The sequence below is a fragment of the Leisingera sp. XS_AS12 genome, from assembly GCF_041224635.1.
Taxonomy (GTDB): domain Bacteria; phylum Pseudomonadota; class Alphaproteobacteria; order Rhodobacterales; family Rhodobacteraceae; genus Leisingera.
Map to the genome: position 1 here is coordinate 1 of NZ_JBGFGM010000065.1, position 56,549 is coordinate 56,549.

49 protein-coding genes, 1 rRNA gene and 1 riboswitch (1 of these 51 running past the window's edge) are annotated in these 56,549 nt (G+C 65.1%); of the genes, 25 read left to right on the forward strand and 25 right to left on the reverse strand.

What is annotated here, in order from left to right; genetic code table 11:
• Together AB9K35_RS03265 and AB9K35_RS03270 are read right to left on the reverse strand one after the other, a co-directional pair.
• Positions 1–91: ribosomal RNA gene (locus tag AB9K35_RS03265) — 16S ribosomal RNA — on the reverse strand; the annotation flags it as partial.
• 629 nt (positions 92–720) lie between these two features.
• Complete coding sequence (locus AB9K35_RS03270; protein WP_369924468.1) at positions 721–1,545, reverse strand: IclR family transcriptional regulator; 825 nt, start codon at positions 1,543–1,545, stop codon at positions 721–723.
• Positions 1,546–1,665: 120 nt separating this feature from the next.
• On the opposite strand from AB9K35_RS03270, the gene AB9K35_RS03275 reads away from it, so the two are divergent.
• The 7 genes from AB9K35_RS03275 (at position 1,666) to AB9K35_RS03305 (ending at position 10,075) form a co-directional block, all read left to right on the forward strand.
• Positions 1,666–3,174 (forward strand): ABC transporter substrate-binding protein, encoded by a 1,509-nt coding sequence (locus AB9K35_RS03275; protein WP_369924470.1) that lies wholly within the window; start codon positions 1,666–1,668, stop codon positions 3,172–3,174.
• Between the two features lie 90 nt (positions 3,175–3,264).
• A complete protein-coding gene (locus AB9K35_RS03280; RefSeq protein WP_222455913.1) occupies positions 3,265–4,182 on the forward strand; it encodes an ABC transporter permease in 918 nt (305 codons plus the stop codon).
• Position 4,183: 1 nt separating this feature from the next.
• Positions 4,184–5,080 carry an ABC transporter permease gene (locus tag AB9K35_RS03285; protein ID WP_222455914.1) on the forward strand — a complete coding sequence of 299 codons (897 nt, stop codon included), beginning with the start codon at positions 4,184–4,186 and terminating at the stop codon, positions 5,078–5,080.
• Positions 5,081–5,091: 11 nt separating this feature from the next.
• Positions 5,092–6,099 carry an ABC transporter ATP-binding protein gene (locus AB9K35_RS03290; protein ID WP_369924471.1) on the forward strand — a complete coding sequence of 336 codons (1,008 nt, stop codon included), beginning with the start codon at positions 5,092–5,094 and terminating at the stop codon, positions 6,097–6,099.
• Positions 6,096–7,070, forward strand: coding sequence for an ABC transporter ATP-binding protein (locus AB9K35_RS03295; RefSeq protein ID WP_369924472.1), 975 nt, complete (start codon positions 6,096–6,098; stop codon positions 7,068–7,070). Before AB9K35_RS03290 ends, AB9K35_RS03295 begins: the two co-directional genes overlap by 4 nt.
• Positions 7,071–7,082: 12 nt before the next feature.
• Positions 7,083–8,666, forward strand: coding sequence for a gamma-glutamyltransferase (locus AB9K35_RS03300; protein ID WP_369924473.1), 1,584 nt, complete (start codon positions 7,083–7,085; stop codon positions 8,664–8,666).
• Complete coding sequence (locus tag AB9K35_RS03305; RefSeq protein WP_369924474.1) at positions 8,663–10,075, forward strand: M20 family metallopeptidase; 1,413 nt, start codon at positions 8,663–8,665, stop codon at positions 10,073–10,075. Before AB9K35_RS03300 ends, AB9K35_RS03305 begins: the two co-directional genes overlap by 4 nt.
• Before the next feature lie 68 nt (positions 10,076–10,143).
• On the opposite strand, the gene nrdF is transcribed toward AB9K35_RS03305, so the two are convergent.
• The 5 genes from nrdF to AB9K35_RS03330 form a co-directional block, all read right to left on the reverse strand.
• On the reverse strand, positions 10,144–11,121 hold the full coding sequence (gene nrdF, locus AB9K35_RS03310) for a class 1b ribonucleoside-diphosphate reductase subunit beta (protein ID WP_369924475.1): 978 nt from the start codon (positions 11,119–11,121) through the stop codon (positions 10,144–10,146).
• A 29-nt stretch (positions 11,122–11,150) separates the two neighbouring features.
• On the reverse strand, positions 11,151–13,283 hold the full coding sequence (nrdE, locus tag AB9K35_RS03315; RefSeq protein ID WP_369924477.1) for a class 1b ribonucleoside-diphosphate reductase subunit alpha: 2,133 nt from the start codon (positions 13,281–13,283) through the stop codon (positions 11,151–11,153).
• Positions 13,265–13,681, reverse strand: coding sequence for a class Ib ribonucleoside-diphosphate reductase assembly flavoprotein NrdI (nrdI, locus tag AB9K35_RS03320; RefSeq protein WP_222455921.1), 417 nt, complete (start codon positions 13,679–13,681; stop codon positions 13,265–13,267). The genes nrdE and nrdI overlap by 19 nt, the downstream gene beginning before the upstream one ends.
• Before the next feature lie 4 nt (positions 13,682–13,685).
• Positions 13,686–13,907 carry a glutaredoxin-like protein NrdH gene (gene nrdH / locus AB9K35_RS03325; protein ID WP_369924478.1) on the reverse strand — a complete coding sequence of 74 codons (222 nt, stop codon included), beginning with the start codon at positions 13,905–13,907 and terminating at the stop codon, positions 13,686–13,688.
• 100 nt (positions 13,908–14,007) lie between these two features.
• A riboswitch (cobalamin riboswitch) is annotated at positions 14,008–14,200 on the reverse strand.
• A gap of 63 nt (positions 14,201–14,263) precedes the next feature.
• A complete protein-coding gene (locus tag AB9K35_RS03330; RefSeq protein WP_369924479.1) occupies positions 14,264–14,548 on the reverse strand; it encodes a DUF2218 domain-containing protein in 285 nt (94 codons plus the stop codon).
• 130 nt (positions 14,549–14,678) lie between these two features.
• On the opposite strand from AB9K35_RS03330, the gene AB9K35_RS03335 reads away from it, so the two are divergent.
• Entirely contained in the window at positions 14,679–15,158 is a 480-nt protein-coding gene (locus AB9K35_RS03335; RefSeq protein WP_369924480.1) for a MarR family winged helix-turn-helix transcriptional regulator, read from the forward strand.
• A gap of 32 nt (positions 15,159–15,190) precedes the next feature.
• Here AB9K35_RS03335 and AB9K35_RS03340 read toward each other — a convergent pair whose 3' ends face one another.
• The 5 genes from AB9K35_RS03340 to AB9K35_RS03360 form a co-directional block, all read right to left on the reverse strand.
• Positions 15,191–17,137, reverse strand: coding sequence for a TonB-dependent receptor plug domain-containing protein (locus tag AB9K35_RS03340; protein WP_369924481.1), 1,947 nt, complete (start codon positions 17,135–17,137; stop codon positions 15,191–15,193).
• A gap of 214 nt (positions 17,138–17,351) precedes the next feature.
• Positions 17,352–18,104: an ABC transporter ATP-binding protein gene (locus AB9K35_RS03345; RefSeq protein ID WP_369924482.1), complete on the reverse strand. Its 753-nt coding sequence runs from the start codon at positions 18,102–18,104 to the stop codon at positions 17,352–17,354.
• Positions 18,101–19,045 carry an iron chelate uptake ABC transporter family permease subunit gene (locus AB9K35_RS03350; protein WP_369924483.1) on the reverse strand — a complete coding sequence of 315 codons (945 nt, stop codon included), beginning with the start codon at positions 19,043–19,045 and terminating at the stop codon, positions 18,101–18,103. Before AB9K35_RS03350 ends, AB9K35_RS03345 begins: the two co-directional genes overlap by 4 nt.
• Complete coding sequence (locus AB9K35_RS03355) at positions 19,035–19,991, reverse strand: iron chelate uptake ABC transporter family permease subunit (protein ID WP_369924484.1); 957 nt, start codon at positions 19,989–19,991, stop codon at positions 19,035–19,037. The genes AB9K35_RS03350 and AB9K35_RS03355 overlap by 11 nt, the downstream gene beginning before the upstream one ends.
• Before the next feature lie 4 nt (positions 19,992–19,995).
• Positions 19,996–20,892 carry a siderophore ABC transporter substrate-binding protein gene (locus AB9K35_RS03360; RefSeq protein ID WP_369924485.1) on the reverse strand — a complete coding sequence of 299 codons (897 nt, stop codon included), beginning with the start codon at positions 20,890–20,892 and terminating at the stop codon, positions 19,996–19,998.
• A gap of 240 nt (positions 20,893–21,132) precedes the next feature.
• Here AB9K35_RS03360 and AB9K35_RS03365 point away from each other — a divergent pair, with 240 nt between their 5' ends.
• Positions 21,133–22,149, forward strand: a complete 1,017-nt coding sequence (locus AB9K35_RS03365; RefSeq protein WP_369924486.1) for a GSU2403 family nucleotidyltransferase fold protein — start codon at positions 21,133–21,135, stop codon at positions 22,147–22,149.
• Between the two features lie 155 nt (positions 22,150–22,304).
• Positions 22,305–23,243 carry a sugar kinase gene (locus AB9K35_RS03370; RefSeq protein WP_369924488.1) on the forward strand — a complete coding sequence of 313 codons (939 nt, stop codon included), beginning with the start codon at positions 22,305–22,307 and terminating at the stop codon, positions 23,241–23,243.
• A 13-nt stretch (positions 23,244–23,256) separates the two neighbouring features.
• Here the strand turns inward: AB9K35_RS03370 and AB9K35_RS03375 are convergent, their stop codons facing one another.
• The 7 genes from AB9K35_RS03375 to AB9K35_RS03405 form a co-directional block, all read right to left on the reverse strand.
• Positions 23,257–24,279: a LacI family DNA-binding transcriptional regulator gene (locus AB9K35_RS03375; RefSeq protein WP_369924490.1), complete on the reverse strand. Its 1,023-nt coding sequence runs from the start codon at positions 24,277–24,279 to the stop codon at positions 23,257–23,259.
• A 154-nt stretch (positions 24,280–24,433) separates the two neighbouring features.
• Positions 24,434–25,546, reverse strand: coding sequence for an ABC transporter ATP-binding protein (locus tag AB9K35_RS03380; protein WP_369924491.1), 1,113 nt, complete (start codon positions 25,544–25,546; stop codon positions 24,434–24,436).
• Between the two features lie 4 nt (positions 25,547–25,550).
• Positions 25,551–26,429, reverse strand: coding sequence for a carbohydrate ABC transporter permease (locus AB9K35_RS03385; protein WP_369924493.1), 879 nt, complete (start codon positions 26,427–26,429; stop codon positions 25,551–25,553).
• Positions 26,429–27,325 carry a carbohydrate ABC transporter permease gene (locus tag AB9K35_RS03390; RefSeq protein WP_222455935.1) on the reverse strand — a complete coding sequence of 299 codons (897 nt, stop codon included), beginning with the start codon at positions 27,323–27,325 and terminating at the stop codon, positions 26,429–26,431. Before AB9K35_RS03390 ends, AB9K35_RS03385 begins: the two co-directional genes overlap by 1 nt.
• A 123-nt stretch (positions 27,326–27,448) precedes the next feature.
• Positions 27,449–28,702, reverse strand: a complete 1,254-nt coding sequence (locus AB9K35_RS03395) for an ABC transporter substrate-binding protein (protein WP_222455936.1) — start codon at positions 28,700–28,702, stop codon at positions 27,449–27,451.
• A gap of 240 nt (positions 28,703–28,942) precedes the next feature.
• Entirely contained in the window at positions 28,943–29,947 is a 1,005-nt protein-coding gene (locus AB9K35_RS03400) for a Gfo/Idh/MocA family protein (protein WP_369924496.1), read from the reverse strand.
• A gap of 67 nt (positions 29,948–30,014) precedes the next feature.
• Positions 30,015–31,244: an ROK family protein gene (locus AB9K35_RS03405; RefSeq protein ID WP_369924497.1), complete on the reverse strand. Its 1,230-nt coding sequence runs from the start codon at positions 31,242–31,244 to the stop codon at positions 30,015–30,017.
• 166 nt (positions 31,245–31,410) lie between these two features.
• Here AB9K35_RS03405 and AB9K35_RS03410 point away from each other — a divergent pair, with 166 nt between their 5' ends.
• Positions 31,411–32,367, forward strand: a complete 957-nt coding sequence (locus tag AB9K35_RS03410) for a carbohydrate kinase (RefSeq protein ID WP_369924498.1) — start codon at positions 31,411–31,413, stop codon at positions 32,365–32,367.
• A gap of 138 nt (positions 32,368–32,505) precedes the next feature.
• Positions 32,506–33,768: an AGE family epimerase/isomerase gene (locus AB9K35_RS03415; protein WP_369924499.1), complete on the forward strand. Its 1,263-nt coding sequence runs from the start codon at positions 32,506–32,508 to the stop codon at positions 33,766–33,768.
• 56 nt (positions 33,769–33,824) lie between these two features.
• Here AB9K35_RS03415 and repC read toward each other — a convergent pair whose 3' ends face one another.
• From repC to repA, 3 genes are all read right to left on the reverse strand, one after another.
• Positions 33,825–35,078: a plasmid replication protein RepC gene (gene repC, locus AB9K35_RS03420; protein ID WP_369924500.1), complete on the reverse strand. Its 1,254-nt coding sequence runs from the start codon at positions 35,076–35,078 to the stop codon at positions 33,825–33,827.
• Positions 35,079–35,238: 160 nt separating this feature from the next.
• Positions 35,239–36,276 (reverse strand): plasmid partitioning protein RepB, encoded by a 1,038-nt coding sequence (gene repB, locus AB9K35_RS03425; RefSeq protein WP_369924502.1) that lies wholly within the window; start codon positions 36,274–36,276, stop codon positions 35,239–35,241.
• The gene (gene repA, locus AB9K35_RS03430) at positions 36,273–37,481 is read right to left on the reverse strand and encodes a plasmid partitioning protein RepA (protein ID WP_222455943.1); all 1,209 of its coding nucleotides are present in this window, start codon (positions 37,479–37,481) and stop codon (positions 36,273–36,275) included. Before repA ends, repB begins: the two co-directional genes overlap by 4 nt.
• Before the next feature lie 443 nt (positions 37,482–37,924).
• On the opposite strand from repA, the gene AB9K35_RS03435 reads away from it, so the two are divergent.
• From AB9K35_RS03435 to AB9K35_RS03480, 10 genes are all read left to right on the forward strand, one after another.
• The gene (locus tag AB9K35_RS03435; RefSeq protein ID WP_369924504.1) at positions 37,925–38,524 is read left to right on the forward strand and encodes a helix-turn-helix domain-containing protein; all 600 of its coding nucleotides are present in this window, start codon (positions 37,925–37,927) and stop codon (positions 38,522–38,524) included.
• A gap of 128 nt (positions 38,525–38,652) precedes the next feature.
• Positions 38,653–40,239 (forward strand): ABC transporter substrate-binding protein, encoded by a 1,587-nt coding sequence (locus tag AB9K35_RS03440; protein WP_369924506.1) that lies wholly within the window; start codon positions 38,653–38,655, stop codon positions 40,237–40,239.
• A gap of 66 nt (positions 40,240–40,305) precedes the next feature.
• Entirely contained in the window at positions 40,306–41,247 is a 942-nt protein-coding gene (locus AB9K35_RS03445) for an ABC transporter permease (RefSeq protein ID WP_369924507.1), read from the forward strand.
• A complete protein-coding gene (locus tag AB9K35_RS03450) occupies positions 41,244–42,110 on the forward strand; it encodes an ABC transporter permease (RefSeq protein WP_369924509.1) in 867 nt (288 codons plus the stop codon). The genes AB9K35_RS03445 and AB9K35_RS03450 overlap by 4 nt, the downstream gene beginning before the upstream one ends.
• The gene (locus tag AB9K35_RS03455) at positions 42,070–43,113 is read left to right on the forward strand and encodes an ABC transporter ATP-binding protein (protein ID WP_369924510.1); all 1,044 of its coding nucleotides are present in this window, start codon (positions 42,070–42,072) and stop codon (positions 43,111–43,113) included. The genes AB9K35_RS03450 and AB9K35_RS03455 overlap by 41 nt, the downstream gene beginning before the upstream one ends.
• Entirely contained in the window at positions 43,110–44,108 is a 999-nt protein-coding gene (locus AB9K35_RS03460) for an ABC transporter ATP-binding protein (protein WP_369924512.1), read from the forward strand. The genes AB9K35_RS03455 and AB9K35_RS03460 overlap by 4 nt, the downstream gene beginning before the upstream one ends.
• On the forward strand, positions 44,101–45,900 hold the full coding sequence (locus AB9K35_RS03465; protein WP_369924514.1) for an aminopeptidase P family protein: 1,800 nt from the start codon (positions 44,101–44,103) through the stop codon (positions 45,898–45,900). Before AB9K35_RS03460 ends, AB9K35_RS03465 begins: the two co-directional genes overlap by 8 nt.
• A gap of 246 nt (positions 45,901–46,146) precedes the next feature.
• Positions 46,147–47,220 carry a TRAP transporter substrate-binding protein DctP gene (dctP, locus tag AB9K35_RS03470; RefSeq protein WP_369924516.1) on the forward strand — a complete coding sequence of 358 codons (1,074 nt, stop codon included), beginning with the start codon at positions 46,147–46,149 and terminating at the stop codon, positions 47,218–47,220.
• Positions 47,221–47,237: 17 nt separating this feature from the next.
• Positions 47,238–47,759, forward strand: a complete 522-nt coding sequence (locus AB9K35_RS03475) for a TRAP transporter small permease subunit (protein ID WP_369924518.1) — start codon at positions 47,238–47,240, stop codon at positions 47,757–47,759.
• 1 nt (position 47,760) lies between these two features.
• Positions 47,761–49,071, forward strand: coding sequence for a TRAP transporter large permease subunit (locus AB9K35_RS03480; protein WP_369924519.1), 1,311 nt, complete (start codon positions 47,761–47,763; stop codon positions 49,069–49,071).
• Between the two features lie 79 nt (positions 49,072–49,150).
• Here AB9K35_RS03480 and AB9K35_RS03485 read toward each other — a convergent pair whose 3' ends face one another.
• Together AB9K35_RS03485 and AB9K35_RS03490 are read right to left on the reverse strand one after the other, a co-directional pair.
• The gene (locus AB9K35_RS03485) at positions 49,151–49,858 is read right to left on the reverse strand and encodes a GntR family transcriptional regulator (RefSeq protein WP_369924520.1); all 708 of its coding nucleotides are present in this window, start codon (positions 49,856–49,858) and stop codon (positions 49,151–49,153) included.
• Positions 49,859–49,921: 63 nt separating this feature from the next.
• Complete coding sequence (locus tag AB9K35_RS03490; protein ID WP_222455951.1) at positions 49,922–50,380, reverse strand: Lrp/AsnC family transcriptional regulator; 459 nt, start codon at positions 50,378–50,380, stop codon at positions 49,922–49,924.
• A gap of 123 nt (positions 50,381–50,503) precedes the next feature.
• Here AB9K35_RS03490 and AB9K35_RS03495 point away from each other — a divergent pair, with 123 nt between their 5' ends.
• Together AB9K35_RS03495 and AB9K35_RS03500 are read left to right on the forward strand one after the other, a co-directional pair.
• Complete coding sequence (locus AB9K35_RS03495; protein ID WP_222455952.1) at positions 50,504–51,703, forward strand: methionine gamma-lyase; 1,200 nt, start codon at positions 50,504–50,506, stop codon at positions 51,701–51,703.
• A 75-nt stretch (positions 51,704–51,778) separates the two neighbouring features.
• Positions 51,779–54,175, forward strand: a complete 2,397-nt coding sequence (locus AB9K35_RS03500) for a 1-deoxy-D-xylulose-5-phosphate synthase N-terminal domain-containing protein (RefSeq protein WP_369924522.1) — start codon at positions 51,779–51,781, stop codon at positions 54,173–54,175.
• Here the strand turns inward: AB9K35_RS03500 and AB9K35_RS03505 are convergent.
• Positions 54,172–55,236 (reverse strand): NAD(P)H-dependent flavin oxidoreductase, encoded by a 1,065-nt coding sequence (locus AB9K35_RS03505; protein ID WP_369924523.1) that lies wholly within the window; start codon positions 55,234–55,236, stop codon positions 54,172–54,174. The two genes, AB9K35_RS03500 and AB9K35_RS03505, sit on opposite strands and share 4 nt — an antisense overlap.
• 388 nt (positions 55,237–55,624) lie before the next feature.
• On the opposite strand from AB9K35_RS03505, the gene tviB reads away from it, so the two are divergent.
• A protein-coding gene (gene tviB, locus AB9K35_RS03510) for a Vi polysaccharide biosynthesis UDP-N-acetylglucosamine C-6 dehydrogenase TviB (RefSeq protein WP_369924525.1) crosses the window boundary here: on the forward strand, positions 55,625–56,549 show its 5' portion. 350 nt of this gene lie beyond the right edge of the window; 925 of the gene's 1,275 nt are visible here — the first part of the coding sequence; its start codon is at positions 55,625–55,627; its stop codon lies beyond the right edge, outside the window.

Here is a 56,549-nt window from a genome sequence, read left to right on the forward strand (position 1 = left end):
TCCGCCGCTCACTCCGAAGAGTGCGCTCGACTTGCATGTGTTAGGCCTGCCGCCAGCGTTCGTTCTGAGCCAGGATCAAACTCTCAAGTTGAAATGCTGTTGCCAGCATATCCTTGACGTTCGAACCTCTGCACATCTTCATCAGGAGGCTAATCCTGATGAAAGTCTCTGTTTGTGTGCTTGGTTTCCAAAGAAACCGAAGCCGTACAAACAGTGAAGCTGACACCTTATCATCGGCGTGACCGCTTGCGCTACTTGAGCGCAAGATCATCGGCTTTGCCTAAAGGCGCGATATACAGACGTTGATCCATCGAAATGAACCAAACCGCCCACATATCTCTTCAGTTATCCATCAATGTCAAAGAGCACACACCCGGAGGCAAAAACAGGACCGTTGCGCCATTCTCACAGCGCGCCCGCCTCGTTCCATCCAACAGATGCCGCTGTCTCTCCAGCGCGTCCCGCCGTCTCTCCGGCGTGTCAGCAGCGCCTCAGCGCCGCCGGTGAAGGGGCTTTTACGGACACCCCGAATGAGTCGCAAGACCTAATTCAACAAAATACGACAGCTTTTTGAATTTGCCGGATCTTGAGGCGGCGGACCGCTCCCGAACACCTCCAAAGCACTGCTCAAACACCGCCCCCTCCAAGAACCGGCCTCCGCAGCCAGATGCACGTGATACATATGCACGCGCCCGGGAGCGATGCGGCGCGGGTGCAGGGCTAGCCTCGCCCAGCCGGGGCAATCGAATTGGCGGTATCCAGCAGATAAGGCACCAGCTCGCGCTCGACCCGCTCCGGCGTCCAGTGGAAGGCCGATACCGAACATTGCACCGCCCCATGGGCCAGACCATCGGCACCGCGTATCGGGGCGGAGATGCCAATCTCGTTCAGGATCATCTGGTCCTGCGTGATGCTGAAGCCGCGCTCTGCCGTGCGCGCCATCTGACGCGCCAGCTCGGCCCGGTCCATGGTCGTGCGCGCCGTCATCTGCCGCAGGGGCCAGGTCTCGACCGCCGCGCGCCAGTCGGCCTCGGCCCAGGTCGACAGGATCGCCTGCCCCGGCGAGGCCGACAGCGCCGGCAGGTGGCGCCCGATCAGCGTCGCCTCGTAATTGGTACGCTGGCAGGGCAGCCGGGCGACATAGACGATGCTGGTGTCCGACAGCTCGGCCATGTTCACCGTTTCGCCCAGGCGCTGCGCCAGCTCGATCAGCTTGGGCATTGCCAGCGCCACCAGGGAATCGGACCAGTAATAGGCATAGGCCAGTCCCAGCCAGGCATGGGTGGGGCGAAAACGCTTGGTATCCGGATCGCGGTGCAGAAAGCCCTCAACCATGAGTGTATTGGCCAGCCGCTGCACTGCGCTTTTGTCCATACCGCTGAGTTTGACCATCTCGGTCAGCGACAGATGCGTGTTCGTGCGATTGAAAACTTTAAGCAGTTTCAAACCCTTGGCAAGTGATGACACATAGAGCGTGTCCTGCTTGCGTGGCGCCTCAACGGGGGTGTCCCCCGGCTGGCCGGTGATTTTCCGTCTTGACGCCATGGCAGCGCATACCCTTTTATGGTCCCTATAACGATACCCAGTATCATATAATAATACAATTTGCAATCCCATCTCTGCGCCACACAACCTGTGGAGATTTGAAGCCAACATGGAGAGAACATGAAACGCATCCTGATCCCGGCCGCCGCCCTTGCGATGACCGCCGCCGCCAGCGTGCAGGCCGGCAAGTCCGACGACGTGCTGAATGTCGCCTTCACCAAGGAGCTGGAAAACGTCGACAGCTACTTCAACTCTTCGCGCGAAGGCGTGGTGCTGCAACGCGCGGTCTGGGACGGGCTGATCTACCGCGACCCGGAAACCAACGAATACAAGGGCAACCTCGCCACCTCCTGGGAGTGGATCGACGATGTCACGCTGGAGCTGAAGCTGCGCGAGGGCGTGACCTTCCACAACGGCGAACCCTTCGATGCCGATGACGTGGTCTATACCGTCAACTTCGTTGCGGATGAGTCCAACGGCGTGAAGACCCAGCGCAACGTGAACTGGATGAAATCGGCCGAGAAGATCGACCAGTACACCGTCCGCATCCACCTAAAGGCGCCCTTCCCGGCTGCGATCGAGTTCCTTTCCGGCCCGGTGTCGATGTACCCCAATGAATATTACGCCGAAGCCGGCCCCTCCGGCATGGGGCTGAAGCCCGTCGGCACCGGCCCCTACAAGGTGACCTCGGTTGAGCCGGGGCGGCATTTCGTGCTGGAGAAATACGAAGGCTACCACGACAGCCCCAAGGGCCAGCCGTCCATCGGCACCGTCGACATCCGCACCATCCCGGACGTGAACACCCAGATGGCCGAGCTGTTCAGCGGCTCGCTTGACCTGATCTGGCAGGTGCCCGCGGATCTGGCCGAAAAACTGGACCAGATGGGCAAGTTCACCGTCGCCAATGAAAGCACCATGCGGATCGGCTACCTGACGCTGGACGCCGCAGGCCGCACCGGCGAGGACAGCCCCTTCACCGACGTGCGCGTGCGCCAGGCAGTAGCCCATGCCATCGACCGCAAGGCGCTGGTCAGCGCGCTGCTGAAAGGCAAGAGCCAGGTGATCTCCACCGCCTGTTTCCCCAGCCAGTTCGGCTGTGATCAGGATGTGACCAGCTATGACTACGATGTCGACAAAGCCAAGGCGTTGCTGGCCGAAGCCGGCTACCCGGACGGCTTCAAGACCGAGTTCTACGCCTACCGCGACCGCGAGTATGCCGAGGCGATTGCCAGCTTCCTCAACGCGGTTGGCATCGAGACCGACTTCAAGATGCTGCAATATTCCGCCCTGCGCGAATTGCGCATGAAAAGCGGCTCGCCGGTGTCGTTCCAGACCTGGGGCTCGTACTCGATCAACGACACCTCGGCGATCACCAGCCAGTTCTTCAAGCTCGGCTCGCTGGACGATGCCCGCGACGCGGAAGTGGCGGGCTGGCTGGATGCCGCCGACAGCGCGACCGACCCCGCGGTGCGCCAGGAAAACTACTCCAAGGCGCTGAAGAAGATCGCGGACGAGGCCTATTGGGTGCCGATGTTCTCCTACAACACCAACTACGTGTTCACCCCCGAGGTCACCTATACTCCCACTCCGGATGAAGTCCTGCGCTTCACCGACATGGACTGGAAGTAAGCAGACCAGCGCGGCGGCGGGGCAGGTCCCCGCTGCCGCATGCGCCGCCGCGGCGGCCGTCCCTGCAATACCCAGCAAAAGAGGTTCACCTTGCTGCGTTTCATCCTGAAGCGGGCCGGGCTGGCGATCCTTGTCGCCTTCACCGTCTCGCTGATCTCCTTCAGCCTGCTGTTCCTGTCCGGCGATCCCGCTGCGGCCATCGCCGGGGAACACGCCAGCGACCAGGACATCGAGGCCATCCGCCGGATCTACGGCTTTGACCGCCCGATGCTGCTGCAATACTGGGAATGGCTGTCCAGCGCTCTGATGGGCGATTTTGGCGAAAGCTACTATTTCAAGCTGCCGGTGGCCGGGCTGATCGCCGAACGCCTGTCGATCACCATGACCCTGGGTGTCTGCGGCATCTCCTTTGCGCTGCTGACCGCGGTGCCGCTGGGGGTTGCTGCCGCGATCCGCCCCAATTCGCTGCTCGACCGGTTTGCGCTGTTCCTGTCGGTGGCCGGTCAGGCGATGCCGAGCTTCTGGTTTGGTCTGATCCTGATCGTGGTGTTCTCGATCCAGCTGGGCTGGCTGCCACCATCGGGCACCGCAACGCCGCTGCATTTCGTGATGCCGACCATCGTGCTTGGCTACTACGCGATGCCCGCGATCATGCGGCTGACCCGTGCGGGCATGCTGGAGGTGCTGTCCTCGGATTACATCCGCACCGCCCGCGCCAAGGGCGCTCCGGAGGGGCTGGTGATGTTCAAACACGCGCTGCGCAACGCGATCATCCCGGTGGTGTCGCTGGCGGCGGTGCAGATGGGCTTCATGCTGGGCGGCTCGATCGTGGTTGAATCGATCTTTGCGCTGCACGGCGCCGGCTATCTGGCCTGGGAATCCATCAGCCGCAACGACCTGCCCACCGTGCAGGCGCTGATCCTTGTTTTCTCGATGTTCTACATCGTCTTCACCTTCCTTGCCGACGTGCTGAACGCCTGGCTGGACCCGCGCATGAGGGCCGGATGACATGACCCAGACTGCAGATCCTCTTCTTCAGGAAATCACCGGCCCGACCCCGGGCCAGCTGCTGCGCAAGCGCATCTTCGGCCACCAGGGCCTGCTGATCGGCAGCATCGTGCTGGGCCTTCTGGTGATTGTCGCGCTCTTTGCGCCGCTGATCGCCCCGCATGACCCCTATGCCCAAAGCCTGCTGGCCCGGATGGAGCCGCCGGTGTTCCTCGGCGGCAGCTGGGAGCATCCCCTGGGCACCGACCACTTAGGCCGCGATTACCTGTCGCGCCTGATCTACGGCGCCCGCGTGTCGCTGCTGATCGGCTTGGTGGCGGCGCTGATCTCCGGCCTGATCGGCACCGCCATGGGGGTTGCCGCGGGCTATTTCGGCGGCCGTGTCGATGCGGTGGTGACCTTCCTCATCAACGTGCGCCTGGCGATGCCGGTGGTGCTGGTGGCGCTGGCGGTGGTGGCCATCTTCGGCGGCTCGCTGACCGTGGTGATCACCGTGCTGGGCCTGCTGCTGTGGGACCGTTTCGCCGTGGTGATGCGCGCCTCGACCCTGCAGGTGCAGGGCCGCGAATATGTCGCCGCCGCCCGCGCCATCGGCTGTTCCAACACCCGCATCGTGATGTCGGAAATCATGCCGAACATCGTCAACAACCTGATCGTGGTGATCACGCTGGAAATGGCCCATGCGGTGCTGCTGGAAGCGGCGCTGTCATTCCTCGGCCTTGGCGTGCAGCCGCCGACGCCCTCCTGGGGGCTGATGGTCTCCGAGGGCAAGCAGATGATGCTGTTCGAGCCCTGGCTGGTGCTGATCCCCGGCTTCGTGCTGTTTGCGCTGGTCCTGTCGATCAACCTTCTGGGCGACGGTCTTCGCGACGTCACCGCGCCTGAAAACCGTAACTGAGGGAGGCAGGCATGACAGACACACCGATACTCTCCGTCCGCAACCTGACCATCGACATCCCCGTCGGCGGCGGCACCCTGCACGCGGTGCGCGGCATCGATTTCGACCTCAACCGCGGCGAGACCCTGTGCATCGTCGGCGAAAGCGGCTCGGGCAAGTCGCTCACCTCGCTGGCCCTGATGGGACTGCTGGGCAAGAAGATCTCGCGCCGGGCCGACCGGATGGAGTTCGACGGCATCAACCTGATGAAGACCAGCCAGCGCGGCATGCGCAAGCTGCGCGGCCTGCGCATGTCGATGATCTTCCAGGAGCCGATGACCTCGCTCAACCCCGCCTATACCATCGGCGATCAGCTGGCCGAGGCGCTGCTGTTGCACAAGAAGGTCAGCCGCGAACAGGCCCGCGCCCGCGCGGTGGAGCTGCTGGAGAAGGTTGGCATCACCGCCGCCAAAAGCCGCCTGTCGCAATATCCGCACCAGCTGTCCGGCGGCCTGCGCCAGCGGGTGATGATCGCCATGGCGCTGATGTGCGAGCCGGAGCTGATCATCGCGGATGAGCCGACAACCGCGCTCGACGTGACCATCCAGGCGCAGATCCTGCGGCTGCTGGTGGATCTGCAAAAGGAACTGGGCATGGCGATGATCCTGATCACCCATGACCTGGGCGTGGTGGCCCGCGTCGCCGACAAGGTGGCCGTGATGTATGCGGGCGAGCTGGTGGAAACCGGCCCCGCCGCGGATGTCTTTGGCGCACCCGCGCATCCCTACACCCGCGGCCTGCTGCGCTGCATCCCGGTGCCGGGCAAGACCGAACGCGGCGCCGAGCTGGGCACCATTCCCGGAATCGTGCCCTCGCTGGTGGGCGAGGTCTCGGGCTGCCCCTTCCGCACCCGCTGCGACCATGCCGTGGACGCCTGCCGCCAACCCATCCCCCTGCGCGAGCAGCAGGCCGGACGCCACAGCTTCCGCTGTGTGCATCCCGATGGCCGCGCCGCCAGCCCCCAAGAGGTGCCCGCATGAGCGATACCCCCGTTCTGGAACTGCGCAACGTGACCAAGACCTATCAGGTCAAACAGGGCATGTTCGCCACCCCCAAGCCGCTGAAGGCGGTCAATGATGTCTCGCTCAGGATCGGCCGCGGCGAGGTGCTGGGCCTGGTCGGTGAATCCGGCTGCGGCAAATCCACCCTCGCCAAGATCCTCCTGGGGCTGGAACAACCCACCGAGGGCCAGGTGCTGGTCGACGGCAAGGAGATCGGCGCGCAGAACCGCTCAGAACTGGCGCGCCGCATCCAGCCGATCTTTCAGGATCCCTATTCCTCGCTCAACCCGCGCAAAAGCATCTATGACATCATCTCGCTGCCCCTGCGGGTGCATAATGTCGGCGACAGCGCCAGCCAGGAAAAGGCGGTGCGCGAGATCCTCGACATTGTCGGCCTGCCCGCGCGGGTAATGAACACCTACCCCAGCCAGATGTCCGGCGGCCAGCGCCAGCGGGTGGCAATTGCCCGCGCGCTGATCATGAAGCCCGAGATCGTCATCTGCGACGAGCCGACCTCGGCGCTGGACGTCTCGGTGCAGTCACAGATCCTCAACCTGCTGGGCGAGCTGCGCCGCGAATTTGGCCTCACCTATCTGTTCATCAGCCACAACCTCGCGGTGGTGGAACACCTGGCGAACCGGGTGGCGGTGATGTACCTCGGCCGCATCGTCGAGGAGGCCAGCGTCGAAGGGTTGTTCGACCGCCGCCGCCATCCCTACTCGGACGCGCTGCTGCAATCGGTGCTGACGCCAGATCCCGGCATGGGCGTGCCAGACACCCATCTCGGTGCCGCCTATCCCAACCCCATTGACCCGCCCAAGGGCTGCCACTTCCACCCGCGCTGCGCCAAGGCAATGCCCCAGTGCAGCCAGGCCACGCCGCAGACGGTGCCGACCGAGGACGGCAGGGTCGAATGCCACCTCTACGGCGCCCAGGCGCCGGCGGCATAGGAAGGAACAGCGATGATACCAAGCTTTTCCGAAACACAGGTCACGCGCAAAACCGTGATCGAAACCGAATACGGCGTGGTTGCGGCCCAGCACAGCCGCGCCGCACGCATCGGCGCCGAGGTGCTGGCGGCGGGCGGCGATGCCGTGGATGCCGCGGTGGCGGTCTCCTTTGCCATCGGCGTGGTCGAACCGTGGATGAGCGGCCCGGCAGGCGGCGGTGCCGCCATGCTGTGGCGCGCGGACGAGGGCCGCGCCTATGCGCTGAACTACGGCATGCGCGCGCCGCAGGGGCTGGACGTGGCCCATTACCCGCTGTCAGGCGAGGGCAAGGCCGGTGATCTTTTTCCCTGGGAAAAGGTGGTGGACGACCGCAACGTGCAGGGCGCAACCGCCATCGCCGTGCCCGGCACCGTCGACGGCAATGCCAAGGCCCATGCCCGCTTTGGCCGGATGCCCTGGCACGACCTGCTGCAGCCCGCCGTCGCGCTGGCGCAGGAAGGCCTGCACGTGGATTGGTACGCGGCACTGATCATCGCCTCCGCCACCCGCGCGCTGGCACAGGACCGCGACGCCGCGGCGCTGTTCCTGGAGGACGGCCAATGGCCCACCATTGCGGGCTGGACCAGCCTGTCCGACAAGCGCATCGACATGTCCCGCATGGGGGCAACTCTCGCCCATCTGGCCGAGGCAGGCCCGCGTGATTTCTACGAGGGCGACATCGCCGCCGCCATGGCCGCCGACGTGCAATCCAAGGGCGGTTTCCTGTCGCTCGAAGACCTCAAATCCTACCACGCCGAGCTGCTGGATCCGCTGTCCTTCGACTACCGCGCGGCCCGCTTTGACGTGATGCCGGGGCTGACCGCGGGGCCGACCTTCCGCGATGCGCTGGCGCATCTGGAAACGGCCTTCACCTCCGGTGACCAGCCCGGCGCCGAGGCCTTTGCCGCCTATGCCGCGGCGCTGAAATCGGCCTATGCCAAGCGGCTGGCGGGCATGGGTGACGATGGCGAGGATGCCAATGCGCCGGGCTGCACAACGCATTTCTCGGTGGTCGACCGGCACGGTAACATGGTGTCGCAGACCCAGACGCTCCTGTCGATCTTCGGCTCCCGCGTGGTGTCGCCGCAGACCGGTCTGCTGATGAACAACGGCATCATGTGGTTCGACCCGGAACCGGGCAAGCCGAACTCCCTGGCGCCGGGCAAGCGCTGCCTGATGAACGTCTGCCCGGTGCTGGGCGAGGCGGGTGGCAAACGCTTTGCCTTTGGTGCCTCGGGCGGGCGCAAGATCGTCTCGGCGATGACGCAGCTGTCGTCCTTCGTCGCCGATTTCGGCATGGATGCGGAGGCCGCCTTCCACCATCCGCGCATCGATGTTTCGGGAGGCGACATGGTCGTGGCCGACGACAGCCTGCCCGCCGATGTGCTGGCCGCCTTGCGTGCCAGCCACCCGGTCACCACGACCCGCCGCACCGTGTTTCCCTATGCCTTCGCCTGCCCCGCGGGCGTGCTGCGCCAGAACGGGCGCAACAGCGGCTGCACCGAAATCATGTCGCCCTGGGGCGACGCCATCCCTGAGAAGACGGAGACCACATGAGCCAAGATCCCGGACGCGGCGGCGCCATCGCGCGCGCCAGCCGCTATTTCGACGACGGCACGTTCCAGTCCGACCTCGCCGCCTGGGTCGCGCACCCGACCGAAAGCCAGAACCCCGAGGCCGCCCCCGCCCTGCTGCGCTACTTGCAGGAGGTGATCCAACCGCGACTGGAAACCTCGTGCTTTGCCTGCGAGATCTTTGACAACCCCGACCCGTCGGGCGGGCCATTGCTGGTGGGCGAGCGGATCGAGGATCCGGCGCTGACCACCATCCTGACCTATGGCCACGGCGACGTGATCCGCGCCCAGACCGAGCAGTGGCGCGAAGGTCTCGCACCCTTTGAGCTGGTCGAGGAAGGCGACCGGCTCTATGGCCGTGGCACCGCCGACAACAAGGGCCAGCACCTGATCAACATCGCCGCGCTGGAAGCGGTCCTGGCCGAGCGAGGACGCCTTGGCTTCAACGTGAAAATCGTGGTGGAGATGTCCGAGGAGACCGGATCGGCCGGGCTGTCTGAATTCTTTGAAGCACAGAAAAGCCGTCTCAAGGCCGATGTGCTGATCGCCTCGGACGGGCCGCGGTTGCAGCCGGACACGCCGACCATGTTCATGGGCTCGCGCGGCGGTGTCAGTTTTGATCTGGAACTGGACCTGCGCGAGGGCGCGCATCATTCCGGCAATTGGGGCGGCCTGCTGGCCGATCCCGCGATCATCCTGTCGCATGCGCTGGCCTCCATCTGCGACCGCCGCGGCCAGATCCAGATCCCGGAATGGCGCCCCGACAGCCTGACCGACAGCGTGCGCGCGGCCCTTGACGGGCTGCCGCTGGAGGGCGGCGACGGCCCCAGCATTGACACCGACTGGGGCGAAGAAAGCCTGACCCCGGCAGAGCGGGTGTTCGGCTGGAATGCCTTTGCGGTGCTGGCGATGACCAGCGGCGTGCCGGAGGCGCCGGTCAATGCCATCGCACCCTACGCCCGCGCCACCTGCCAGCTGCGCTACGTGGTGGGCACCGACCCCGAGGACATCCTGCCCTCGCTGCGCCGCCATCTGGACGCCCACGGGTTCGAGACGGTGAAACTCGTGCCCCATGATCGCGGCTTCTTCCGCGCCACGCGGCTGGATCCGACCGATCCCTGGGTGACCTTCACCGCCGCATCGCTGGCTGAGACCGCGGGCAAACCGCCCCATATCCTGCCGAACCTCGCAGGATCGCTGCCCAACGACAGCTTTGCCGACATCCTTGGGCTGCCGACGGTCTGGATTCCGCACTCTTATCGCGGCTGCTCCCAGCACGCGCCGAACGAACATGTGCTGAAACCGGTCTGCCGCGACGCGCTGCGCTGCATGGCCGGGCTGTTCTGGGATCTGGCCGCTGCCACCGCCACGGGCTCCCGCCGCGCGCACTAGGCAGGCAGCCCCGCCCGGCCCCGCTGGACACACGCCGCGCCCCCTTGGCGGGGGCGCGGCGACAGAGATCAGAAATCCCAGTCTTCATCCTCTGTCGCGACCGCCTTGCCGATCACATAGGATGAGCCGGAACCCGAAAAGAAGTCATGGTTTTCATCGGCGTTGGGCGACAGCGCCGACATGATCGCCGGGTTCACCGCGCAGACCTCGTCCGGGAACAGCCCCTCATAGCCGAGGTTCTGCAGCGCCTTGTTGGCGTTGTAATGCAGGAAGTGCTTCACATCCTCGGTCAGCCCCAACCCGTCATAAAGGCTCTCGGTATAGCGCCCCTCGATGTCGTAGAGGTCAAACAGCAGCGAAAAGGCAAAATCCTTCAGCTCCTGCTGCTGCGCGTCATCCAGCCGTTCCAGCGCGCGCTGGTATTTGTAGCCGATGTAATAGCCATGCACCGCCTCGTCGCGGATGATCAGGCGGATCAGGTCGGCGGTGTTGGTCAGCCGGGCGCGGCTCGACCAGTGCATCGGCAGGTAGAAACCGGAATAGAACAGGAAGCTCTCCAGGAACACGCTGGCGATCTTCTTCTTCAGCGGGTGGCTGGCGGCGTCATATTCATCCAGGATCAGCCGCGACTTGGCCTGCAGGTGCTCGTTTTCCTCCGACCAGCGAAACGCCTCGTCCACCTCGGCGGTCTGGCAGAGGGTTGAAAACACCGAGGAATAGCTGCGCGCATGCACCGCTTCCATGAAGGCGATGTTGGTCAGCACGGCCTCTTCATGCGGGGTCTGCGCATCCGGCATCAAGGCAGGCGCGCCGACGGTGTTCTGGATCGTGTCCAGCAGGGTCAGCCCGGTGAACACCCGGATCGTCAGCTGCTGTTCCTCCGGTTTCAGCTGCGACCAGCTCTGGATGTCGTTGGACAGCGGCACCTTTTCCGGCAGCCAGAAATTCACCGTCAGCCGGTTCCAGATCTCCAGATCCTTGTCGTCCTGCAACCGGTTCCAATTGATCGCGCGCGGCACGGCACGGGCGGTGGGAAGGTCTCTCATCTCGTCAAATCCTCAGTCAGTCCGAACCGTCACAGCGAGCAGGACACGCAGCCCTGCACCTCGGTGCCCTCCAGCGCCATCTGCCGCAGCCGGATGTAGTAGATGGTCTTGATGCCCTTCTTCCAGGCGTAGATCTGGGCGCGGTTGATGTCGCGGGTGGTCGCCGTGTCCTTGAAGAACAGCGTCAGCGACAGGCCCTGGTCCACATGGCGGGTGGCGGCGGCATAGGTGTCGATGATCTTCTCCGGCCCGATTTCATAGGCGTCCTGGTAGAACTCCAGGTTGTCGTTGGTCATGTAGGGCGCGGGGTAGTAGACGCGGCCGATCTTGCCCTCCTTGCGAATCTCGATCTTCGATGTGATCGGATGGATCGAGGAGGTCGAGTTGTTGATATAGCTGATCGAGCCCGTCGGCGGCACCGCCTGCAAGTTGCGGTTATACAGCCCGTCGCGCATCACATCGGCCTTCAGCGCCTGCCAGTCCGCGCGGCTGGGAATGGCAATGCCCGCCTCGGCAAACAGCTGTTTCACCCGATCGGTTTCCGGCAGCCAGTCGGCGCTGACGTAGTCGTCAAAGAAGCGGCCATCGGCATATGTCGACCGCTCGAAACCCTTGAACACCTCGCCCTTCTCCTGCGCGATTTTGTTCGAGGCCCGCAGCGCGTGATACAACACGGCGCAAAAATAGATGTTGGTGAAATCAATGCCCTCGGCGCTGCCATAGTGGATGTGCTCGCGCGCCAGGAACCCGTGCAGGTTCATCTGCCCCAGGCCGATCGCGTGGCTTTCGTCATTGCCCCGCCGCACGGAGGGCACCGAGTCGATCGCGCTCATCTCCGACACCGCGCTCAGCGCGCGCACGGCGGTCTCCACCGTGGCCGCCAGATCGCCGCCATCCATCGCCTTGGCGATATTCATCGAGCCCAGATTGCAGGAGATATCCGTGCCCAGGTGCTTGTAGCTGAGGTCGTCATTGAACTCCGACGCCTCGTTCACCTGCAGGATTTCCGAGCAAAGGTTCGACATGGTGATGCGCCCGGCCACCGGATTGGCAGCGTTCACCGTATCCTCGAACATGATATAGGGATAACCGCTCTCGAACTGGATCTCCGCCAGAGTCTGAAAAAACTGCCGGGCATTGATCTTCTGCTTGCGGATGCGCGGATCATCGACCAGCTCGTGATAGCGCTCGCTGACCGAAACCTCCGAGAAAGGCACCCCGTGCACCTTCTCCACGTCATGCGGCGAGAACAGGTACATGTCCTCGTTTTTCTTCGCCAATTCAAAGGTGATGTCGGGGATTACCACGCCCAGTGACAGGGTCTTGATACGGATCTTCTCATCCGCATTTTCGCGTTTGGTGTCGAGGAAGCGCAGAATGTCCGGGTGGTGCGCGTTGAGGTAAACCGCCCCCGCCCCCTGCCGCGCGCCCAGCTGGTTCGCGTAGGAAAAGCTGTCTTCGAGCAGTTTCATCACCGGGATCACGCCAGAGGACTGGTTCTCGATGCCTTTGATCGGCGCACCATGTTCGCGGATGTTGGTCAGCATCAGCGCCACGCCGCCGCCGCGCTTGCTCAGCTGCAACGCCGAGTTGATGCCGCGGCCGATACTTTCCATGTTGTCCTCCAGCCGCAGAAGAAAGCAGGAGATCAGCTCGCCCCGGCTCTTCTTGCCGGCATTCAGGAAGGTGGGCGTGGCGGGCTGGAAGCGGCCGGTGATGATCTCCTCCATCAGCCGCAGCGCCAGCGCCTCGTCGCCGCGCGCCAGCGTCAGCGCCACCATCACCACGCGGTCCTCGTAGCGTTCCAGGTACCGGCCGCCATCGCGGGTCTTCAGCGTATAGGAGGTGTAATACTTGAAAGCCCCCAGGAAGGTCGGAAAGCGGAATTTATGCGCATAGGCCGCGTCCCAGATCCGGTGCAGGAAGGCGCGGTCATATGGCTCCAGCACCTCAGCTTCGTAGTAGCCTTCCTCAACCAGATACCCCAGCTTTTCATCCAGCGAATGAAAGAACACGGTGTTCTGGTTCACATGGGTCAGGAAATACTGCCGCGCCGCCTCCCGGTCGGCCTCGAACTGGATGTTTCCCTCCGCATCATAAAGGTTCAGCATGGCGTTCAGCGCGTGGTAGTCGCGCTCGCCGGCTACGCTGGAATCGAGCATTCCGTCCCCCAGAATTTCTGCAGCCCGGCGCGAACGCGGGCGATGTCGGTTTCGGTGCCGGCCAATTCAAAGCGGTACAGCACCGGCACATTGCATTTGCGGGCGATCACGTCGCCCGCCAGCGCGAAGGTTTCGCCAAAGTTTCGGTTGCCCGCGCCGATCACACCGCGCAGCAGCGCCCGCAGGGGCGGCTGGTTCAGCAGCCGGATCACCTGCTTGGGCACGGCGCCGCGCCCCTGCCCGTCCGCATAGGTCGGACAGATCAACACGAAGGGCGCGAGGATCTGCGGCAGCGGCTCGCCGTGGCGCAGCGGCAGGCGCGTGGCCGCAAGGCCAAGCCGCGTGGCAAAGCGATGGGTATTGCCGGAGCCGCTGGAGAAATAGACCAGCCCCGCCACGGCGTCAGGCCAGGCGAGCGATCATGTCGGGGCGAAAGCCCGCCCAATGGCTCTCCCCGGCGACGACCACCGGCGCCTGGCGATAGCCCATGTCCTGCACCTTCTGCAGCGCCGTACTGTCCTCGCTGAGGTCGATCACCTCATAGGCCAGCCCGCGCGCATCCAGCGCGCGGGTGGTGGCGGTGCATTGCACGCAGGCCGGTTTGGAATACACGGTGATGGTCATTGGTCTGGTCCCTATCTGCTGTTGCGGACAAGGGGACAGGGTCACGGGCGGCGCTGCAGGGGGCAGGCCGGTCCACGCACCCAGGCCCGCCGCCTGTGGTTCACGTCTCATCAGCCCTGGCAGGTCTCCTGGCTTGCGGCTCCGACGTCTGGCCCGCCTTCCCGGCGCCGGTGCGCCAGTGGCATATGGGGTTTGACTCGCCGCTTACAGTTGCGGGGGCAGCACCGGAATTACACCGGTTTCCCTCTTAGCCTCTGATGTGAATCACAGGCACCAAAGCCACTCCATATAGGGTTATACCCTAGCCACCCGTCAATATGTTGTTTTCGATATCCACAGGAAAAGCCGCACGGGTCTCAGCCCCGGTGCCACACCAGCGGGGCCGGGTCCTCGCGAAAGGCAAAGCGCAGCAGATGGCTTTCCACCACCTCGCAGGTCTGCGCCAGCTCGGTCGCGGTCGCGGACGTGACGTGTATGCTCAGCCGATCCGCGTCATGGCGCAGCTGCGCCAGACCGCAGACGAATTGCAGCTCCGCCCCCTCCGGGCTCTCGACGACCGGGATCTTGTGACCGAAATGGCGGACGAGGCGCGTATAAAGGCCTGCGGCCTGCGCCGAGTGGAAAACCGCGCGTGTTTGCATTGCTGCTCCTTAGAATTGATATTAGCCAAGATACTGGCAGATATTGATTTTAAACCGTTTCAACACGCCGCGCCCGGCATTGGTCTGCGTTCTGGGCGTTTGCATTGGTGCCACCTGAAAGGACGCGACCATGACCACCCGCCCCGGCCCCTCGCCGAACGCCGCCTTCTTCGGAGACGACGACGAAGCGATTGCCTACAACCGCGCCTGGTTCAACATCATGCGCGCCCACCGCAAGTTCCACCCGCGGATCGCGCGGGCGCTGAGGAGCCATGGCATCAATGACCCGATCTGGTACGAGATCCTGCTCGAACTGGAGCGCGCCGGTGCCGACGGCCAGCCGATGGCGGCGCTGGAGGACAAGCTGTTCGTGCCGCAATACGCGCTCTCCCGACATGTGGCCCGGATGGAAAAGGACGGGCTGCTGCGGCGCGAATTCATTGCCGACGGGCGGCGCAAGCAGATCCTCTTTCTCACCGACCGCGGCGCCGGGCTGCATGCGAAGATCTGGCCAACCTACTGGGAGGCGATGCAGACCGAGATCGGCCAGCATCTGACCACCGAGGAGGCCTATGCCCTGTCGCGCCTGCTGATCAAGCTGCTGCCGTGAAGCCGCGCCGCAGGCGGCTTCACGGCTGATCCTCAGAACCGCGCGACCGCCTCGATCATGAAGGTGCGCCCCGGCTCCTTCAGCGGCACGATCGAAGCATATTCGCCGCCATAGGTGGCCCGGTCGGCGTAGTCCGCGTCAAACAGGTTCTGCACCGAGGCCCGCAGGGTCACGCCGTTCAGCGACGGCGGGGTATATTCGGCGAAGACGTTCACGACCTCATAGCCGTCCAGCTCCTGGGTGCCCGCTCCGCCGGTGTCGTAGTCGCGGGCCAGATCCAGGCTGCCGCCCACGAGCAGGCTGTACTGCGGCAGTTCCTGCTGGACCTGCAATGCCAGCACCTGCCCCAGCGGTGCCCCCAGATCGCGCGCCTCGTAGCTGCCGGTAGAACCGCCGTTAAGCTCGATGTCGCTGTCGGTGAAGCTCAGCCGCACGAAACCACCAAGCCAGCCATAGGTCGCGCCCAGGCTGTAGCCTTCACTTTGGAAATCAATGTTGCCCGAGTTTTCACGCGCATTCTCGACCTCGGTGCGAAAGACCTCGGCCCCCAGCGTGAGATTGCCCGCGCTCCAGTCGACGCCGAGGTTGAAATTCTCGGCCCGCGAACTTTCCAGCCCGGCATAGGTCCAGCCCGGATCGAAGACATAGTTGTCTTCCAGCTGGATGCCGCCGAACACGCTCGAATACCCTGCCCGCAGCGACAGCGCGTCCGTCACCTTGTAGCGCGCCGACAGGTTGCCGCTGGCACCGGACACGCTCAGCTCCTGGCCGCCAGAGCCGGTGAAGTCCTGCCAGTCATACCGCAGGCCCGCCGACAGCTTCCAGCGGTCCGAAGGCTCCAGCCGGGCCTGGGCGAACAGGCCGATGTTGTCGGCAGCTTCACGCAGCCCGCTGGTGGACGGGTCAGAGTATTCGGACTCCCGGTCGTAATAGTCCAGACCGGCAACGATGGTGCTGCTCTGCGACAGGTGGAAGGTGTTCTGCACCTTGGCCGACAGGGTGCTGGAAACGCCCTTGCTGCCATAGGGCTCCGGCACCCGCACGTCAGCCTCGGAGTAGCCCAGCACCGCTTCGGGATCCCACATGCCTGTGTCGATCGTGCTCTCGTAGCGCAGGCTGTAGGTGGTGCGTTCAGTGTCGTAACGCCGGGTCAGCGGAACTGGACGCCCGCCGATCACCTCGCCGATGTTGGAGCGGTAGGGGCGGATCGCATCATCGCTGATCTGCTGGCCGGTCAGCTCCAGCCGGTGGCCGGTGTCGGATTCATAGGCCAGCTTCAGCAGGCGGCTTTGCAGATCCGCGGCGGTGCCCTGCACCACGTTGCCCGAGCCGTCCTCGTAATCGTCGCCGGTGGCCGATTTCAGATAGCCAAGCGCCTCGAAACCGCCCGAACGGGTTGCCAGCGTCAGCGACCGGCTGAACGTCGCACCATTGTCGCCGTAGCTCAGCCGCGCAGTGCCACCGAAGGTTTCGCCATCGGCCAGAACATCCACGGCATCCACGGTCTCCATGATGACCGCGCCGGCCACGGCATTCGGGCCGGTGTCGGCGGCAGCCACGCCGGGGTCGACGCGAACGAATTTCAGGATGCCGGGGTCAAAGGCATTGGCGCTGACGTGGTGGAACACGCGGTTGTTCTGCAAGGCCCCGTCCAGCGCCACCGTCAGGTTCAGCATGTCGATGCCGTTGACAAAGATCTTCTGCGCAATCGGGATCGCCCCCCCAACCGAGACAGAGGCGATCCCGCTGAACACGTCCTTCAGGTCGCCGGAGCGCGCCCGGTCCAGCTCGGCGTCGGCCACGTAGACCGAATTGTCGCGGTCAGCGGCATCGCCGACCGGGTCCTGCTGGCGCACCACGATCGGGTCCAGCGACAGGACGTTGGATGTCGTTTGCTCCGCCGCGGCGGGCAAAGCGGTCAAGAATGTAAGAGCGGTGCCGCACAAAAGGCGGGCCCGCGGCGCGGTGAAGGCGGCCATGGTAGTTCCCCAAGTTTCAGGTTGCGTGCTGGGCTTGCCCTGAAACGGGGCTGGCGAGGCGGTTCACCCGGCTTTTAGGCAGTTTCCCCTTGACATGCAAGTGCATGTTAAGGGGCGCACCGCCTTTCAGCCCCCTGCCCCGGCGCCTGCCTGCCGTTGTCTTTCCGCTCAGGATTGGTCTGCTCTGGTCTCGTGAACGCGACGCGCGCTGCGATCAGACCAGCACCACCGGGCGACCGCCGACGCTGTGTACCGGGGCCGCGGTGCCAAAGACCTGCTCCAGCATCGCCGCCGTCACGGTCTCCGCCGGGGCACCGTCCGCAACCACACGTCCTCCCTTCAGCACCACGATGCGATCGGCATAGGCGGTGGCATAGTTGATGTCATGCAGCACGATCACGACGGTGCGCCCCTGGTCGTCGGCCAACTGGCGCAGCTGCGCCATCAGGCTGCGGGCGGCAGCAAGGTCGAGGTTGTTCAACGGCTCATCCAGCAGCAGGAAATCCGTATCCTGCACATAGGACATGGCGACGAAGGCGCGCTGGCGCTGGCCGCCCGACAGCGTCTCCAGCTGGCGGTCCGCCAGCGGCCCAAGGTCGAATTGCGCCAGCGCCGCCTCGACGCGGGCGCGGTCCGCGGCCGTGGGGCGGCCACGATGATGCGGATAGCGGCCAAAGCCGACCAGGTCGCGCACCGTCAGGCGGCTCGAGGCGTTCACCTGCTGCGGCAGGATCGCCAGCTTGCGCGCCAGCGCGCGGTCGTCGCATTGGCCCAGCTGCATGTCATCCACCCGGATCTGCCCCTGCTGCAGCGGCTGCAGCCGGGCGATCAGCGACAACAGCGTCGACTTGCCCGCCCCGTTGGGCCCGGCCAGGGCAATCACCCCGCCGCGCTCCAGCCGCAGTGACACGTCGGTCAGGATCTGCGCCGACCCGATCCGGTGGCTGACGGATTGAATCTCGATCATTGTTTCAGCCCTTTCAGCAACAACGCCAGGAACACCAGCCCGCCCAGGAATTCGACCACCACGCTCAACGGCGTGCTGAGATGCATCACCCGCTCCATCACCCATTGGCCGCCGGTCAGGACCACCCCGGCCATCATCGCGCTGGCGGGCAGCAGCACCGCATGGCGGTGGGTCGGCAGCACGAGATAGGTGAGCGCCGTCACCAGCAGCCCGAAGAACGCCACCGGCCCCACCAGCGCGGTCGAGACCGACACCAGCAGCGAGATCACCAGCAGCGCCTGCCACTGGCCGCGCTGCGGATCCTCGCCCAGCGACACCGCCGCCACCGGCCCCAGCGCCAGCACGTCGAGCCGGAACCGCATCCGCCAGGCCGCCAGCAGCGCCACAAGGCACAGCAGCGCGGCAATCGCCACGAGGTCGGTCTCGGCCCGCGAAAACCGCGCATAAGACGCCGCCTGCACCACCGCGTATTCATTCGGATCGATCACCCGCTGCAGGAAACTGGTGATCGATCGCAGCATCACCGCCAGAACCACCCCGGTCAGAACCATCCGCATCAGGTCGCCGCGCCCGGCCCGCAGCACCGCGCCGAACAGCGCCAGCGCGGCGCCGCACATCAACACCGCGCTCCCCGCCATCACCCATTGGCGGTCCAGCAGCAGAAACTGCTGCGCGCCCATGGCAAAGACCATGCCGCTGAGCAGCAGGATATAGAGCGCGTCGAACCCCATGATCGAGGGCGTCAGCAGGCGGTTGCCGGTGATGGTCTGAAACAGCACCGCCGCCACCGCCTGCGCGGTGCCCGCCAGCAGCAGCGCCGCCAGCTTCTGGCCGCGGAACATCAACGCGAACTCCCAGCTGCCCTTCACCCCCGTGAACAGGTAGGCAAGACAGCAGGCCAGCAAGGCCAGCGCCAAAAGCAGCATCCGGTTACGCAGCATGCGCCCCCCGGCCATAGAGCATCCACAAGAAGACAGCGGCGCCCAGAATGCCGATCACCGTCGCCGCGGGGATCTCGAACGGGTGGATCAGCAGCCGCCCGGCCAGGTCCGCCGCCAGCACCAGCGCCGCCCCCGCCAGCGCCGTCACCGGCAGGCTGCGGCGCAAATTGTCGCCGGCCACCCGGCTGACCAGATTGGGCACCACCAGCCCGACAAAGGGGATCATCCCGACCGTCACCACCGTCAGCCCGGAGACCAGCGCGATCACCACCAGCCCCGCCAGCACCACCTGCCGGTAATTGAGGCCCAGGTTCAGGCTGACCGCCTCGCCCAGACCCAGGATCGACAGCTGGTCGGCCACCAGGTAGCTCGCCAGCGCCGCCAGCCCGGCCAGCCACAGCAGCTCATAGCGGCCGCGCATGGTGCCGGAGAATTCCCCACCGAGCCAGATTTCCAGGTATTGCAGCATGTCGGCCTGAAAGGCGGCATAGGCCGTGGCCGCCCCGATCACGCCGCCATAGACCAGCCCCACCAGCGGCACCAGCAGCGGCTGGGTCGGCGGCAGCCGCCGGGTGACGGCAAAAAAGCCGAGGCTGCCCGCCAGCGCGGTCAGCGCCGCCAGCGCCATCTTCACCGGCAGCGCCGCCCCCGGCAGCAGCACCGAGGTCAGAAGGATGCCCAGCACCGCGCTCTGGCCGGTGCCGGCCGTCATCGGCTCGACAAAGCGGTTCTGCGCGATCAGCTGCATGATCTGCCCCGCCACCGCCAGCGCCGCACCGGTCAGCAAGGCCGCCAGCGTGCGCGGCAGGCGGCTGTCGCGGATCAGCTCCCAGCCCTCGCCGGAGCTCAGCAGCGCTCGCGCGTCCAGCCCCGCCACGCCCGCAAGCAGCGAGGCGCAGACCAGCGCGAGCAGCGCCAGAAGGGCAATCAGCGTTGCGCGGGCCACCGGCTCAGCGGCCTTCGAACGCCGCGGTCAGCTGGTCCAGGGTGCGGTTCATCGACTGGATGCCGCCACCCGCGATATAGATGTCGGCGGCGTTCAGATAGACCACCTGCCCCGCCTGCCAGGCCTTGGTTTCCCGCACCAGCACGTTGTCCAGCGTTGCCGCCGCGCTCTCGCCCGGACGGCCGATGGCGGCCAGCCGGTCCACCACGATCAGCCAGTCGGGGTTGGTCTCCTGAATGAACTCGAACGAGATGCTTTCGCCATGCACCGACTCGCCGATCTGCGGCGCGGCCTCGGGCAGGCCGACGCTGTCATGCAGCCAGCCAAAGCGCCCGCCGCGCCCATAGGCCGAGATCTTGGGGCCGTTGGTCATCACCACCAATGCCGTCCCCTTGCCCGCCGCGGCGGCCTTTGCCTGCGCCAGCCGGGCTTCGAACTCGGCCCGCAGCGCCGCGGCCTGCTCCTGGCGGCCGAAGATCTCGCCATAAGCCGCAAGCCGGGCCAGCGCGTCCGAAATGGTGTCATAGCTGACGGTCATGTCGATTGCCGGGGCGATGTTCGACAGCGGCTCCACTTGGTCCGAGCTGCGGCTGCCCACCACGATCAGATCCGGCGCCATGGCGTGCAACGACTCGACGTCGGGCTCCCAGAAGGTCCCCAGATCGGCCGCCGTCTCCGCCACCTCATCCAGGTAGTCCACGTAAAGCGCGTTCAGCGTTCCGGCAATCGGCACCCCCAACGCCGTCAGCGTGTCCGCCGCAGCCACATCAAAGACGGCGACGGTTTCGGGTTTCAACGGCGCCTCGGCAGGGCCGCGGAAGGTGTCGACGGTGACGGTCTCGGCCAGCAGCGGCGTGGCCACCATCAACGAAACGGCACAGGCAAGCGTACGGAAAACCATGGATGGCCCCCTTGGAAATACAGAATTTGTCAGGATTTCAGGCTTGCGCCATGCCGCGGCATGTCACTGGCTGGCGCTTCCTTGCCACAGACCGCCGCGAAACACCATATCCCATTCACCTTTGCCGCTTCCGGCGAACACGGGCCTCCCCTGCGGAAACCCTACCCCACAAAAAATTTTTCGTTGGGTAAGATCGCCAACTGTATTACCCTACAAAAAATACTTTGTAGGGTAAGCGCCATGATCCACCCCCACAGCGCCATCGGTGTCGCCGCCTGGACCGATCTCCTGCGCCTGTTGCGCGACAGCAGCCTCGGCACGCTCAGGGGCAGCCCCCAGCGCAAGGCCATCGGCAACAAGCACTACTGGTACGACCGTTACCGGCTCGGCAATGACGTGGTCGACCGTTACATCGGCGAAGACACGCCAGAGCTGCGCGTGCGGCTCGAACGGCAGGCTGAAATCACCCGCCAGGCCAAGGCCAGCGAGCGCGAGCGGGCCCGGCTGATGCGAGTGCTGCGGGCCGAGGGCTACCTGATGCCGGATGCCCAGACCGGACAGGTGCTGATGGCAATGGCGCGGGCCGGGGTGTTCCGGCTCGGCGGCACCCTGGTCGGCACCCATGCCTTTCGCCTCTACGAGGGCGAGCTGGGCGTGCGTATCGGCTTTGACCAATCCGCAATGACCGACGACATCGACATCGCCAGCTTCGAACGCCTGTCCGTGGCGCTTCAGGACCAGGTGGACGAACCCCTGGCAGACGTCTTCTCACAACTGAAATTCGACCCCCTGCCCGCGCTGGAGCCGGGCCGGACCTGGCGTTGGCGCCAGACGGACCGCTCCACGCTGGTGGAATTTCTCACCCCCTCCTTCAGCGCCGAGGAAGGCCTGCGGGAGCTGCCCGCACTGGGGGTCTGCGCCCAAAGCCTGCATTACCTCAACTACCTCATCGCCGAGCCGGTGCAGGTGCCGCTCCTTTACCGCAGCGGTGTCCTGGTACAGGTGCCCCGCCCAGAACGGTTCGCCATCCACAAGCTGATCGTCGCCAGTCGCCGCCGCGGCCGCGCCGAAGACCTGAAGGCGCGCAAGGACCGCGCCCAGGCCGCCTTCCTGATCGAGGTGCTGGCCGAAACCCGCCCCCAGGACCTGGCCGAAGCCTATGAAGAGGCCCGCGAAAACGGCCCCGCCTGGCGCCGCCGACTGGACGAGACATTGGCGCAGATGCCGGACAGCCTGGAGCGGCTGACCGCGCTGTAACCCTTTGCCGCGGTCCGGTCACACCGTCGCAGCGACCGGTCCCCCGCGGCAGTTGACAAGACCGCGGCCGCATACTACGCCACCATGGAACGTTCCATAATAAGCTTGGCACGGTGCCCGGCACGGTCGCCGACCTGAACCAACAGAGGTACCCGATGACAGGTTTTCCCTTTGCCCGCGTGGTCGCCATCGGCGAAGCCATGGTCGAAATGGCGCCGATCGGCGGCGACCAGTACCGGCGCGGCTTTGCCGGCGATACGTTCAACACGGCCTGGCACCTGTCACAGACGCTGGCCGATCGCGCGACCACCGCCTTTGCATCGCGGATCGGTACGGACCCGCTGTCGTCGGATTTTGCCGCCAGCCTCGCCGCCGACGGGCTCGACACCAGCGCGCTCGCCCGCGATCCGCAGCGCACCATGGGCCTCTACCTGATCGAGCTTGACGGCGTCGAGCGCAGTTTTCACTACTGGCGTGGCCAGTCGGCCGCCCGCCACCTCGCCGATGACCCGCAGTGGCTGGCGCAGACCTTTGCGGACACCGGCTTGATCCACCTCTCTGGCATCACCGTTGCCATCCTGTCGGCCAACGCGCGCCAGAACCTGCTGGACGCGCTGGCAACGGCCCGCAGACACGGCACCAAAGTCTCCTTTGATCCCAACATCCGCCCCGCGCTGTGGTCCTCGGTGGCCGAGGTGCGCGAGACCATTCCCGCCTTCCTCGAAGTGACCGACATCGCCCTGCCCAGCTTTGACGACGAACAGGCCAACTGGCAGGACCCGGATCCGCAGGCGGTGCTCGACCGGATGTCGACCCTCGGCGTTCGCGAAGTGGTGGTCAAGAACGGGGCCGGGCCGGTTGTGCTGCGAAGCGACGACGGCGATGACAGCATCGACACCCCCCCGGTCGAGGGCATCCGGGACACCACCGGGGCCGGCGATGCCTTCAACGCGGGCTACCTCGCCGCGCGCTTCCTCGGCCATGCCCCCGGCGCGGCCGTGCGCCATGGCCAGGCCATGTCCGCAGAGGTGATTCGCCATCTCGGGGCGCGCCTGCCCGCGGGCAGCGTGCCGCGCCTTCCCGCCGCCGACTGATCCGGCAGCGCGCTCAGCCCGCCTCGGTCGCCGCGCTACCGCTGGACTGGCGCCGCGACAGCCCGACCGGGGTTCGCGTGCTCGGGGCCGGCTGTTCTCCGGTTTCCAGCCACCGCACCACGGTCTGCGCGGCAAGGCCGCCGATGCTGGCAATGTCGCAATGAACCGATGACAAGGCGGGATGGCTCTGCGCCGCCTCCTCGATATCGTCAAAGCCGCAGACCAGGATGTCCTCGCCGACACGGCGTCCCTGCTGGCTGAACCCGGCCAGCATCCCCAGCGCCACCAGGTCGTTGAAGCACAGCACCGCATCCACATCGGGCTGCGTTCGCTGCAACTGCGCGGCACTGGCACGGCCAAAGGCGCGGGTGGAGTCGCCAGTCACCACGATCGGCGCCAGCCCGGCCCGCTGCATCTCGTCGCGATACCCGGCCTCGCGCTCCTGCGTCACCGCGCGCCCTTCCAGCCCCCCGACAAACGCCACCTTGCGGGCGCCCTGCTCGACCAGGTGGCGCGCCGCCATGCGGGCACCGGCGTGGTAGTCCGGCGCCATGAAGGGGAACTGCTCCAACCTGTCGTCCACCTGCCGCAGCATCTGCATGGCCGGCACGCCTGCCCGCGCGATCGCATCGAAGGTGGCCGTGGTTTCGCCATAGGCCGGGCACAGGATGAAGGCCGACACCCCGTGTTCGATCAGCGAGCCGACCACCTGGTGCTGCACCCCGGCATCCTCGCCCGCATTGGCGATCACCGCCGCATATCCCTTTTCGGCCAGAGCCATCTGCAGGGCGGTGGCGAATTCGGCAAAGAACGGGTTGCGCAGCTCGTTGATGACGAGGCCGATCAACCCGGCGTTCGCCATCCGCATGGTGGCCGCCGCGCGGTTGTAGACATAGCCCAGATCCGCCATCGCCTGCCGCACCTGCGACCGGGTCTCCTCGCGCACCGAAGGGCTGTTGCGCAGAACCAGGCTGACGGTCGACTTCGACACGCCGGCCTGTTTCGCAACATCGATGATCGTCGGTCTGCGTGCCATGATGACTGCTACCCTGCTCTGTGGCCGCAAAGCGGCATCCGGTCCCCGGCGCGGCTGTTACCCCGGCACCGCTGCATCTTCAATCGCAAGGTCGCGCGCAAGGCGGCGCTCTGCCTCACCCCATCTCCGCCCTGCCCTGCGGCCCCCGCTGCCGTCACGGCGCAATCCGCCTCTCGGTCTCGGGATCAAAGGCCACCGCCTTCTCCATGTTGACGGCAAAGGAGAACTCCTGCCCCGCCGCGACATTGGCGTCCGCCCGCATGCGCGCGATCACATCCCTGCCGCCCAGCTCCATCGTCACGAATGTATCGGCCCCCGCCGGTTCGGTCACCCCGATCCGGTTGCTCAGCCCGACGATGTTGGCGGAGTTCCGGTCCGCGCCCTCCGGGTCGGTGATCACCTCGGGGCGCAGCCCCAGCAGGATCTCGCGCCCCTCCCAGGCGGCCATGTTCGGCTGGCTGAAGCGCAGCGCCTGTGCCCGCCCATCCTGGGTCGTGACCACCGCATGCGGCACCCCGTTGTGCTGGCCCACCCGCGCGGGCACCACGTTCATCGCCGGGCTGCCCATGAAGGTCGCCACATAGACATTGGCGGGCGTGTCGTAGATCTCCTTGGGGGTGCCGAGCTGCTGCACATAGCCCTGATACATCACCGCGATCCGGGTCGACAGCGTCATCGCCTCGATCTGGTCGTGGGTCACGTAGACGATGGTGGTCTTCAGCTTTTCATGCAGCTTCTTGATCTCGGTGCGCATGTCGACGCGCAGCTTGGCGTCCAGATTGGACAAGGGCTCGTCAAACAGGAACACATCCGGGTTGCGCACCAGCGCCCGCCCCATCGCCACCCGCTGCCGCTGACCACCGGACAGCTGGCCGGGCTTGCGGTCCAGCAGATTCTCGATCTGCAGCAGCCGCGCGACATCCGCCAGCGCCGCCTCGCGTTCGGCCTTGGGCACGCCGTGCATCTCCAGGCCAAAGGTCATGTTCTGCCCCACCGTCATGTTGGGGTAGAGCGCGTAGGACTGAAACACCATCGCGATGTTGCGCTTGGACGGATGCACCCCGTTCACCACCCGGCCATTGATCGCGATATCGCCCGAGGTGATGCTCTCCAGACCCGCAATCATGTTCAGCAGCGTGGACTTGCCGCAGCCAGAGGGGCCGACCAGCACGAGAAACTCGCCCTCCTCCACCTCGATATCGACCTGGTGCAGCACCTCCACCAGGCCGTAGGATTTGGTGACATTGCGAATATCAAGAAACCCCATGGGCTTATCCTTTCACGGAGCCTGCCATCAGCCCGCGCACAAAATAGCGCCCGGCGACGATGTAGACGAGAAGAGTGGGAAGGGCGGCGAGGATCGCGCCGGCAAAGTGGACGTTGTATTCCTTCACGCCCGTCGAGGACTGGACCAGGTTGTTCAGCGCCACCGTCATCGGCTGGCTCTGGCCGCCAAAGGACGCACCGAACAGGAAGTCATTCCAGATGTTGGTGAACTGCCAGATCACGCAGACCACGGCAATCGGCCCCGACACCGGCAGCATGATGCGCCAGAAGATGCGGAAGAACCCGGCGCCGTCGATCATCGCCGCGCGCACCAGCTCGGTCGGGAAGACGGCATAGTAGTTGCGGAAATACAGGGTCGAGAAGCCGATGCCATAGACCACATGCACCAGCACCAGCCCCGGAATGGACCCCGCCAGCCCCATCTTGCCCAGCAGGTTCGCCATCGGGATCAGCACGATCTGGAACGGGATGAAGCAGGAAAACAGCAACAGGCCAAAGATGATCTTGTCGCCGCGAAAGCTCCACTTCGTCAGCACATAGCCATTCAGCGCGCCGAGGATGGTCGAGATCGCAACCGCGGGCACCACCATCAGGATCGAGTTGATGAAATAGGGCCGCAGGCCGGTGGGTTCGACCCCGATCTGGGCCGTGGACCAGGCTTTCAGCCAGGGTTCGATCGTCCAGGTCTCGGGCAGCGCCATCATGTTGCCACCGGTGATTTCCGGCAGCGGCTTCAGGGAGTTCGCCACCATCACGAACAGCGGCATCATGTAGAACAGCGCGAACAGCAGCAGGATGCCATAGATGAAGATCCGGGTGCCGCGCCCGGTGCGAACGGCAGTGTCTTGTTCAGCAACGGCCATCACGTCTTCTCCTTCAGCTCGGCATAGAGATAGGGGGTCATGATCGCCGCGATGGTCATCAGCATGATCACCGCCGAGGCCGCACCGATCCCCATCGAATTGCGGGTGAAGGTGTAGGAATACATGAAGGTCGCGGGCAGCTCGGTGGCCCGCCCCGGCCCGCCGCCGGTCAGCGCGATGATCAGGTCGTAGGATTTCACCGCCAGATGCGCGAGGATCACGAAGGCCGACAGGAACGCGGGCCGCAGCAGCGGGATCACGATGCGCCGGTACAGGCTCCAGTTCGAGGCCCCGTCGATCTGCGCCGCCTTCAGGATCTCGTTGTCGATGCCGCGCAGCCCCGCCAGGAACATCGACATCACGAAACCGCTGGTCTGCCACACCGCGGCGATCACCACCGTGTAGATCGCCATGTTGCGGTCCTTGATCCAGTTGAACTCGAAACTCTCCCAGCCCCACAGATGCATGGTGTTCTCCAGCCCGATGCCGGGGTCCATGATCCATTTCCAGGCGGTGCCGGTGACGATGAAGCTCAGCGCCATCGGATACAGGTAGATCGGCCGCAGCGTCCCCTCGCCGCGGATCTTCTGGTCCAGCAGGATCGCCAGCGTCAGCCCGATCAGCGTGCAGATGAGGATGTAGAGGCTGGCAAAGATGCCGAGGTTGATGACCGCGGTCCACCAGGCCCGCAAGCCCCACAGTTTGACGTAATTCTCAATCCCGACCCAGTCGTAGCTCGGCAGCATCCGGGAGTCGGTGAAGCTCAGATAGACGGTGTAGATGATGAACCCGTAGACAAAGACCAGCATCGCGGCCAGCGATGGCGACAGCACCAGCTTGGGCAGCCAGTCCTGCAGACGCGTGCGAAGATCCGCCTTGGTAGCGGGATGCGCCATGGCTCCTCCTTGTCCGCAGCCAGGCTGCGGCCATGTTCTGAAAAATCAACACGCAGGCGGCCCCCGCCACCCGCAGGCCGGTCGCAAGGAGACGGCGGCACGCGCCGCCGCCCCCGCCTGCGATCACATCGCCGCCTCGACGGCGTTGACCAGCTCCTCAACCGCGGCTTCACTGTCGAACTCGCCGTTGAAATGCGCCGTCACCACGTCATACATCGCGTTCTTGACGGCGGCCGGATTGGCGTGGCCATGGCCCATCGAGCCGACCAGCGTGTCCGACTCCGCGGCCTCCGCGAGATCCGCCATGCCCTTCTTGCCGCAATCGTCAAAGGCCTCGTCCGACACGTCGGTGCGGGCCGGAACCGACCCTTTGACCACGTTGAAGGCCGACTGGAACTCCGGCGACATCACCGCGCTCGCCATCGCGGCCTGGGCTTTCTTGGCTTCCTCGTCCTGCACCTCGAACAATGCGAACTGGTCCGAGTTAAAGCTGACCATGCCCGCCGATCCCGGCACCCGGAAGCACAGGAAATCCTCGCCCGGCACCTTGCCCGCGTTCAGGAATTCGCCCTTGGCCCAGTCCCCCATGATCTGGAACGCCGCATCGCCGTTGATCACCATCGCCGAGGCCAGGTTCCAGTCGCGCCCCGAGAAGTTGTCATCCACGAAACCGCGCAGCGTCGCCATGCGGTCGAAGACCTCCTTCATGGTGTCCGAGCCCAAGGCCTCCGGGTCCAGGTCGACCATCGCCTTGCGATAGAAATCGACACCGCCCGTCGACAGCACCACCCCGTCAAAGATGGTCGCCTCCTGCCAGGCCTGGCCGCCATGCGCCAGCGCGGTGCGGCCACTGTCCTTGACCTTCTGCATCGCCGCGATGAACTCGTCCCAGCTGCTTGGCTCGGCGATGCCCAGCTCGTCCATCACCGCCTTGTTGGCCCAGACCCAGTTGGTCGAATGCACGTTCACCGGCGCCGCGATCCAATGGCCATCATATTTAGAAAACCGTTGCAGCGCCGCCGGCACCACCGCGTCCCAGCCCTCGGCGCTGGCCACGTCATCGAGGTTGGCCAGCGCGCCCTCGGCGGCCCAGTCCTGGATGTCAAAGCCCAGCATCTGCACCGCGGTCGGCGCATCGCCCGCCGTCACCCGGGCGCGCAGCGTGGTCATCGCCGCCTCGCCACCGCCGCCGGCCACCGGCATGTCGACCCAACCGATGCCCTGGTCCGCCAGGTCATCCTTCAACACGTTCAGCGCCGCGGCCTCCCCGCCCGAGGTCCACCAATGCAGCACCTCCACATCCGCCGCCTGCGCGAGGCTGGTGGTTGCCAGCAATGTCGCCGCCAATGCAGTTGATCTTCCAATAAACCTACGCATATCAATCTCCTCCATGTTGATGCGTTGTTTTTATTGTACTTTTTGTCTTATGCTCGTGCGGTTTCGGCCCTGCGGCACCGATCCCGTCTCTGGCCGCCGCGCGCCCCGAAAGAGGGGGCGAGGCTGATCCGGCCCCGCGTGCGGCAAGATGCGCCTCCCCAGCGCCGCCGCCTCTGAAACGCTACTTCAGGAAATCCTTTCTTCCAAGCCTCACACCCTGTTTGCCCGCCGCCATCCGGGTCATGTCAGATCGCCATATTCCGGCGCCTGCCGTTTGCCGGTCATCGCCGCCCGGCGCACCGCCTCCGCCACCATCAGCGATCTCAGCCCGTCCACGCCGCTGGCCGCAGGCGCGCGCCCCTCGGCCGCCGCCTGCATGAAATCAGCCACCACCGCATCATAGGCGCCGCGCCAGTCATACGAGACCGGCTGGCTGCCCTGCGCCGTCACCAGCTCGATCGCGCCGTCCGGCCCCTCCTGCATGACGCCGCGCGCATAAAGCGACCCCTCGCTGCCGTGGATCTCCAGCCCGCTTCTGGCAAAGGGATGGGTAAAGCTCTCGTGGCTGTAGACCATCACCCCCGAGGGCATCGTCCAGACCGACATCGCGGAGTCCTCCACCCCCTGCCCCAGCCCGGTCATCGCCTTTTCGGCCACCACGAACTGCGGGTCCTCCTGCAACAGGAAGCGGGCCGTGTCGGCGTTGTGCACGGTGATATCGGCGATCACCCCGCCACCGGCCGCGGGCTGGTCCAGCCGCCAGCCGTACAGATGCCGCGGCAAGGCAACGGCGTGGAAAATCCGCATCGACCGCAGCTGCCCCAGCGCCCCGTCGTCCAGCAGCCGCCGGATCGCCCTGATGGCCGCCGAGCTGCGCAGGTGATGGTTCACCGCCAGCACCACCCCGGCATCGCGCGCCGCGACGATCATCTCCTCGGCCTCGCTGCGGCTCAGCGCCATCGGTTTTTCGCACAGCACATGCTTGCCCGCGGCAATCGCCGCCAGCGCCTGCCCATGGTGCTTTTCATTGGTCGAGGAAATATAGACCACCTGCACCTGCGGATCCGCCAGCGCCTCGGCCAGGTCCACCGTCCAGCGCGGGATGTCATGCGCCTCGGCATAGCTGGCGGCATGCTCGGCAGAACCGCTGACGACCCAGCCGATCTGCGCACCGGACTGGGCGCGGATGGCCCCGATCATGTTTTCGCTGGCAATCGTGCTTGCCCCGATCAGTGCCCAATTCATCGTCTCAACCTCCCTGTTGCGGCGCAGCCCGGCCATCGGCGCGGGCGCAGACCGTTCTATTTTGACCTCACCCGCGCCCCTCCGCAGCCGCCACGGCGGCGCCTGCGTGGCTGTTCAGCAGGTATTGTTCCAGCAATGGCCAGCAGGCCGCCCCGACGGCCCGCGCATTCGCCCCGACCTCGCCCGCCTCGATCCGTGGCAGGATCAGCCCGCGCGCATCCAGCGCCCCGATCCGGCGGCGCACTCGCGCAACCAGATCCGCACGCACCGCCGGCGGCAAGGCGCCGTCGATCAGGACCACCTCGAAATCAATCACCGCGCAGACCGACAGGCAGGCCGCCGCCAGCTCCGACGCGGTTTGCTCCAGCCAGGGCTCCAGCGCCGACTCCAGGCCGCGCCAGTCCGGCGGCCGCTGCCACAACCGGCTGGCGTCCAGCCCCGCGTCCTCCAGCTGCGCGGCCAGCAGGTGCAGCGAGGCCGTGTCCACCAGCTGGCGCCGACCGCCCTGCCCCCCGGCAGCCCCCAAAGACCCCAGCGCCCCGGCATTGCCGGTCGCCCCCTTCAGCACGGTTCCGTTCAACGCGACGCCGCCACCGATGAAGGCCCCGATGAAGAAATAGGCATAGTCCCGCAACATGCGGCCCCGACCGAACAGATGCTCCGCCTGGCAGGCCGCGGTGGTGTCCTTCACCACCGTGACCGGCAGATCGCTGAACGCCGCCACCTCGCGCGCGAAATCGACATCCTTCCAGGACCGGAACCGCTCCGCCGCCGGGCCGGTGAGGTTGTGCCACTTCCACAGCTCAAAGGGCGTGCCAATGCCGATGCCGCAGATCCGCGCGCGCGCGTCGTCGCTCAGCGCCGCGCCCAGCCGGGCGATACCGTTTTCGAGGAACCCAAAGACCACCTCCGGGAGCGGGTAGTCATAGGCCAGGTGCAACTGGTCCCGCACCCCGCCGGTGAAATCCAGCAACAAAAGCTCGGCACTGCGCCGGCCGATCTTCAGCCCGTAGGAGAAGACGCCCTCCGGCACCAGTTCCATCGGGACGGAGGGCTTGCCCACCCTGCCCCGCTGCGGCTCGCCCCGGCGCAGCAGTCCCGCCTCCTCCAGCTCCCGCAGGATGGTCGAGACGGTCGGCCGCGATAGCCCGGTTCGGCGCGCCAGTTCCGCCCCCGCCACCGCGCGTTCGCGATGCAGAATCGACAGGATCAGACGTGCGTTGTGGTCGCGGATGCCGCGCTGGTTCACCCCCGCATCCACGCCTGCCCCGCTGCCGCCGACCATCGGTCCCGCCATGACTCTTCCTCCACTCAACCATAGGTTAATACGTCAATGATTAGTTTGTAAAGTTCATAAACTAATTGACAAGTCCACCGCCTTGCGGCTTGGTTTCGCGGAATCACATGCCTGCAGGACAGCAGTGTGTGCGACCGTGACCCGTGTGACTTCGAAAGGTGCCCTCATGATCCTCTGCTGTGGCGAAGCTCTGATCGACATGATCCCCGCCCCGACCCAAGACGGGGTCGAGGCCTATGTGCCGAATTGCGGCGGTGCGGTGTTCAACACTGCAATTGCTCTTGGACGTCTGGGAATAGACACCGGCATGATCACCGGCCTGTCGACCGATCTCTTCGGCCAGAAACTGCGCCAGGCTCTACACGACAGCCAGGTGGACACCGCGCTCTGCGTGAGCAGTGATCGTCCCAGCACCCTCGCCTTTGTGCAACTGCGCGATGGCCACGCCAGCTACAGTTTCTTTGATGAGAATTCCGCCGGGCGCATGCTGACCCCCGCCGACATGCCGACGCTGCCAGACCGCGTGACCGCGCTGTACTTCGGCGGCATCAGCCTGGCCTGCGAACCGGGTGCCGAAGCCTATGCTGCGCTTCTCGAGCGCGAGGGCGAAAACCGCGCGGTGATGCTGGATCCCAACATCCGTCCCGCCTTCATCCGTGATCCCGCCAGCTATCGCGCACGGCTCGACCGGATGCTGCGCCAGGCCGATATCGTCAAAGTCTCGGACGAGGATCTAGACTGGTTGATCCCCGAAGGCACCCACGAAGCCGACAAGGCAGCGCAGCTGCAGGCGCGTGGACCGGCGCTGGTGATCGTCACCCGCGGCAGCGCCGGTGCCGTCGGCTACCTGTCCGGTCACGACCCGGTGCAGGTTGCCGCCCCGCGGGTTACGGTGGTGGACACGGTTGGCGCCGGGGATACCTTCAACGCTGGCGTTCTCGCTAGTCTCTGGCAGCAGGGACATCTGACGGAAAGTGGCCTGAAGACCCTGCGTGCACAGGGTCTGGAGCGCGCCCTGACCCTTGGCGCACGGGTCGCGGCGATCAATGTCTCACGGTCCGGTGCCAACCCGCCCTGGGCGGCTGATCTGGAAGCAGATAGTACAGGCAGTAGCTCCGCCTAAGCGCCCGCGGGTCACCCGAGGAAAGGCAAAACGGGCCGCGCAAATGGAAGTTCACAGTTGTGAACTCGCTGAGAACCGAGCCCATACCGCACAGCTCACAACCCGATGACATGCAACGATGCAAATCTGGAGCTCCCGATGTCCGATATTATTGCCAACAGCCCGACCGACATCAGCCAACTGTGGATCAAGGACACCGGCCACCGGGCCGCATTGCTGAGCGAGGCCAGACGGCAATTTGACTTCTTCGCGACGAGCGTCGATCCGGCGGGCGGGTTTCATACGCTGGATTTCTCAGGTGCGCCGATACCGGGCCAACTTCGCGAGCTGCACAGCGTCACCCGTATGGTGCACTCTTTTGCACTGGCGCAGATGCTCGGCCAGGACGGCGCGACAGACATCGTCGACCATGGGCTTCGCTATCTGCGCAGCCACCACAACGATGCTGTCCATGGCGGGTACTTCTGGGGTGTCGCGGGTCGCGCGCCAGCAGATGACCGAAAACTGGCCTATGGGCATACCTTCGTGTTGCTCGCCGCTGCCAGCGCCTTGCAGGCGGGACATCCGAACGCCGAAGCGCTCCTCGAAGAGACCTGGATCCTGATGGAGGAGAAGTTCTGGGAGGACGAACACGGGCTGTTCGCCGATGAATGGAACCGGGATTGGACGCCGTTTTCGAACTACCGCGGCATGAATGCGAATATGCATTCCGTGGAATCGCTGCTGACCGCCTATGAGGCGACCGGACGTGGGGCTTTTCTGGACCGGGCTGGGCGCATTCTGGATTTCTTCGTCGCTCGAATTGCGCCGCAGGAAGGCTGGCGGATGCCGGAGCATTATGATTCCAACTGGCAGATCGACCGAAGCTACAGCGGCAATCCGATGTTTCGCCCCGCGGGCACAACACCGGGGCATTCGTTCGAATTGGGTCGGCTGCTGCTGCAACATTGGGATCTGAGCGGGCGCCCTGAAAGCGCTGCGCCAGAACATGCGCGCCGCCTTATCGAACAGGCCCTAAGGGACGCATGGAATTGTGACCTGGGCGGCTTTGCCTACACGCTCGGCGACGGTGGCAAAGTGGCGATTGCAGACCGCTATTGGTGGCCGGTGACCGAGGCCATTGGTGCAATGGCAGCGCTTCTGAAACTGGAAGGTCGTGCAGAAGACGAAGAATGGTATCGCCGTCTTTGGACCTTTGCCGATGCGCATCTGATCGACCATGGGCGCGGGGGGTGGTACCCGGAGCTCGACGACCAAAACCATCCGATATCACGCCAATTTCCCGGCAAACCCGACATCTACCACTCCGTGCAAGCGGCGCTGTTTCCGCTGACACCTGGGTTGTCCCGCCATGCTGCGGATCTGAAACGCCTGGATCCAGTGACAGGCGAGCTGAACTGATCCGCAGGACGCGGTCGGCAACGACCTGACTGGTGTTGGAGCCGGGTCTACGCATGTCAGGCAGCCTCGTTGCGTGCCAGCGCCATCACCATCGGGGCGCTGGTGAATTGACCTTCCACAGCCTTGGCGCTGAGGTGTCGCAGGTAGCCGTTGGGTGAGCGGATTTCACTGAAACGTTGCAGCATGGCAGCGAGAACCACAGCGGCTTCTGTTGCGCCCATACTGCGTTTTGCCTGTTCCCAGACGGGAGGCGAAATGCCCATCATTGGTCGGATAGTTTCCGCTGTGCGCATCAGATCAGGCCAGCTGGTGAGTGGCGTCTCGGCATAGGTTGCTAGTTCGGTACAGGTGGTCGCAACCAACCGCAGAGGCAGCTTGGGTCCATGATTTTTCTGAGCATTGGACGGACGATCAATTGAAGCCATCAATGCTTTTGGCCTGTCCGTTGTCTCGGCAATTTTCGTTTGTTGGTTTGCTTCGATGTCTTCCAAGGGCTGCGGTTCAGATTCAAAAGAGTCTTTCTTGGAATTCTGATAGTGCTGCTCATTTTCAGCGTCATTGGTGTTCAAATCTGCTGCGTCCACACTGGTTTCGGTCGTGGATCGGGGCGGGCAGAGCAATGATTTCAGTTGCTCCAGCGCTTCGCCAAGCTGAATTTCAAGCTGGCGCAATTGCTCCAGAGTCAGCTTGCGCCGCAGCGTGCGGGCGGTGAGCTGGGCCAGATCATCATATTGGTTCCAGACCGGCAGGTCCGGCTGCTCGGCCATGCCACAGAGCGTGAGGCTGGCGAGGTCGCGGCGCATCAGGCTGACCGTTTCGCGCAGGCGTTTGAGCTCCAGCTGGGCCTCGCGTTCGGCTTCTGCGGCGGCGCAGAATTCGCCGTAGCGGCTGGCCAAGGGGGTGAGATCGAACCCAAAGGCGACCCGTTCGCCCTGGTAACGGCGCACGTAGCGTTTGCCGTTGGGGCTGTCGCGACGGATCAGTACGCCTGCCTGCACCAGCCGGGCCACATGGCGGCGCATGGTGGAGCAGGGCATGCCGTTCAGCCGCTCGCAGATGGCGCGGTTGGACGGGTGGATCACGGGCGGGTTGGTGCGGGTGTCCAGCGTCTTGGCCGGAAGAAAGCTGAGCAGCGCCTGCAGAACTGTGATATCACGGTCGCTGAGATGATACGCCTTGCGCGCGGCGGCCAGGGCCCGCAGCGCGTCCCATTTGTCGACCGCAGGGGAGGGTTCAGTGGCGGCGGCCTGCTGTTGCAGCAGGACAGCGTCCACTGTTCGCCCGAAAGGCGTGATTGGCATGTACCCCATGTTTTTTCACGAAAGACAAAAAAAGAGCGGCCCGCGAATCGCTTTGGACTTGCGGTTGGAGGCTCCGGCCACTAACTTGAGAGTGCTAGAAACAAGTTGGTCTCGTGGAGCGTCTGCTTTGCGGGGCCTTCTTTTTTGGTCTGCTCTGTGCCTCCTGTGATTATTGTGCGTTATGGTCTTCGGCCTGCTGTTGCCAGCGGGCGTGAAGGTCGTCGATCAGCGTTTGCGCCTCGGCTTCCAGCCAATCGGCAAAATCGCCGCTGGCGAGCTCGAGGCTGACGCCTTTTGCGGTGCGGCGCAGGGTGGCGCCGCGTTTGCGCCCCCCGACGGTCAGCGCCTGCGCCCTGGAGCTGCTGCGCTTGGCCGGTTTTGCCGCCTTGGGTTCCGGGGCCGGGGCCACGGCCTTGAAGACCGCCTCGAAGGCCAGCACCGATGGATCCGCGGGATCGGCGTTGCTGCCCTCGGTCACGGCCTCGATGGTGAAGGTCTTGTAGACGTCCTCGGCAATGGCGATCAGCCGGTCGCGGCTGGGGTTGGTCTCGGCGATGGCCTTGGCCAAAGCGTCCCAGCGCGGGCGACCGATGCCCTGAGCGGGTCCGATTGCGCGGATCAGCTCCGGGGTGATCGTCTCGGCAATTGCAATCGCCATGGAAACCGCCGACTTGGTGACTGTCAGCACCTCGGCAACCTGCGACTGGTTGCCAAAGCCGTTCTCCACAAGCTCTTGAGCAAACAGGGCTTTTTCGATGAAGGACAGATCGCGGCGCGCCATGTTCTCGGAGATCTGCGCGCGCACGGCGGCGTCGTCATCGAGGTTGGCCACGAGGGCGCGGACCTTGGTCACCTTGTCCGAATTGCGGATCGCCTCCAGGCGCCGCCGGCCATAGACCAGCAGGTAGCGGTCCGGCTCCGTCGGGTGGCGGCGCACCAGGATCGGCACCGTCTGGCCGTTGGCCTCGATCGCCTCGCGCAGGTCGAGGATGTCATTGGGGTCGAGCCGGTCGTTGACGCGGGTGTCCTCGATCTGATGCGGTTCCAGATCCCAGACCCGGTGCGAATCCACCGCGTCGCGGGCCGAGCGCAGGGCACGGTTGCTGGACATCATCGAGCTTGCCTGCGCGGTCATCGCCGGGGCAGAGGCTCCGGCGGCGGCGAGGCTGTCGAGCATCGACATGCGGGATTTTTTGCGGCTGGTCATTCGCGTCCCCATGTTTGCTGGATGAGTTGGCTGATTTCGTCATTGACGGCGTTCAGGCTTTCGACCGCGCGGTCATAGGTGGCGCGGGTGAAGGCGCTGCGCTCGACCTCGTAGAGGGTCTGCTTGGTGAGGCCGGCATCGGAAATCGCGGTGGATTTCAGCATCGGCGCGTTCAGCACCTTGTCGCCGTACATGGTGCGCAGGAAGGCGACGATGCGGTTCTGCGGTGCGTCCGACGGCTCGTAGCGAGTGAGCAGGTAGCGCATCCAGTCGTGGCTCATGTCGGCGCCGCTTTCAGCGATCACGTCCATCAGGTCGGCGGTCATGCGCAGGAATTGCGACATCGACATCACGTCGAGCATTTCCGGGTGGATGGTGACCAGCACGCCGGTGGCGGCCGAAAGCGCCGACATGGTCAGGAAGCCCAGCTGCGGCGGGCAGTCGATCACCACCACGTCATAGTCATCATCGACCTGTGCCAGCGCGTCCTTGACCCGGAAGAAGAACAGCCCGGCGTTGCCCTGCGACAGGGCGCGGGGGGTGTCGTGTTCGAACTCCATCAGTTCGAGGTTGCCGGGGATGAGGTCGAGATTGGGGAAGTAGGTCTTGCGGATGACCGAGCGGATCGGTGCCGGGTCCTCGTAGCGGATGGCATCGAACAGGGTGCCGCCTTCCAGCAGGTCGACCTCGGGCTGGACGCCGTGCAGCGCCGTCAGCGAGGCCTGCGGGTCGAGGTCGATGGCCAGAACCCGGTAGCCCTTGAGCGCGAGGCGCTGTGCGAGGTGGGCGGAGGTGGTGGTCTTGCCGGAGCCGCCCTTGAAGTTCATCACGCCGATGACCTGCAGGTGATCCTTGTAGCCGGTGCCGTCCTCGTTGCGGCGGCGGCCGGGCAGGTAGTCGCCGGGCTTGCGGGCGGTCTTTTCCAGCAGCACGCGCAGCTCCTGGATGTCCTCGGCGGAATATTGGCGGCGGTTGCCGGCGGTCAGCTCGGGCGAGGGGCCCTTGCCGTCCAGATGCAGCTTGCGCAGGTAGGAATCATTGACCCCGAGCAGGGCCGCGGCCTCGCCCGAGGTGAATTTGCGCATGGTTTTCGAGGCATTCGGCGGGAACAGGCTTTCGCGCTGCGCGTGCAGCTGATTGGCAAGCCATTCGGAGTGCTGGCGGATGACCGCGTTCAGGTCTTCCGGGGTGTAGGTGTGATCCATATGCGTTCGTCTGCCCGTTTGTCCTGCGCCGCTCTGCCGTTTGTCCGTGGGTGCGAGCTGCTGCGTGTTTCTGCCCGCTTGCGTGTTCACGGTTATTGGCGTTTGCCGCTGCTTTTTCGTGACTATTGGATAAACCGCGGGATTCGTGCAAGTGTTTTTTGCCAGTTGCGGCCGGCCAGAGGCCTGGAAAGGGGCGTCCGAGGCGATGCGTGCGCTGCCTTATAGACTGTCGGCGACGTCAACGCCATGCGGCGCTGAGTGGTTGGGGAGGGCAGGGGGGCGGAAATGACTGCCGGATTGCGATCATGGTGATACAGCCAGACTAAAATTATTGCAGTGCAAGTTGAATGCTCTTTGGCTATGGTTCCGCCTGTTCCGACCCTGGTGGCAGGGGAGGAGCAGACTGCGGGGCTGCATCCCGCCCAGATTGCGAAGGTAGACAGATGGACGGATCCAACAAAGGCGAAAAGAAGAGCAAGAACGATCAGCCCGCGCAGCTGGGCGCCGCGATCCGCCATCGCCGCAAGGCCCTGGGCAAGACGCTGGTGGAGGTTGCGCGAGAGGCGGACCTGACCACGGGGTTCATCTCGCAGGTGGAGCGCGGCATCAGCTCACCCTCGCTGTCGTCGCTGATGACCATCGCCGCGGCGCTGCAGACCAGCATCGAGCAACTTTTGAGCGTGCCTGAAGAATTTTCCGAATATATTCCGAGCGATAAGCGCCAGACCTATTCGCTGGGAACGCGCGGGCGGCGGTATGAGAAGCTGGGGCCGGGCTTTGCCGGGGCGCTGTTCTACCCGTCGATCATTCACCGTCCGGCAGGCCATGTGTCGGAGAAGATGTGCCACAAGGGGGAGGTGTTCTGTTACCTTTTGTCCGGTCGGCTGGAATATCATCTGGATGGAGAAGTGCACATCATGTCAGCCGGGGACACGATCCATCACGACACGTCGAAGCCGCATTATTCCAAGGTTCTGGGCGATGAGGGATCGGTGGAAATGTGGGTCAGCACGCGGCCTGTGAAAGGCGGCAAGCTGGACTGACGGGGTGGGGTGCAGGGCTGCGGCGCTGCCTTGGATTTTAACGCCACTAAAAAAAGTTTTAGTAATTGTGAGATCTGGATGTATGCTGTCTCCACAGGATCGAGAATCGCTTTGGGAGGAGCGCATCCATGAGACAATCTCTGCTGGCGGTCACGGCCGTCCTATCCGCAGCCCTGGCCGGACCGGCGGCTGCGCAGGAGCGCGGCGGCATTTTGAATTTTGCCCGCTATGACGGATCCAACCTGATCGACCCGATCTATGCAGACCGCAATCCCGACATCTGGATGGTCGGCAGCCTGTTCGACACGCTGCTGCGGCAAAGCCCCGATGGCAGTTCGGTCGTGGCCGGCCTTGCGGAGGCGCACAGCGTGTCGCCGGACGGCATGACCGTGTCGCTGACGCTGCGCGAGGGGGTCGCGTTTTCCGATGGCACGGCGATCACCGGGGAGGACGTCGTGTTCTCGCTTGATCGGGCGCGCAATCCTGACCTCAGCCCCTGGGCGGGTCTGCTGGGATCGATCGACAAGGTCACGGCCGAGGGGCGCGAGATCACGCTGCACATGAAGGCGCCGGATCCGACGATTCTGCAGATGTTGGCCACCTTTACCACCGGCATCGTGTCCAAGGCGGCCTTCGAGGCGGCCGAAGGGGCCACCGACCAGGAGAAATCCGCCGCGATCTTTGCCGCCGGCGGGCCCGGCGCGGGGTCGGGGCCGTTTTACCTCTGTGGTTTCGAGCAGGGCACCTCGATGGAGTTCTGCGCCAACAAGCATTACTGGCGCAAAGGCGCGGACGGCAAACCGCTGCCCTATCTGGACGGCGTGCATTTCGAAATCATCCCGGATGATGCGACGCGGATCCTGAAATTGCAGGCGGGTGAAGTGGACGTGGCCGAGTTCATCCCGTTCTCGCGGGTGCCGGAGCTGCAGGCCGACCCGACCATCAAGATGAACCTCTACCCGTCGACGCGGATCATCTATTCGCCGATCAACACGCGCGAGACCCGCGCCGATGGCTCTCCCAATCCGCTGGCCGATCCACGGGTGCGGCAGGCGCTGAATTATGCCACCAACAAGGAGGCGCTGATCGGGCTGGTGCTGCAGGGCGCGGGGAAGCCGATGACCTCGCCCCTGATGGCGGCGGCGACCCACCTGGCGGCCGATCTGGACCCGCTTTACGGCTATGACATGGAAAAGGCGCAGGCGCTGATCGCCGAGGCCGGCATCGCGCCGGGCACCGAGGTGACCTTCACCACGCTGGCCGGATCGGCGGATGACAGCACCATCTTTGCCGCCCTGCAGCAGATGTGGGCGCCCCTGGGCATCAGGCTGAAGGTGGAGCAGGTCGACGGCGCGACGCGCGGGGCCAAGAACCGCTCGGGCGATTTCGACATCCACACCTATGGCTGGGTCAACGACGTGAACGACCCCAGCCAGGTGACCGGCTGGCTGGGCTATACACCGACGGCGAACGCGGTGGGCACCGGCTGGGAGAACGCCAAGTTCAACGATCTGTTCGAGGCCTCGGCCACCGAGATGGACGTGGAGACGCGCGCGGCGCAATACGCCGAGATGCAGAAGATCTACGCCGAGGAAGCGCCGCTGCTGTTCATGTATGAGACGCCCTTTGCGGTGGCCGTGTCCTCGGCTGTCGAGGGCTATGTGCAGACGCCGCTCGGCAACAACGTCTTTGAAGAGGCAACCGTCAGCCGCTGATGCGGGCCTGAGGGGTGCCTGGCGCTGCCGGCCGGTCCGGCGGCGCCGATTGCGACGGAGACTGCAATGGACAGAGTCCAATACATACTGAAACGCCTGCTGCTGATGATCCCGACCTTCCTCCTGGTGATGGTCATCATCTTTGTGCTGGTGCGCCTGCTGCCGGGTGATCCCGCCATCGCCATCGCCGGCGACCGGGCGTCGGATGCCGACCTGGCGGCGATCCGGGCGCGGCTGGGCCTGAATGAGCCGATGATCGTGCAGTTCTGGCTGTTTCTGACCAATACGCTGCGGGGCGATCTGGGTCAGTCGATCCTGATGCGCGCGCCGGTCACCGAGGTGATCGCCAAGCGGCTGCCGGTGACCGGGTTCCTGACCGTTTACGCGGTCGCCTTGTCGCTGCTGATCGCCGGGCCGTTGGCCTTTGTCGCGGCGCTGAACCGCGGGCGCTGGCCGGACACCGTGATCCGCACCGTGTTTCAGGTCGGCCTGTCGATGCCGGTGTTCTATATCGGTTTGATCCTGCTGACCTTTCTGGCCGCGCAGCTGCGCTGGTTTCCGGTCGGCGGTTATGGCGGCAGTCTCGTCGAGAAGCTCTATCACCTGTTCCTGCCCGCGGTGGCGGTGGCGCTTTACACCTCGGCGATCATCATGCGGAACCTGCGGTCCGCGATCATCGAGGTGCTGGACGCGGAATATGTCCAGTTCGCCCGCGCCAAGGGCTTGCCGGATCGGCTGATCCTGGGCCGCCATGTGCTGCGCAACGCGATGATCTCCACCGTGACGCTGCTGGGACTGTCGATCGGCAACCTGATGAGCGGCACGCTGGTGACGGAAACCGTGTTTGCCGTGCCCGGGGTGGGGCGGTTGATGCTGGAGGCGATTTTCGCCCGTGACTACCCGCTGATCCAGGGGCTGACGCTGACCTTCGCGGTGCTGGTGTCGGTGGTGTTCCTGCTGACCGACCTGTTCCAAAGCACGCTGGACCCGAGGATGCGCCTGACATGACCGAGACATCTCCCCTATCCGCCGCGGCGGCGCCGCCGCAGAAGAGCCGTTTGCAGATCGCCCTGCGCAAGCCGGGTTTCGTGATCGGCATGGTGATCATTGGCCTGTCGACCCTGCTGGCGGTCGCGCCGGGGCTGTTTGCGCCTTATGATCCGAATTTCATCGACTATACCGCGGTGCGCCAGCCGCCGAGCTGGGCGCATCCCTTCGGCACCGACATGCTGGGACGCGACAGCCTGAGCCGGGTGATCTCCGCCTATTCGGTGAACATGCAGATGGCGGTGCTGGCGACGGTGTTTGCGCTGGTGATCGGCGTCGTGGTCGGCGCGCTGGTGGGCTATTACCGGGGCCTTGCCGACATGATCTTTGGCCGCATCGTGGATGCGATCATCACCTTCCCGTTCCTGGTGCTGGTGATCGCGGTGGTGGCGGTGCTGGGGCCGGGGCTGGTCAACATGTATATCGCCATCACCCTGGTCAGCTGGGTCTATTACGCCCGGCTGATGCGGGCCGAGGTGATTGCCCAGATGGGCAATGACTATGCCGCCTCGGGCGTGGTGATGGGTTATTCTGACCGGCGCATCATCTTCCGCCACCTGCTGCCCAACGCGATCACGCCGGTTGTGGTCTACTGGATGACCGACATGGCGCTGGCGATCCTCTTGGGCTCGTCGCTGGGCTACCTGGGGCTGGGGGCGCAGCCGCCGCAGGCGGAATGGGGCGTGCTGATCGCCGAGGGGCGCAATTTCATCACCACCGCCTGGTGGCTGAGCCTGATGCCCGGCATTGCCATCGTGCTGACGGGGCTGGGATTTTCACTGATTGGCGACGGTCTGGCGGACCTGTTGCGGCCGCGCGGCTGAGGAGGCGACGACGACTGAGAGCCAACCCATTCTGGAGGTCAGCAATCTGTGCACCACCTTCCGGCGCGGCGACCGGGTGCTGCCGGCGGTGCGCGATGTCAGCTTCAGCCTCGGCAAGGGCGAGGTGCTGGGGCTGGTCGGCGAAAGCGGTTCGGGCAAGAGCGTGACGCTGCGCTCGATCCTGGGGCTGTCGCGGCGCTATGGCGAGGTCAGCGGCGCGGTGCGCTGGATGGGGCAGGACATTGCCGCCCTGCCGGAGCGGCGGCTGCGCCGCATCCGCGGCCGCGAGATCGCGATGATCTTTCAGGAGCCGATGACCTCGCTCAACCCGCTGCTGACGGTGGGGATGCAGCTGACCGAGACGCTGAAGGCGCATACCGATCTGGGCCGCAGGGCGCGGCGGGACCGCGCCATCGAGATGCTGGACCATGTCGGCATCCCGGCTGCGGGGTCGCGGTTGCAGGACTATCCGCACCAGTTCTCCGGCGGCATGCGCCAGCGGGTGATGATCGCCATCGCGCTGGCGGCCAGTCCGAAACTGCTGCTGGCGGATGAGCCGACGACGGCGCTGGACGTGACCATCCAGGCGCAGATCCTCGATCTGATCCTGTCGCTGGCGGATGAGCTGGAGATGGGGGTGATCCTGGTGACCCATGATCTCGGCGTGGTGGCGCAGACCTGCCAGACCGTCGCGGTGATGTACGCCGGGCGGATCGTCGAGACGGGGCCGGTGCGGCAGGTGCTGCGCAGCCCGCGCCATCCCTACACCGGGGGGCTGATGCGTTCGGTGCCGCAGGACGTGCCGCCGCGCACGCAGCTCTATTCGGTGCCGGGCACGCCGCCGAGCCTCGATGCGCTGCCGCCGGGCTGCGCCTTTGCGGCGCGCTGCGCGAACCGGACGGCGGCCTGTCTGGACGCGCGCCCGGCGCTGGCGCCGGTCGGCGGGCAACGCAGCCTTGCCTGTTTCAACCCGGCCCGTGCCGAACAGGGAGACGCCGCATGAGCGAGACAGTGATGGAAATCCGCGACCTGGGGCTGGAGTTTCAGCTGGGTCGCACGCTGGCGGATGTGATCCAGCGGCGCCCGGGCCGGGTGGTGAACGCGCTGAACGGTGTCAGCCTCGCGCTGAAGAAGGGCGAGACCCTGGGCGTCGTGGGCGAGTCCGGCTGCGGCAAGTCCACGCTGGCGCGCTGCATCGTGCGCCTCTACACGCCGCAGCGCGGCCGCATCACCTATCACGGGCAGGACATCTTTGCCGAGGGCGCGCGCGCGGATCGCAGCTACAACCGGCGGGTCCAGATGATGTTCCAGGATCCCTATTCCTCGCTGAACCCGCGGATGACGACGGGCCAGATCCTGAGCGAGGCGCTGCGGGTGCACCAGATGCGCCCCGAGGGCGAAATCGATGCCCGTGTGGCGGAGCTGTTGGAGCTGGTGCGGCTGCCGCAGGACGCGGCGGGCAAGCTGCCGCATGAGTTCTCCGGCGGCCAGCGCCAGCGCATCGCCATTGCCCGCGCCCTGGCGGTGGAGCCGGAGGTGCTGATCGCGGATGAGCTGGTGTCGGCGCTGGATGTGTCGGTGCAGGCGCAGGTGGTGAACCTGCTGCTGGAGCTGCAGGAGCGGCTGAACCTGACCATCCTGTTCGTCGCCCATGACCTGCGGCTGGTGCGGCATGTGTCGAACCGGGTGGCGGTGATCTACCTCGGCCGGATCGTCGAGATCGGCGACAGCGAGACCCTGTTTGCCCGCCCCGCGCATCCCTATTCGCAGGCGCTGCTGAGTGCCGCGCCCTCGCTGGATCCGGATGACAAGGGCTGCGCCATCCGGCTGCAGGGAGAGCTGCCTTCACCGATGGATGTGCCGCCCGGCTGCCCGTTCCATGTGCGCTGCCCCCATGCCAGCGAAATCTGCAAACAGCAGGAGCCCCGGCTGACCGCCCATGAGGGCCGCGGCGAGGTTGCCTGCCACCATGTCAAAGAGATCAATACCCATGCCTGATACCTTTTTTACCGGAACCGCCGACCGGATCGCGGGCTTGCGCGCCGAGCTGGAGGCCCGTGCGCTGGATGCGTTCATCCTGCCGCGCTTTGATGCCCACCAGGGCGAATACGTCGCCCCGCATGACCGGCGGCTGGCCTATGTGACCGGCTTCACCGGCTCTGCCGGGATGGCGGTGGTCACGCGGGAAACCGTCGCGGTTTTCGTCGACGGGCGCTACAGCGTGCAGCTGGGCAATGAATGCGCCGGGCCGTTGTTTTCGCACCACCACCTGTTTGACGAGCCGCCGGAGGACTGGCTGCGGCGCAAGGCTGCCGCGGGCTGGCGCGTGGGCTATGACGCGATGCATCTGCCGCCCGCCTGGCACGACCGTTTCGCGGCGGCCTGCGCGGCGGCCGGGGCCACGATGGCGGCGCAAAGCCCCAACCCGGTCGATGCCATCTGGCTGGACCAGCCCGCGCCGCCGATGGGGGCGATCTCGCCCTTTCCGCAGCAGTTCGCGGGCCGCAGCAGTGCCGAGAAATGCGCCGATCTGATGGCCTACCTAGAGGCGCGCGGCGCCGATTTCCTGGCCGAGGCGCAGCCCGACAACATCGCCTGGTTCCTGAACGTGCGCGGCGCGGATGTGGACTTCAACCCGATGCCGCAGTCGTTTCTGCTGGCCGGGCGCGATGGCGGGGTGAGCTGGTTTGTCGAGGCGGGCAAGCTGGAGGCGGGGCTGCGCGAGAGCCTGCCCGACACCGTGCAGATCTGCCCGCCGGGCGATGTTCTGGAGACGATGCGGAACCTTGTCAGCCCCGGCCAGCGGGTGCTGATCGATCCGGATTTCTCGCCGGTGGCCTTTCGCCAGGCGTTCGAGGCGGCGGGCGCGCAGGTGCTTCCCGAGCCCGGCATCCTGACCCTGACCAAGGCGGTCAAGAACCCGGTGGAACTGGAAGGTCTGCGCAGCTGCCACGTTGCCGATGGGGTTGCCTGGACCGAGTTCAGCGCCTGGCTGGCCGAGACCGTGCCGGCACGGGCCGCGGCGGGCAACCCGGTCAGCGAACGCGAGGCGGAGGAGAAGATCCTGGAACTGCGCCGGGCGCAGCCGGGGTTCCTGAGCGAGAGTTTCAATTCGATCTCGGCGGCGGGCGGCAATGCCGCGATGTGCCACTATGCCACCACGCCCGAGCGCAACGCGCCGGTGCTGCCGCAGAACCCCTATCTTCTGGACAGCGGCGGCCAGTACGAGACCGGCACCACCGATGCGACCCGCAGCTTTGCCTTCGGAGTGCGCCCCGAGGGCTATGACCGCGCCTATACGGCGGTGTTCAAGGCGTTTCATGCGCTGGCGACGCTGCGCTTTCCCAGGGGCACGCAGGGGCATCACATCGATGCCATCTGTCGTCGGCCGCTGTGGGATCTGGGGCTGGATTACGACCATGGCACCGGTCACGGGATCGGCCACCGGCTGTCGGTGCATGAGCATCCGCAGCGGATCGGCAAACCCCATAACCCGGTGGATCTGAAGCCCGGCATGGTGCTGTCGATCGAGCCGGGCTACTACGAGGCCGAGCGCTTTGGCATCCGCATCGAGAACCTGTTCGAGATCGTCGAGGAGGCGGATGGCTTCATGGCGTTCCGCAACATGACCTATGCGCCGATCCAGACGGACATGCTGATCCGCGAAGCGCTGAGCAGCGCCGAGCGTGACTGGCTGAACGGCTATCATGCAGAGCTGCAGGATTTGCTGGCCCCCCGGCTGAGCGAACCGGCGCGCCGCTGGCTGGCCCAGGCCGCCTCTGCGATCTGACACCGGCAGGGGTTTTCGCTGAAACAGACCAGCTGCGGCGCCGAAGCGGGTGCCGCGGCCGCGGTGTTCTGCGTTTTATCCATTTTATGCCGCTAATTTCAGCGTTGAGGCGTGCGCCGCCGGTCAGTTTGGCACAGATTGCCCTTTCTGCATAAAACTTGTCGACAAAAAGAATGCAGCGAGTCTACAGTGCCGCAACGTGCTGTGGTCTGCGGGCCAGAAGCGCGGTCTTACAGAGGAGGTACTATGTCCACATTTTTGAAATCTGCTGCCCAAGCAGCGGCTTGCGTCGCTTCGCTTGCGCTGGCTGCCGGTGCAGCCGCCGCGCAGGACGTAACCTGGCGCGTGCCTACATCGGTGCCGGAAGGCTCGCCCTATTTCGTGAACTTCCTTGAGCGTTTTGCCGATAACGTTGAGCTGATGACCGATGGGTCCGTCGAGGTGCAGCCCTTTGGCGCGGGCATTCTTGTGCCCGCCCTGCATGTCTATGACGGCGTGCGCGACGGGATTGTCGAGGCGGGTCACTCCACCCCCAGTTATCTGGTCAACCAAAACCCGATGAACGCGATCTTCTCGGGCTTTCCGGGCGGCATGGGGCCGGAGGCCTTTGCGACCTGGATCTATGAAGGCGGCGGCGGGGAGCTGCTGAGCGAGATGCGCGCCGAGGAAGGTTTCAAGTCGCTGGTCGTCGGCATCGGTTCATCTGAAGTGATGGCCCACGCCAATAAGCCGATCACCACCGCAGCGGATCTGAAGGGCCTGAAATACCGCACCTCGGGTCCCTGGGCCGAGGTGATGCGCGACTATTTCGACGCGGTGCCGACCGTGGTGCCGCCGGGCGAGATCTATACCCTGCTGGAGCGCAAGGGCGTGGACGCCATCGAATGGGGCCCGCCGTCGGGCAACCTGCCCGAGGGCTTCCACGAAGCGGCACCTTATATCATCACGCCGGGCGTGCACCAGCCGACCTTCCTGTGGGAAGTGGTGCTGAAGCAGGAGACCTGGGACGCGCTGGACACAGGCCTGCAGGCCAAGGTCGAAGCCGCGGCCGAGCTGACCACGCTGCAGTCGCTGATGCATTTCTATGACAACGACATGAAGGCGATGGAGACCTTCCGCGGCAGCAAGGCGGAGGTGATCACGCTGGATCCTGCCTTTGCTGACGAACTGTCCGCCGCGGGCGTTGACTGGATCAAGAAGACAGCAGCCGCGCAGGCCGAGGCCGGCAAGCCGCGCATGGGCGAAATCCTTGATGGCTACCTGGCCTACAAGGACCGCTGGGCGGCCGAGAGCGGCTATCTGATCCGCAACGGCAACTGAACCGGCTGGAGGCGGTTATGAAAAGGGTATTTCTGGCGGCGGCAGACACGATTTCTGCCGGACTGGGGTTCGTTGCAAAGGCGATGGTCCTGATCCTGATCGCCTCCATGCTGTATGAAGTGGTGGCGCGCTACGCGCTTGGCGCGCCCACCCTTTGGGCCTTTGACATTGCCTATATGGCAACCGGCGTGCTGTTTGTCCTGGGTGCGGCGCAGGCGCTGCGGGAAGATGCGCATGTGCGTATCGACTTTCTGTCGTCGCGGTTGCCGATGCGGCTGCGCGGGCTGATTGACGGGCTGCTTTACCTCCTGGTGCTGTGTCCAGTCTTTGGCAAGCTGGCCTGGGTGGCCGGCCACCGGGCCTGGCGCGCCTTTCAGACCGGCGAGGTCGAGGCGGTCAGCCCCTGGGCGCCGCTAATGTGGCCGTTTTATTCGGCCATCATGATCGGCCTCGCGGCGCTGGCGTTGCAGTTGGCGGCCGAGGGCATCCGGGCGCTGGCTTCGCCGCGCCAAGACGACACTTTCAAACTCGAGAACTGATATGCTGATTGCCGGACTCATGTTTCCCGCGCTGTTCGGATTGATCCTGATTGGATTGCCGATTGCGTTTTCGCTGACCATCGTTTCGGTGGGGGCGGGGCTTGCCGCCTTCGGTCCTGCGGCCTTCAACCAGCTCTACGGCTCGTTCTATTCAGCCTCGACCAACTTCATTCTCTCGGCGATCCCGATGTTCATCCTGATGGGTGCGCTTTTGGAGCGGTCCGGCATCGCCGAGCGGCTGTTTCGGGTGATGAACATGTGGCTGGGCCGCCTGCCGGGCGGGTTGGCGCTGGCGACCATCGCCATGGGCGCGGTCTTTGCCGCCGCGGCCGGCGTGGTGGGGGCTGTCGAGGTGATGATCGGCATGATGGCGATCCCGGCGATGCAGCGGATGCGCTACAGCAACACGTTGATTGCCGGCACGATTTGCGCCGGCGGCTCGCTGGGCACGATGATTCCGCCCTCGGTGATTGCGGTGATGTATGCGTCGCTGGCGCAGATGTCGGTGGGCAAGCTGCTGGCGGGCATGATGCTGCCCGGTCTGATCATGGTGACGCTGTTCCTGGGCTATATCGCCGTTCACGGAATGCTGAACCCGCCCGAGCCTGCCGAGGATCAGGATGTGGTGGCGGATCTGCCGCTGGGCGAAAAGCTGTGGGCGACTGCGACCACGTTGCTGCCGGTCTGCGCGCTGATCTTTGCGGTTCTCGGCTCGATCCTGGCGGGCGTTGCCTCGCCCACTGAGGCGGCGGCGGTCGGGGCAGGGGGCGCGCTGTTGTTGTGTATCCTGAACCGGCGTTTCTCGGTCCCGGTGCTGTCGGAATCGCTGGCGATCACCGTACGGATTTCCGCGATGATCCTGCTGATCGTGGCGGCGGGCACCATGTTCATGGGCGTCTTTGCCGCTAATGGCGGCGCGCGGCTGATCCGCGACGTGATCGAGGGCGCGGGCCTTGGGCCGACCGGCATGATGGTGTTCTTCCTGCTTGTGGTGTTTGTGCTGGGCTTCGTGCTGGACTGGACCGCCAACGTGCTGATCTGCGTGCCGCTGTTCTCGCCCTTTATCCGCTCTGCCGGGATTGATCCGGTGTGGTTCGCGACGCTGGTGATCGTGGTGATCCAGACCGGTTATCTGACGCCGCCGATGGCCTCTTCGATCTTCTACCTGAAGTCGATTGCGCCGCCGGACATGACCTATGGTGAGATGTGCCGCGGGGTGCTGCCCTTCATCGGACTGCAGGTGGTGACGCTGCTGTTGATCATCTTCTTCCCGCAGCTGGCGACCTGGCTGCCGGAGGTGATCGTCAACTAGGCGCAGCACAGCTTTTGAAATGCGCCGCGGCCCCCCGTGAGGGAGGTCGCGGCGCACGTGTTTTCAGACGGGGCGGTGCCTAAAGCTCGATGTCCTGGCGTTGGTCTCGCGAGATCATGCTTTGGATCTGTTCGACGATCTGGTCAGCATGGGTCTTGGCCAGCGCGTCCGACGCGCTGACGTCGCGCGCTTCGATGGCGGCGATGATGTCCTCATGCTCCTGCACGTAGCGGTAGGGCAGCTTGTTGTTGAACGACGAGTAGTAATAGAGCCGCATCAGGCGGCGCCCTTCGTCCAGAAGGCGCTGGAACAGACCTTCGAAATAGACGTTGTGACCGGCCGCTGCGATGGCGGCGTGAAAGTCGCGGTTGGTGGCAATCATCGCCATGGCGTCCTGCGCCTGGACCGCGGTGGCGAAGTGTTCCTGATGGCGTCGGATCTCGGCCAGATCAGCCTCCGTGTGGTACTGGGCCGCCAGCCGGGTGGTGACGCGGTACATCAGGGTCATCGCGTCGAAGTAGGTGTAGAGATTGACGAAATCGATATTGGCAACCACGGTTGAGCGGTTCGGCAGCGTTTTGACCAGACCTTCGCCCGCCAGCCGCACCAAAGCCTCTCGGATCGGGGTGCGCGACATGGAAAAGCGCTCGGCGAGTTGGGCTTCGTCGATCAGCGCGCCGGGCTCCAGCGTCAGATCGAGGATCTCTTCGCGCAAGATACCGTAAACATGTTGCACGCCAGAACCGCGTTTCCGCTCCGGCTTTGGGGTAGATTTTGTCTGGGTCATTGCAAACTCTTTCGTCGCCAAGCTGGATACTTGGGATAGGGGCTGCATTCAACTGTCGACAGGTCAGCCGCGGGGCGGAAACACGGCGGTTTTCTTGACGGTGCTGTAGACAAAGCTGGTGTCGATCGAGGCAATGCCGCCGATCGGGTGGATGCGGTTGCGGATGAAATCCTCATAGGCCGCGAGGTCGGGCACCAGCACCCGCAGCTGGTAGTCCATGGCACCGGTCATGATGTGGCATTCCAGCACCTCGTCGATGGTGCGGATGCGGCGCTCGAAGTTCTGCACGTCGGATTCATTGTGCCGTTCCAGACGGATGCGCACGAAGACAGTGATCGGCAGACCATAGGCGGCGGCGTCGACATCGGCGCTGTAGCCGCGGATCACGCCCCGCGATTCCAGGTTGCGCACCCGGCGCAGGCAGGGCGAAGGCGACAGGTTCACCGTCTCGGCCAGCTCCTGGTTGGTGATCCGCCCGTCGCGCTGCAGGGCGCGCACGATCTGCCTGTCCTTGCTATCCATGCGACCCTCTGCGCTCCAAATTGGCATAATCTGCCAATATTTAGACTAGACTTGGCATAATTTGCAATCTTTCGCCCGGCCGAGGGGCGCAGACTATCCCAAAATGAGTTTGAGGAGATTGCCATGACCCGCCAGCCCGGCTTTGCCACCCGCGCCATCCACCACGCCTATGATCCGCAGGACAACGGTGGGTCGCTGACCCCGCCGCTGCACCTGACCTCGACCTTCACCTTCGAGACCGCCGAGGCTGGCGGCGAGATGTTCGCAGGCGAGCGCGCGGGCCATATCTACAGCCGGATTTCCAACCCGACCTGCGATCTTCTGGAGCAGCGCATCGCGACGCTGGAAGGGGCCGAGGCCGGTCTTGCGCTGTCGAGCGGCATGGGCGCGATCACCGCCGTGTTGTGGACGCTGCTGTCACCGGGCGACGAGGTGATCGTGGACAAGACGCTTTATGGCTGCACCTTTGCCTTCATGCGGCACGGGCTGGCGAAATGGGGCGTGACCATCACCCATGTGGACATGACCGACCCGGAGAACCTGCGCGCGGCGGTGTCGGAGAAGACCAGGGTGGTCTATTTCGAGACCCCGGCGAACCCCAACATGCGGCTGGTGGATATTGCTGCGGTGTCCGAGATCGCGCATTCGGTGGGGGCGCAGGTGGTGGCGGACAACACCTATGCGACGCCGTATCTGACCCGCCCGATCGAGCTGGGCGCGGACATTGTGGTGCATTCGGCGACCAAATACCTGGGTGGCCACGGTGATGTGGTCGCCGGTCTGGTGGCAGGCACCGCCGAGCAGGTGGCCGAGATCCGGCTGGTTGGCATGAAGGACATGACCGGTGCGGTGATGGCGCCCTTCAACGCGATGCTGATCCTGCGCGGGCTGAAGACGCTGGCGCTGCGGATGGACCGGCATTGTGCCTCGGCGATGGATGTGGCCCGCTACCTTGAGGCGCATCCGGCGGTGGGTGCGGTGCATTTCCCGGGACTGGAGAGCTTCCCGCAGCATGATCTGGCGGGCCGTCAGATGGCGCAGCCGGGGGCGATGATCGCGTTCGAGATCGACGGCGGCATGGAGGCGGGCATCCGCTTCATGAATGCGCTGAAGCTGATCCAGCGGGCGGTGTCGCTGGGCGATGCGGAGACGCTGATCCAGCATCCGGCCTCGATGACCCATTCCACCTACACCCCGGAAGAGCGCGCCGAACATGGCATCAGCGACGGTCTGATCCGCCTGTCGGTGGGGCTGGAAGAGGTTGCCGACATCATCAGTGACCTGGACATGGCACTGCCGCAAGCGGCCCGCGACGCGGCCTGATCCTGACCTATCTGTGTGCGGCGGGCCAAACATCGGCCCGCTGCCTGCTAACTGACGCCCAAGCCGGAGCCCGCCATGACCGCTGATCCTACCCATCTGAAAACCGTTGAACAGCGGCTGCTGTGGCTGTCGCATTGGATGATCCACCACGCCAACCACATCCGCCCCAAGGCGGACAGCATCAAGGTGGGCGGGCATCAGGCCTCCTCGGCCTCGATGGTGTCGATCATGACGGCGCTGTATTTCTCGGCGCTGCGGCCGGAAGACCGGGTGGCGGTGAAGCCGCACGCCAGCCCGATCTTCCACGCGATGCAGTATCTGATGGGCAACCAGACCCGTGAGAAGATGGAGAACTTCCGCGGCTATGGCGGGGTACAGAGCTATCCCAGCCGGACCAAGGATATTGACGATGTGGATTTCTCCACCGGCTCGGTCGGGCTGGGGGTGGCGGTGACGTCTTTTGCCTCGATCATTCAGGATTACATTGCGGCCAAGAGCTGGGGCAGCGATGCGCCGATGGGGCGCATGGTGGCGCTGGTGGGCGACGCCGAGCTGGACGAGGGCAATATCTACGAGGCCCTGCAGGAGGGTTGGAAGAACGATCTGCGCAATTGCTGGTGGATCATCGACTACAACCGTCAGTCGCTGGACGGGATCGTGCGCGAGGGGCTGTTTCAGCGCATCGAGCAGATCTTTGATGCCTTTGGCTGGGACGTGGTGCGGGTGAAATACGGCGTGTTGCAGCGTGCCGCGTTTGAGGAACCCGGCGGCGAACGCCTGCGGGACTGGATCGATGCCTGTCCCAATCAGGAATATTCGGCGCTGACCTTCATGGGCGGGGCGGTCTGGCGCAAGCGGCTGCTGGATGATCTGGGCGATCAGGGTGATGTCACCGCGCTGATCGAGCGGCGCAACGATGCGGAGCTGGCGGCGCTGATGGAGAACCTCGGCGGCAACTGCGTCGAGACCATGGCCGAAACGTTTGATGCCATCGACCACGATCGCCCGGTGTGTTTCCTCGCCTATACGATCAAGGGTTGGGGTACGCCGATTGCGGGCCACAAGGACAACCACGGCGGGTTGATGAACAGCACCCAGTTTGCCGCGTGGCAAAAGCTGATGGGCGTCGCCGAGGGCGAGGAGTGGGAGCCGCTGGCGGGCGTCGAAGACCCGGCGGCGTTGCGGGATTTCCTGTCTCAGGTGCCGTTCTTTGCCAAGGGGCCGCGGCGCTATCAGGACAGCCGACTGGCGGTGCCGCAGATCCGGCTGGAGGGCGGGCGCGAGATCTCGACCCAGATGGCGTTCGGCAAGATCCTAGATGATCTGTCCAAGGGCGACAGTGCCTTGGCGGAGCGCATCGTGACCACCTCGCCCGATGTGACCGGGACCACCAACCTTGGCCCCTGGGTGAACCGGCGCAAGCTGTTTGCGCGGGCGGCGCAGGCGGATGCCTTTATCGAGCATCGCATCCCGTCGACCGCGAAATGGGAGTTCACGCCGGAGGGCCAGCATATCGAGCTGGGCATCGCCGAGATGAACCTGATGCTGCTGTTGGCGGCGGCGGGCCTGTCGCACAGTCTGTTTGGCAAACGGCTGATCCCGATCGGCACGGTCTATGATCCCTTTGTGGCGCGGGGGTTGGATGCGCTGAACTACGCTTGCTACCAGGACGCGCGCTTCATGCTGGTGGGCACGCCCTCGGGCGTGACGCTGGCGCCCGAAGGCGGCGCGCATCAGTCGATCGGCACACCGCTGATCGGGATGAGCCAGGACGGGCTGGCGGCGTTTGAGCCGGCCTATGCCGACGAGCTGGCGATCATCATGGAGTGGGCGTTTGACTATCTCCAGCGCGATGGCGAGGGCGACCCGGACGAGCGCACCTGGCTGCGCGACGAGACCGGCGGCTCGGTCTATCTGCGGCTGACCACCAATGCGCTGGAGCAGCCGGGGGAGCGGTCTGATCCTGACTTCCGCCAGGGGGTGATCGACGGGGCCTATTGGCTGCGCAAGCCGGGGCCGAACTGTGAGGTGGTGATTGCCTATCAGGGTGCAGTCGCGCCCGAGGCGGTCAAGGCCGCGGGCATGATCGGCGAGGGGCGGCGTGACATCGGCGTGCTGGCGGTGACCAGCGCCGACCGGCTGAACGCGGGCTGGTGCGCGGCGCAGCGGGCGCGCTCGCGCGGGAATGCGCAGGCCCGCTCCCACGCGGAGCGGCTGATGGGCGATCTGCCACGGCACTGCAAGGTCATCACCGTGATCGACGGCCACCCGGCGACGCTGTCGTGGCTCGGCTCGGTTGCCGGTCATCAGACGATCCCGCTGGGGGTTGAGCATTTCGGCCAGACCGGCAGCATTGGCGATCTCTACCGCCATCACGGCATTGATGCCGCCGCCATCGTGGAGAAGGTGAACGGGCTGACCGCCGGGCGCGACGTGCTGCGCAACGCGCTGGGGGGGCTGGCCGAGGGTTAACCCGCCGCCAGTTCCTGCATCAGCGTCGCCATCAGCCGGGATGCGGGCATCGGGCGCGCCAGCGGTGCGCCTTGGCCCGCCCAATGCGCGCCATAGCCGGGTTCACCCGCTGCCGCGGCGGCAGCGTTCAGCGCCTTGCCTGCGTCGTAGGTGATTGGGTAGTCCGGCACCTCGGCGTCGGGCACCTCCGCGCCCCATGCGGTGAACCGGTTCGACAGGCAGCGGGCCGGGCGGCCCGAGATCGCCCGTGTCATCACGGTATTCTGTGCCGCCTCGGATGCCAGCGCCTGCCGGTAGGCGGCATTGGCGCTGGTTTCGTCACAGGCGATGAAGGCGGTGCCGAGCTGTGCCGCCACCGCGCCGAGATCCAGTGCGGCGCGGATGCCTGCCCCGTCCATGATGCCGCCTGCGGCGATCACCGGCAGCTCCAGCGCCTGCACCAGCAGCCGCGTGAGCGCAAAGGTGCCAAGCTGCGCGTCGGGGGCGTTTTCATCAAAACAGCCGCGGTGGCCGCCGGCCTCCCAGCCCTGGGCGACGATGGCGTCAATACCCGCAGCGGCGCAGGCGCGGGCCTCGGCCAGCGAGGTGGCGCTGGCCAGCAGCAGGATGCCGCGTTGTTTCAGCGCCGCGATGCGGGTGGCACCGGGCAGGCCAAAGTGGAAGCTGACCACCGCGGGGCGCTCCTCGAGAAGCATGTCGAGCATGGCGTCATCCGCGAGGAACGAGGTGTAGATCTCGGTCAGCTTTGCAGGAGGGGTGGCATCAAAGCGCGCGAACTCGGGGGTGAGCCGGTCCAGCCAGCGCGCTTGGCGGGTGATGTCGGCGCGCGCCGGGCGGTGACAGAAGACATTGGCGTTGATGGCGTGGTCGGTCAGCGCCCGCGTCTGGCGCAGCATCTGGCGTGCGCCGTCCGCCCCCGAGGCCCCCAGACCCAGCGAGCCGAGCCCGCCTGCGTTCGATACCGCGGCGGCGAGTTCGGGGGTGGAGACACCGGCCATCGGCGCCTGGATGATCGGGCTGCGCAGGTTCAGCCTGTCGAGAAGATTTCTGGCTGTGGTCATCGCGCGCCTCCCTGGTCGTGGCCGAGCCTAGGGGGGCGATCGCGGCAGAGCAAGATGCGCGCGCCCTGGTGCAGCCATCCAGTCACGTCACCGGCTGCGCACAGCAGGCATGTCAGCACAGGGCCTGGCGGAGAAACGCGGCGCGCGACCTGTTGGGGTTGGTGTGACACGCTGGTGCCGGGGGGTGATCCTGAAGGCCGCGAGGCGCTGCCTTGCCGATGATGTCACGGCCCATCTCCCTCCACTTCCGCTGGCGGCCGGTGGGGGTGTCGATGGGGCAATTCCCTCAGTCGTGATTGCGGCATGGCGTCGAAACCTGGCCGCGACGGTTGAACCTCCCTAGGGGCCGACATTATGTGGGCAGATAGACAAAAGGAGCATTGATGGCATGAGCGGCGGGCAGGAGAAGATTTGCGTGGTTGGGCTCGGCTACGTCGGCTTGCCACTGGCAGCCGCTTTTGGCGAATACCGGGAGGTGGTCGGTTTTGACATCAATCCCGCACGCGTTCGCGAACTGGGCGAGGGGCACGACCGCACCCGTGAGCTGGACCGGCAGGACCTGGTGGCCGCAAAGCACCTGCGGTTCACCTCTGACCCGGCCGAGATCGCGGATTGCACGATTTACATCGTGACGGTGCCAACGCCTGTTGATGCCAGCCATCGCCCTGATCTGAACCCCTTGTTGAGCGCCTCTGAGGTTGTCGGTGACGTGCTCAAGCGGGGCGATCTGGTGATCTATGAATCCACGGTCTATCCCGGCGCGACCGAGGAAGACTGCGTGCCTGTTCTGGAGGCGCGCTCCGGGCTGAGGTTCAACGAAGATTTCTTTGCAGGCTACAGCCCCGAGCGGATCAACCCCGGCGACAAGACGCGTCGGCTTCAGAACATTGTGAAGGTGACCTCGGGTTCCACGCCTGAGGTGGCGGAGCGGGTTGACGCGCTGTACCAGGAGATCGTCACGGTCGGGACCCACAAGGCGCCCAGCATTCGGGTGGCCGAAGCCGCCAAGGTCATCGAGAACAGCCAGCGTGACATCAACATCGCCCTGGTGAACGAGTTGGCCAAGATCTTCAATCGCATGGGGATCGACACCCAGGCGGTGTTGGAGGCCGCGGGGACCAAATGGAACTTCCTGCCGTTCCGCCCGGGGCTGGTTGGCGGGCACTGTATCGGCGTGGATCCGTATTACCTGACCCACAAGGCCGAGCAACTGGGCTACCATCCTGAAATCCTGCTGGCCGGTCGGCGTCTCAACGACGGCATGGGAGACTACGTGGCCTCGGAGATGGTCAAGGCGATGCTGCGCCGTGGCT

Excerpts from the sequence above, each read along its gene's own strand:
- AB9K35_RS03375 (WP_369924490.1), bottom strand. The coding sequence starts at position 24,279 with ATGGCACGCAGACCGACGATCATCGATGTTGCGAAACAGGCCGGCGTG.
- AB9K35_RS03460 (WP_369924512.1), top strand. The coding sequence starts at position 43,110 with ATGAGCGAGACAGTGATGGAAATCCGCGACCTGGGGCTGGAGTTTCAG.
- AB9K35_RS03285 (WP_222455914.1), top strand. The coding sequence starts at position 4,184 with ATGACCCAGACTGCAGATCCTCTTCTTCAGGAAATCACCGGCCCGACC.
- AB9K35_RS03485 (WP_369924520.1), bottom strand. The coding sequence starts at position 49,858 with ATGACCCAGACAAAATCTACCCCAAAGCCGGAGCGGAAACGCGGTTCT.
- AB9K35_RS03360 (WP_369924485.1), bottom strand. The coding sequence starts at position 20,892 with ATGGTTTTCCGTACGCTTGCCTGTGCCGTTTCGTTGATGGTGGCCACG.
- AB9K35_RS03385 (WP_369924493.1), bottom strand. The coding sequence starts at position 26,429 with ATGGCCGTTGCTGAACAAGACACTGCCGTTCGCACCGGGCGCGGCACC.
- AB9K35_RS03330 (WP_369924479.1), bottom strand. The coding sequence starts at position 14,548 with ATGCAAACACGCGCGGTTTTCCACTCGGCGCAGGCCGCAGGCCTTTAT.
- dctP (WP_369924516.1), top strand. The coding sequence starts at position 46,147 with ATGTCCACATTTTTGAAATCTGCTGCCCAAGCAGCGGCTTGCGTCGCT.
- repC (WP_369924500.1), bottom strand. The coding sequence starts at position 35,078 with ATGGGGTACATGCCAATCACGCCTTTCGGGCGAACAGTGGACGCTGTC.
- AB9K35_RS03390 (WP_222455935.1), bottom strand. The coding sequence starts at position 27,325 with ATGGCGCATCCCGCTACCAAGGCGGATCTTCGCACGCGTCTGCAGGAC.
- AB9K35_RS03495 (WP_222455952.1), top strand. The coding sequence starts at position 50,504 with ATGACCCGCCAGCCCGGCTTTGCCACCCGCGCCATCCACCACGCCTAT.
- AB9K35_RS03435 (WP_369924504.1), top strand. The coding sequence starts at position 37,925 with ATGGACGGATCCAACAAAGGCGAAAAGAAGAGCAAGAACGATCAGCCC.
- AB9K35_RS03305 (WP_369924474.1), top strand. The coding sequence starts at position 8,663 with ATGAGCCAAGATCCCGGACGCGGCGGCGCCATCGCGCGCGCCAGCCGC.
- AB9K35_RS03365 (WP_369924486.1), top strand. The coding sequence starts at position 21,133 with ATGATCCACCCCCACAGCGCCATCGGTGTCGCCGCCTGGACCGATCTC.
- AB9K35_RS03275 (WP_369924470.1), top strand. The coding sequence starts at position 1,666 with ATGAAACGCATCCTGATCCCGGCCGCCGCCCTTGCGATGACCGCCGCC.
- AB9K35_RS03395 (WP_222455936.1), bottom strand. The coding sequence starts at position 28,702 with ATGCGTAGGTTTATTGGAAGATCAACTGCATTGGCGGCGACATTGCTG.
- repB (WP_369924502.1), bottom strand. The coding sequence starts at position 36,276 with ATGACCAGCCGCAAAAAATCCCGCATGTCGATGCTCGACAGCCTCGCC.
- nrdE (WP_369924477.1), bottom strand. The coding sequence starts at position 13,283 with ATGCTCGATTCCAGCGTAGCCGGCGAGCGCGACTACCACGCGCTGAAC.
- AB9K35_RS03410 (WP_369924498.1), top strand. The coding sequence starts at position 31,411 with ATGATCCTCTGCTGTGGCGAAGCTCTGATCGACATGATCCCCGCCCCG.
- AB9K35_RS03445 (WP_369924507.1), top strand. The coding sequence starts at position 40,306 with ATGGACAGAGTCCAATACATACTGAAACGCCTGCTGCTGATGATCCCG.
- AB9K35_RS03380 (WP_369924491.1), bottom strand. The coding sequence starts at position 25,546 with ATGGGGTTTCTTGATATTCGCAATGTCACCAAATCCTACGGCCTGGTG.
- AB9K35_RS03450 (WP_369924509.1), top strand. The coding sequence starts at position 41,244 with ATGACCGAGACATCTCCCCTATCCGCCGCGGCGGCGCCGCCGCAGAAG.
- nrdH (WP_369924478.1), bottom strand. The coding sequence starts at position 13,907 with ATGACCATCACCGTGTATTCCAAACCGGCCTGCGTGCAATGCACCGCC.
- AB9K35_RS03415 (WP_369924499.1), top strand. The coding sequence starts at position 32,506 with ATGTCCGATATTATTGCCAACAGCCCGACCGACATCAGCCAACTGTGG.
- repA (WP_222455943.1), bottom strand. The coding sequence starts at position 37,481 with ATGGATCACACCTACACCCCGGAAGACCTGAACGCGGTCATCCGCCAG.
- AB9K35_RS03490 (WP_222455951.1), bottom strand. The coding sequence starts at position 50,380 with ATGGATAGCAAGGACAGGCAGATCGTGCGCGCCCTGCAGCGCGACGGG.
- AB9K35_RS03335 (WP_369924480.1), top strand. The coding sequence starts at position 14,679 with ATGACCACCCGCCCCGGCCCCTCGCCGAACGCCGCCTTCTTCGGAGAC.
- AB9K35_RS03400 (WP_369924496.1), bottom strand. The coding sequence starts at position 29,947 with ATGAATTGGGCACTGATCGGGGCAAGCACGATTGCCAGCGAAAACATG.
- AB9K35_RS03350 (WP_369924483.1), bottom strand. The coding sequence starts at position 19,045 with ATGCTGCGTAACCGGATGCTGCTTTTGGCGCTGGCCTTGCTGGCCTGC.
- AB9K35_RS03505 (WP_369924523.1), bottom strand. The coding sequence starts at position 55,236 with ATGACCACAGCCAGAAATCTTCTCGACAGGCTGAACCTGCGCAGCCCG.
- AB9K35_RS03295 (WP_369924472.1), top strand. The coding sequence starts at position 6,096 with ATGAGCGATACCCCCGTTCTGGAACTGCGCAACGTGACCAAGACCTAT.
- AB9K35_RS03300 (WP_369924473.1), top strand. The coding sequence starts at position 7,083 with ATGATACCAAGCTTTTCCGAAACACAGGTCACGCGCAAAACCGTGATC.
- nrdF (WP_369924475.1), bottom strand. The coding sequence starts at position 11,121 with ATGAGAGACCTTCCCACCGCCCGTGCCGTGCCGCGCGCGATCAATTGG.
- AB9K35_RS03345 (WP_369924482.1), bottom strand. The coding sequence starts at position 18,104 with ATGATCGAGATTCAATCCGTCAGCCACCGGATCGGGTCGGCGCAGATC.
- AB9K35_RS03475 (WP_369924518.1), top strand. The coding sequence starts at position 47,238 with ATGAAAAGGGTATTTCTGGCGGCGGCAGACACGATTTCTGCCGGACTG.
- AB9K35_RS03465 (WP_369924514.1), top strand. The coding sequence starts at position 44,101 with ATGCCTGATACCTTTTTTACCGGAACCGCCGACCGGATCGCGGGCTTG.
- AB9K35_RS03480 (WP_369924519.1), top strand. The coding sequence starts at position 47,761 with ATGCTGATTGCCGGACTCATGTTTCCCGCGCTGTTCGGATTGATCCTG.
- AB9K35_RS03340 (WP_369924481.1), bottom strand. The coding sequence starts at position 17,137 with ATGGCCGCCTTCACCGCGCCGCGGGCCCGCCTTTTGTGCGGCACCGCT.
- AB9K35_RS03370 (WP_369924488.1), top strand. The coding sequence starts at position 22,305 with ATGACAGGTTTTCCCTTTGCCCGCGTGGTCGCCATCGGCGAAGCCATG.
- AB9K35_RS03440 (WP_369924506.1), top strand. The coding sequence starts at position 38,653 with ATGAGACAATCTCTGCTGGCGGTCACGGCCGTCCTATCCGCAGCCCTG.
- AB9K35_RS03270 (WP_369924468.1), bottom strand. The coding sequence starts at position 1,545 with ATGGCGTCAAGACGGAAAATCACCGGCCAGCCGGGGGACACCCCCGTT.
- AB9K35_RS03405 (WP_369924497.1), bottom strand. The coding sequence starts at position 31,244 with ATGGCGGGACCGATGGTCGGCGGCAGCGGGGCAGGCGTGGATGCGGGG.
- AB9K35_RS03500 (WP_369924522.1), top strand. The coding sequence starts at position 51,779 with ATGACCGCTGATCCTACCCATCTGAAAACCGTTGAACAGCGGCTGCTG.
- AB9K35_RS03290 (WP_369924471.1), top strand. The coding sequence starts at position 5,092 with ATGACAGACACACCGATACTCTCCGTCCGCAACCTGACCATCGACATC.